The 57,671-nt window shown below is 69.1% G+C and carries 47 protein-coding genes, 4 tRNA genes and 1 pseudogene (2 of these 52 running past the window's edge); 18 read left to right on the forward strand and 34 right to left on the reverse strand.

Annotated elements, in window-relative coordinates:
* From HRL51_RS09875 to HRL51_RS09910, 8 genes are all read right to left on the reverse strand, one after another.
* Nucleotides 1–1,650: the 5' portion of an MFS transporter gene (locus HRL51_RS09875; RefSeq protein ID WP_172119426.1), read on the reverse strand. 135 nt of this gene lie to the left of the window's left edge; only the first 1,650 of its 1,785 coding nucleotides appear in the window; its start codon is at nt 1,648–1,650; the stop codon falls past the left edge of the window.
* Nucleotides 1,647–3,488, reverse strand: a complete 1,842-nt coding sequence (locus HRL51_RS09880) for an MFS transporter (protein ID WP_172119425.1) — start codon at nt 3,486–3,488, stop codon at nt 1,647–1,649. The genes HRL51_RS09875 and HRL51_RS09880 overlap by 4 nt, the downstream gene beginning before the upstream one ends.
* A gap of 503 nt (nt 3,489–3,991) precedes the next feature.
* The gene (locus HRL51_RS09885; protein ID WP_172119424.1) at nt 3,992–6,610 is read right to left on the reverse strand and encodes an ATP-dependent Clp protease ATP-binding subunit; all 2,619 of its coding nucleotides are present in this window, start codon (nt 6,608–6,610) and stop codon (nt 3,992–3,994) included.
* An 830-nt stretch (nt 6,611–7,440) separates the two neighbouring features.
* Nucleotides 7,441–7,893, reverse strand: a complete 453-nt coding sequence (gene dtd / locus HRL51_RS09890) for a D-aminoacyl-tRNA deacylase (RefSeq protein ID WP_172119423.1) — start codon at nt 7,891–7,893, stop codon at nt 7,441–7,443.
* Nucleotides 7,893–8,264: a DUF2516 family protein gene (locus tag HRL51_RS09895; RefSeq protein ID WP_172119422.1), complete on the reverse strand. Its 372-nt coding sequence runs from the start codon at nt 8,262–8,264 to the stop codon at nt 7,893–7,895. The genes dtd and HRL51_RS09895 overlap by 1 nt, the downstream gene beginning before the upstream one ends.
* A 9-nt stretch (nt 8,265–8,273) precedes the next feature.
* Complete coding sequence (gene ygfZ / locus HRL51_RS09900) at nt 8,274–9,542, reverse strand: CAF17-like 4Fe-4S cluster assembly/insertion protein YgfZ (protein WP_172119421.1); 1,269 nt, start codon at nt 9,540–9,542, stop codon at nt 8,274–8,276.
* A complete protein-coding gene (locus HRL51_RS09905) occupies nt 9,542–10,225 on the reverse strand; it encodes a heme-binding beta-barrel domain-containing protein (protein WP_172119420.1) in 684 nt (227 codons plus the stop codon). The genes ygfZ and HRL51_RS09905 overlap by 1 nt, the downstream gene beginning before the upstream one ends.
* Before the next feature lie 209 nt (nt 10,226–10,434).
* Complete coding sequence (locus tag HRL51_RS09910) at nt 10,435–11,106, reverse strand: response regulator transcription factor (RefSeq protein WP_172119419.1); 672 nt, start codon at nt 11,104–11,106, stop codon at nt 10,435–10,437.
* Between the two features lie 83 nt (nt 11,107–11,189).
* Here HRL51_RS09910 and HRL51_RS09915 point away from each other — a divergent pair, with 83 nt between their 5' ends.
* Nucleotides 11,190–12,086: a tellurium resistance protein TerC gene (locus HRL51_RS09915; RefSeq protein ID WP_244960159.1), complete on the forward strand. Its 897-nt coding sequence runs from the start codon at nt 11,190–11,192 to the stop codon at nt 12,084–12,086.
* Nucleotides 12,087–12,101: 15 nt separating this feature from the next.
* Here the strand turns inward: HRL51_RS09915 and pstB are convergent, their stop codons facing one another.
* The 9 genes from pstB to HRL51_RS09960 all read right to left on the reverse strand — a co-directional run bounded on the left by pstB (nt 12,102) and on the right by HRL51_RS09960 (nt 21,951).
* Nucleotides 12,102–12,881 (reverse strand): phosphate ABC transporter ATP-binding protein PstB, encoded by a 780-nt coding sequence (gene pstB / locus HRL51_RS09920; RefSeq protein ID WP_172119418.1) that lies wholly within the window; start codon nt 12,879–12,881, stop codon nt 12,102–12,104.
* Between the two features lie 50 nt (nt 12,882–12,931).
* Complete coding sequence (gene pstA / locus HRL51_RS09925) at nt 12,932–14,038, reverse strand: phosphate ABC transporter permease PstA (protein WP_172119417.1); 1,107 nt, start codon at nt 14,036–14,038, stop codon at nt 12,932–12,934.
* A 1-nt stretch (nt 14,039) separates the two neighbouring features.
* Nucleotides 14,040–15,020 (reverse strand): phosphate ABC transporter permease subunit PstC, encoded by a 981-nt coding sequence (gene pstC, locus HRL51_RS09930; RefSeq protein ID WP_244960160.1) that lies wholly within the window; start codon nt 15,018–15,020, stop codon nt 14,040–14,042.
* 48 nt (nt 15,021–15,068) lie between these two features.
* Nucleotides 15,069–16,160: a phosphate ABC transporter substrate-binding protein PstS gene (gene pstS, locus HRL51_RS09935; RefSeq protein WP_172191572.1), complete on the reverse strand. Its 1,092-nt coding sequence runs from the start codon at nt 16,158–16,160 to the stop codon at nt 15,069–15,071.
* A gap of 240 nt (nt 16,161–16,400) precedes the next feature.
* Entirely contained in the window at nt 16,401–17,417 is a 1,017-nt protein-coding gene (locus tag HRL51_RS09940) for an NUDIX hydrolase (protein WP_172119415.1), read from the reverse strand.
* 2 nt (nt 17,418–17,419) lie between these two features.
* A complete protein-coding gene (locus HRL51_RS09945; protein ID WP_235954025.1) occupies nt 17,420–20,005 on the reverse strand; it encodes an RNA degradosome polyphosphate kinase in 2,586 nt (861 codons plus the stop codon).
* Between the two features lie 88 nt (nt 20,006–20,093).
* Nucleotides 20,094–20,795 carry a hypothetical protein gene (locus HRL51_RS09950; RefSeq protein ID WP_172191574.1) on the reverse strand — a complete coding sequence of 234 codons (702 nt, stop codon included), beginning with the start codon at nt 20,793–20,795 and terminating at the stop codon, nt 20,094–20,096.
* Nucleotides 20,796–20,916: 121 nt separating this feature from the next.
* Nucleotides 20,917–21,150, reverse strand: a complete 234-nt coding sequence (locus HRL51_RS09955; RefSeq protein WP_172191576.1) for a hypothetical protein — start codon at nt 21,148–21,150, stop codon at nt 20,917–20,919.
* An 87-nt stretch (nt 21,151–21,237) separates the two neighbouring features.
* On the reverse strand, nt 21,238–21,951 hold the full coding sequence (locus tag HRL51_RS09960; protein WP_172191578.1) for a FadR/GntR family transcriptional regulator: 714 nt from the start codon (nt 21,949–21,951) through the stop codon (nt 21,238–21,240).
* Between the two features lie 192 nt (nt 21,952–22,143).
* Between HRL51_RS09960 and HRL51_RS09965 the strand changes: the two genes are divergently transcribed.
* The gene (locus HRL51_RS09965; protein WP_172191580.1) at nt 22,144–22,677 is read left to right on the forward strand and encodes a gluconokinase; all 534 of its coding nucleotides are present in this window, start codon (nt 22,144–22,146) and stop codon (nt 22,675–22,677) included.
* A gap of 143 nt (nt 22,678–22,820) precedes the next feature.
* Here HRL51_RS09965 and HRL51_RS09970 read toward each other — a convergent pair.
* The 10 genes from HRL51_RS09970 to HRL51_RS10015 form a co-directional block, all read right to left on the reverse strand.
* A tRNA-Lys gene (locus tag HRL51_RS09970) sits at nt 22,821–22,897 on the reverse strand.
* A 202-nt stretch (nt 22,898–23,099) separates the two neighbouring features.
* Complete coding sequence (locus tag HRL51_RS09975) at nt 23,100–23,360, reverse strand: GlsB/YeaQ/YmgE family stress response membrane protein (protein ID WP_172119410.1); 261 nt, start codon at nt 23,358–23,360, stop codon at nt 23,100–23,102.
* Between the two features lie 171 nt (nt 23,361–23,531).
* Nucleotides 23,532–25,046, reverse strand: a complete 1,515-nt coding sequence (locus HRL51_RS09980) for a DEAD/DEAH box helicase (protein WP_244960161.1) — start codon at nt 25,044–25,046, stop codon at nt 23,532–23,534.
* 284 nt (nt 25,047–25,330) lie between these two features.
* A complete protein-coding gene (locus HRL51_RS09985; RefSeq protein WP_172191996.1) occupies nt 25,331–26,245 on the reverse strand; it encodes an EamA family transporter in 915 nt (304 codons plus the stop codon).
* 98 nt (nt 26,246–26,343) lie between these two features.
* Nucleotides 26,344–27,402, reverse strand: a complete 1,059-nt coding sequence (locus tag HRL51_RS09990; RefSeq protein ID WP_172191584.1) for an AEC family transporter — start codon at nt 27,400–27,402, stop codon at nt 26,344–26,346.
* Nucleotides 27,395–28,360, reverse strand: coding sequence for an endonuclease/exonuclease/phosphatase family protein (locus tag HRL51_RS09995; protein ID WP_172191586.1), 966 nt, complete (start codon nt 28,358–28,360; stop codon nt 27,395–27,397). Before HRL51_RS09995 ends, HRL51_RS09990 begins: the two co-directional genes overlap by 8 nt.
* Before the next feature lie 9 nt (nt 28,361–28,369).
* The gene (gene msrB / locus HRL51_RS10000; protein WP_172191588.1) at nt 28,370–28,864 is read right to left on the reverse strand and encodes a peptide-methionine (R)-S-oxide reductase MsrB; all 495 of its coding nucleotides are present in this window, start codon (nt 28,862–28,864) and stop codon (nt 28,370–28,372) included.
* Between the two features lie 150 nt (nt 28,865–29,014).
* Entirely contained in the window at nt 29,015–30,691 is a 1,677-nt protein-coding gene (locus HRL51_RS10005) for a mechanosensitive ion channel family protein (protein WP_172191590.1), read from the reverse strand.
* Nucleotides 30,692–30,803: 112 nt separating this feature from the next.
* The gene (locus HRL51_RS10010) at nt 30,804–31,073 is read right to left on the reverse strand and encodes a DUF6457 domain-containing protein (protein WP_172191592.1); all 270 of its coding nucleotides are present in this window, start codon (nt 31,071–31,073) and stop codon (nt 30,804–30,806) included.
* A 136-nt stretch (nt 31,074–31,209) separates the two neighbouring features.
* Complete coding sequence (locus HRL51_RS10015; RefSeq protein WP_172119403.1) at nt 31,210–31,866, reverse strand: TetR/AcrR family transcriptional regulator; 657 nt, start codon at nt 31,864–31,866, stop codon at nt 31,210–31,212.
* Between the two features lie 219 nt (nt 31,867–32,085).
* Here HRL51_RS10015 and HRL51_RS10020 point away from each other — a divergent pair, with 219 nt between their 5' ends.
* The 11 genes from HRL51_RS10020 (at nt 32,086) to HRL51_RS10070 (ending at nt 45,478) form a co-directional block, all read left to right on the forward strand.
* Nucleotides 32,086–34,695: a DMSO/selenate family reductase complex A subunit gene (locus tag HRL51_RS10020; RefSeq protein ID WP_172191594.1), complete on the forward strand. Its 2,610-nt coding sequence runs from the start codon at nt 32,086–32,088 to the stop codon at nt 34,693–34,695.
* A 13-nt stretch (nt 34,696–34,708) separates the two neighbouring features.
* Nucleotides 34,709–35,347 (forward strand): DMSO/selenate family reductase complex B subunit, encoded by a 639-nt coding sequence (locus HRL51_RS10025; RefSeq protein ID WP_172119401.1) that lies wholly within the window; start codon nt 34,709–34,711, stop codon nt 35,345–35,347.
* Nucleotides 35,347–36,360 (forward strand): dimethyl sulfoxide reductase anchor subunit family protein, encoded by a 1,014-nt coding sequence (locus HRL51_RS10030; protein ID WP_172191596.1) that lies wholly within the window; start codon nt 35,347–35,349, stop codon nt 36,358–36,360. The genes HRL51_RS10025 and HRL51_RS10030 overlap by 1 nt, the downstream gene beginning before the upstream one ends.
* Nucleotides 36,361–36,546: 186 nt before the next feature.
* Nucleotides 36,547–37,293: a TorD/DmsD family molecular chaperone gene (locus HRL51_RS10035; RefSeq protein WP_172119399.1), complete on the forward strand. Its 747-nt coding sequence runs from the start codon at nt 36,547–36,549 to the stop codon at nt 37,291–37,293.
* The gene (locus HRL51_RS10040; RefSeq protein ID WP_172191598.1) at nt 37,290–38,009 is read left to right on the forward strand and encodes a hypothetical protein; all 720 of its coding nucleotides are present in this window, start codon (nt 37,290–37,292) and stop codon (nt 38,007–38,009) included. Before HRL51_RS10035 ends, HRL51_RS10040 begins: the two co-directional genes overlap by 4 nt.
* A complete protein-coding gene (locus HRL51_RS10045) occupies nt 38,006–39,130 on the forward strand; it encodes a 4Fe-4S dicluster domain-containing protein (protein ID WP_172191600.1) in 1,125 nt (374 codons plus the stop codon). Before HRL51_RS10040 ends, HRL51_RS10045 begins: the two co-directional genes overlap by 4 nt.
* A 331-nt stretch (nt 39,131–39,461) precedes the next feature.
* Nucleotides 39,462–40,748, forward strand: coding sequence for an ABC transporter substrate-binding protein (locus HRL51_RS10050; RefSeq protein ID WP_244960162.1), 1,287 nt, complete (start codon nt 39,462–39,464; stop codon nt 40,746–40,748).
* A gap of 94 nt (nt 40,749–40,842) precedes the next feature.
* Nucleotides 40,843–41,946 (forward strand): carbohydrate ABC transporter permease, encoded by a 1,104-nt coding sequence (locus HRL51_RS10055; RefSeq protein ID WP_244960163.1) that lies wholly within the window; start codon nt 40,843–40,845, stop codon nt 41,944–41,946.
* Nucleotides 41,943–42,875 (forward strand): carbohydrate ABC transporter permease, encoded by a 933-nt coding sequence (locus HRL51_RS10060; protein WP_172191602.1) that lies wholly within the window; start codon nt 41,943–41,945, stop codon nt 42,873–42,875. Before HRL51_RS10055 ends, HRL51_RS10060 begins: the two co-directional genes overlap by 4 nt.
* The gene (locus HRL51_RS10065; RefSeq protein WP_172191604.1) at nt 42,872–44,317 is read left to right on the forward strand and encodes a GH1 family beta-glucosidase; all 1,446 of its coding nucleotides are present in this window, start codon (nt 42,872–42,874) and stop codon (nt 44,315–44,317) included. The genes HRL51_RS10060 and HRL51_RS10065 overlap by 4 nt, the downstream gene beginning before the upstream one ends.
* Nucleotides 44,318–44,464: 147 nt before the next feature.
* Nucleotides 44,465–45,478, forward strand: a complete 1,014-nt coding sequence (locus tag HRL51_RS10070; protein ID WP_172191606.1) for a LacI family DNA-binding transcriptional regulator — start codon at nt 44,465–44,467, stop codon at nt 45,476–45,478.
* 68 nt (nt 45,479–45,546) lie between these two features.
* Here the strand turns inward: HRL51_RS10070 and HRL51_RS10075 are convergent, their stop codons facing one another.
* Nucleotides 45,547–46,173: a DUF4126 domain-containing protein gene (locus HRL51_RS10075; RefSeq protein WP_235954037.1), complete on the reverse strand. Its 627-nt coding sequence runs from the start codon at nt 46,171–46,173 to the stop codon at nt 45,547–45,549.
* A gap of 372 nt (nt 46,174–46,545) precedes the next feature.
* Between HRL51_RS10075 and HRL51_RS10080 the strand changes: the two are divergent.
* Nucleotides 46,546–46,908 (forward strand): annotated as a pseudogene (locus HRL51_RS10080) (exodeoxyribonuclease III); the annotation flags it as partial.
* Between the two features lie 265 nt (nt 46,909–47,173).
* On the opposite strand, the gene HRL51_RS10085 reads toward HRL51_RS10080, so the two are convergent.
* The 4 genes from HRL51_RS10085 to HRL51_RS10100 all read right to left on the reverse strand — a co-directional run bounded on the left by HRL51_RS10085 (nt 47,174) and on the right by HRL51_RS10100 (nt 49,402).
* Nucleotides 47,174–47,815 (reverse strand): hypothetical protein, encoded by a 642-nt coding sequence (locus HRL51_RS10085; protein WP_172119390.1) that lies wholly within the window; start codon nt 47,813–47,815, stop codon nt 47,174–47,176.
* Between the two features lie 1,268 nt (nt 47,816–49,083).
* Nucleotides 49,084–49,156, reverse strand: a tRNA-Phe gene (locus tag HRL51_RS10090).
* A gap of 47 nt (nt 49,157–49,203) precedes the next feature.
* Nucleotides 49,204–49,277, reverse strand: a tRNA-Asp gene (locus HRL51_RS10095).
* Nucleotides 49,278–49,329: 52 nt separating this feature from the next.
* Nucleotides 49,330–49,402 (reverse strand) — tRNA-Glu (locus HRL51_RS10100).
* 244 nt (nt 49,403–49,646) lie between these two features.
* On the opposite strand from HRL51_RS10100, the gene HRL51_RS10105 reads away from it, so the two are divergent.
* A complete protein-coding gene (locus tag HRL51_RS10105; RefSeq protein ID WP_172119389.1) occupies nt 49,647–50,036 on the forward strand; it encodes a metallopeptidase family protein in 390 nt (129 codons plus the stop codon).
* Nucleotides 50,037–50,063: 27 nt separating this feature from the next.
* On the forward strand, nt 50,064–51,311 hold the full coding sequence (locus HRL51_RS10110) for a glycoside hydrolase family 3 protein (RefSeq protein WP_172191608.1): 1,248 nt from the start codon (nt 50,064–50,066) through the stop codon (nt 51,309–51,311).
* Between the two features lie 33 nt (nt 51,312–51,344).
* Here the strand turns inward: HRL51_RS10110 and HRL51_RS10115 are convergent, their stop codons facing one another.
* On the reverse strand, nt 51,345–53,072 hold the full coding sequence (locus HRL51_RS10115; RefSeq protein ID WP_172191610.1) for a variant leucine-rich repeat-containing protein: 1,728 nt from the start codon (nt 53,070–53,072) through the stop codon (nt 51,345–51,347).
* 257 nt (nt 53,073–53,329) lie between these two features.
* Here HRL51_RS10115 and HRL51_RS10120 point away from each other — a divergent pair, with 257 nt between their 5' ends.
* Together HRL51_RS10120 and HRL51_RS10125 are read left to right on the forward strand one after the other, a co-directional pair.
* The gene (locus HRL51_RS10120) at nt 53,330–55,333 is read left to right on the forward strand and encodes an ABC transporter ATP-binding protein (RefSeq protein WP_172191612.1); all 2,004 of its coding nucleotides are present in this window, start codon (nt 53,330–53,332) and stop codon (nt 55,331–55,333) included.
* Nucleotides 55,333–57,069: an ABC transporter ATP-binding protein gene (locus tag HRL51_RS10125; protein ID WP_172191614.1), complete on the forward strand. Its 1,737-nt coding sequence runs from the start codon at nt 55,333–55,335 to the stop codon at nt 57,067–57,069. Before HRL51_RS10120 ends, HRL51_RS10125 begins: the two co-directional genes overlap by 1 nt.
* 163 nt (nt 57,070–57,232) lie before the next feature.
* Here the strand turns inward: HRL51_RS10125 and HRL51_RS10130 are convergent, their stop codons facing one another.
* Nucleotides 57,233–57,671 carry the final stretch of a hypothetical protein gene (locus HRL51_RS10130; protein ID WP_172191616.1) on the reverse strand. 503 nt of this gene lie beyond the right edge of the window, so the window shows 439 of its 942 coding nt (coding positions 504–942); its start codon lies off the right edge, out of view — the gene reads right to left on this strand; its stop codon occupies nt 57,233–57,235.

The following is a 57,671-nucleotide window of genomic DNA, read 5'->3' on the forward strand; positions in this document are numbered from 1 at the left end:
CTCCGGCGTCGGGTCCTGGTCCAGCAGGTGGACCGGGGCCTGGGCGAACATCTCGGCCACGTCCAGGTCAGGGTTCTCCTCCTGGGTCTCGACCAGCTCGATCGCCTCCTCCTGGCTGGCCACCGCAGGCATCGAGCCCGGCAGCGGACGCCGGGCGGTCTCCGGCAGCGCGAACAGCGCACCGAAGGCAGCCAGCGAGGTCGCCATGATCCAGAAGGCCGGGGCCAGCGCGCTACCGGTGGCGGTCACCAGCGCCTCCATGATGAAGGCCGCGGTACCACCGAAGACGGCGACCGCGAAGTTGTAGGAGATCCCCATACCGCCGTAGCGCGAGGCCGTCGGGAAGATCGCCGGCAGGGAGGCCGCCAGGTTGCCGACGTAGGCCGCCACCGGGTAGGCCAGCAGCACCAGCCCCAGCAGAGTGGACCACACCTGACCGTGCTCCATCAGCATGAAGGCCGGGACCACCAGGACCACGGCTGAGATCGCGGCAGAGAAGAGCACCGGCTTGCGTCCCACGTGGTCGGAGCAGTACCCCACTGCCGGGACCAGGAAGGCCACGAGCACGAGGACCGGAAGCGTGAGCAGCGGGCCGTGGACCTCGTCGTACCCCAGCGTCGTGGTGAGGTAGGTCGGCATGTAGGAGGTGAGCGCGTAGCCCACCGTGTTGGCACCGGCCACCAGCACCACCGCCGTCGTCAGCTCACGCCAGTAGGTACGCACCATGTCCTTCAGGCCCAGCGGACCCTCCTCCGGCCTCATGATGTCGGTCTCGGCGGCCGCCAGGTCAGCGGGCTCCTCGTCGTCGTTCTCCGCCTGCGCCTCACGGAAGGCCGGAGTGTCCTCGATACGCGAGCGCAGGTAGAGGGCGACGGCACCCATCGGCAGGGCCACCAGGAAGGGGATGCGCCAGCCCCAGGTCGCCATGACGTCATCAGGCAGGGTGAGCATGAGGACGGTGACGAAGCCAGCGCCCAGGGCGTTACCCATGTAGGAGCCCCAGTCCAGCAGCGAGGCGTAGAAGCCACGCTTCTTGTCAGGGGCGTACTCGGTGACGAAGGTCGTGGCACCGGCGTACTCACCACCGGTGGAGAAGCCCTGGACCAGCTTGAGGCAGATGAGCAGGATCGGCGCCCAGACGCCCAGCACCGAGGCGGGCGGCAGCACACCGATGCCAAAGGTCGCTACGGCCATCATCATCAGGGTGAAGGCCAGGACCTCCTTGCGACCCAGGCGGTCACCGAGCTGCCCCAGGATCACCCCGCCCAGCGGACGGGCGATGAAGGTGACAGCAAAGACACCGAGCGAGAAGAGGTTCTGAGTGGTGTCCGAGGCCGCGGGCAGGAAGGCCTGGCCCACGAGGACCGCGACGTAGGCGTAGACGCCGACGTCGTACCACTCCATGATGTTGCCGACCACCGAGCCGAGGATGGCCTTGCGCAGCGCCGACTCCTCAACCACCGTCACGTCATCGGCACGCAGACGGCGACGACGACGCATGAAGGCGAGCCTGCGCTGCTCGCGCTGGATCTTCTCCGCCTTGCGCTCGGCGCGGGCCGCGGCGCGCTCGGCCTTCTCCGCCTGACGCTCAGCACGCCTGGCCGCCTCCCGCTCGCGCCTGCGCGCGGTCTCCTGCTCCGTCGGGCTCACGCCTCGTCCTCCGCGTCGTCCCGTTCCTCGTCCTGCTCACGCTCGCGCTGCTCAGCGGCGACGACCGCGTCGCGAGCAGCCTGGGTCGCCCGCTGGGCCCGGGCGAGCTCCTCACGGACCTCCTGCTCGGCGGCCAGAGCCACCTCGACCTCGGCACGCGCCTCCTGCGCCGTGGGCTCCTGGTCCAGCAGGTGGACCGGGGCCTGGGCGAACATCTCGGCCACGTCCAGGTCAGGGTTCTCCTCCTGGGTCTCGACCAGCTCAATCGCCTCCTCCTGGCTGGCCACCGAGGGCATGGAGCCCGGCAGCGGCTGACGCGCGGACTCAGGCATCTGGGTCACGGCGATGAAGCCGGCCACCGAGGTCGCGATCACCCAGAAGGCCGGGGCCAGCGCGCTACCGGTGACCGCGACAAGGGCTTCCATGATGAAGCCTGCGGTACCACCGAAGATCGCCACAGCGGCGTTGTAGGCGATACCCATCGCACCGTAGCGGGAGGAGGTGGGGAACAGGGCGGGCAGGGACGAGGCCTGGTTGCCGACGTACAGGGCCACCGGCAGAGCGAGCATGGCCAGGCCCAGCAGGGTCGACCAGACTTCACCGTGGGCCATGAGCATGAAGGCCGGCACGGCCAGGACCACCGCGGCGGCCGCGCCGCTGAACAGGATCGCGCGGCGCCCCAGACGGTCAGACAGCCAGCCGGCCACTGGCACGCTAAAGGCCAGGAGGACCAGCACCGGCAGGGTCAGCAGGTTGCCGTGGACGGCGTCGTAGTGGAGCGTCGTCGTCAGGTAGGTCGGCATGTAGGAGGTCAGAGCGTAGGCCACCGTGTTGGCTGCTGCGACCAGCACGAAGGCGGTCGCCAGCTCACGGCGGTACGCCACCACCAGCGCCCGCACCCCCTTGGGACCCTCGTCGGTGGCCTGGATCGCGGCCTCGACGTCTCCCACGGAGCCGGAGCGCGGTGCGGAGTCCTCGTCCGCGTCCTCGTCCTGGGAGGACTGGGCCTCGACGAAGGCAGGGGTGTCCTCGATGTGGCTACGGAAGTACAAGGCGATCAGGCCCAGGGGCAGCGCCGCCATGAAGGGGAAGCGCCAGCCCCAGGACTGCATGAAGTCCTCGCTCAGTGTCAGCTGCAGCACCGAGACCACGGCCGCACCGGCCGCGAAGCCCATGTAGGAGCCCCAGTCCAGCAGCGAGGCGTAGAAGCCACGCTTCTTGTCAGGGGCGTACTCGGTGATGAAGGTCGTGGCACCGGCGTACTCACCACCGGTGGAGAAGCCCTGGACCAGCTTGAGGCAGATGAGCAGGATCGGGGCGATGACACCGGCAGCCGCGTAGGTCGGCAGCACGCCGATAAGGAAGGTGGCCGCGGCCATCATGAGCAGGGTGTACGCCAGGACCTCCTTGCGGCCCAGGCGGTCACCGAGCTGCCCCAGGATCACCCCGCCCAGCGGACGGGCGATGAAGGTGACCGCGAAGACACCGAGCGAGAAGAGGTTCTGGACGTGGCCGTCGACGTCGGGCAGGAAGACCTTTCCCAGGATCACGGCGACGTAGCCGTAGACGCCGACGTCGTACCACTCCATGAGGTTGCCGACCACCGAGCCGAGGATGGCCTTCTTCAGAGCTGGCTCCTCGACCACCGTCACGTCGTCGACGCGCAGCCGACGACGCTGACGCAGCTGCCTCAGGCGACGGCGCTCGGCGCGAATCGCCGCCTTACGCTCAGCGGTCTCGCTCTTGTGCTGGTTCCTCGCGGCCTTCTTGTCAGCCTTGCTTCGTGCCCGGTCGGCACGGGTGTCCGTCGTGACGGACGAAGGTGTGGTCTTGTCCACGCTGCTTCCGATCCTGACGCGGCCCCTCGGGTCAGGGCCGCTGCGAGTCGGCGCCGCAGCTAGCGGCACCTCGGAGGGTCCAGCACCTCAGGCAGCAGTCCTGACGACCAGCACCAGTGGACAGGCGGGCTCGGGACTGTGGGGGAGTGGGACCATCTGAGAGAGCAGCGGGGCACACCGAGGCAGGGCGCCGCACGCCAGTCACTCATCAGACGAAACTCCGAATCGCCGTCAATCGTAACATTGACATCGCAACGACATCCGAGCAGGTGTGTCACTTCACGACGCTGTGGCCCTGCTGACGTCCAGGCGGCTCCCAGACCGGTGTGCCTCCGCCTGCCACGATCGAGCCTCGCCCCAGGCCGGCAGGACGCCGGCAGGGGACGGTCTCCACGCAGGTCCTTCCGCCCGGGGACGACGACGGACCGGGCGGTCCGGCGAGAGAGTGCCAGACCAGCCGGTCCGTCGTCGCCTCCGAGGAGACTGCGTGAGCTGTACCGTCCTCAGGCGCTGCGCAGCTCGGCTCCCGGCTCGGCGCCCGGCTCGGCGTCAACCGCAGCGCTCGCCTCAGCCTCGACCACGACCGAGCCCTCGGCGTCACCGACCGCACGCGCCGCGTCCTGCTCGGAAGCCACCTCAGCGCTCAACGGGTCAGAGCCGATCTTGGGGTCCCAGGGCTCACCGCGGAAGGTGAACTCACCCAGGAGCCCCTCCCCCTCGGCGTCGACGACGACCTTCTGGCCGCGCTCGATCTCACCGAAGAGGATCTTCTCGCTCAGGGCGTCCTCGATGTCGCGCTGGATGGCGCGACGCAGCGGACGCGCACCGAGAACCGGGTCGAAGCCGCGCTCAGCGAGCAGGTCCTTGGCGGCGTCGGTCAGCTCGATCGTCATCTCCTGCTCCACCAGGCGCCGATCCAGGCGGGCGATCATGAGGTCGACGATCTGGCGGACCTCGGCCTTGGTCAGCTGCGGGAAGACGATGAGGTCGTCCACGCGGTTGAGGAACTCAGGACGGAACTGGGACTTGAGCTCACGGTTGACGTGGGCCTTCATCTCCTCGTACTCCATGGTCCCGCCCTCAGTGGACTGGAAGCCGGTGGCCACGGCCTTGCCGATGTCCTTCGAGCCGAGGTTGGTGGTCATGATGATGACCGTGTTCTTGAAGTCGACCACTCGGCCCTGGGCGTCGGTGAGGTGACCGTCCTCCAGGATCTGCAGCAGCGAGTTGAAGATGTCCGGGTGGGCCTTCTCGACCTCGTCGAACAGGACCACGGAGAAGGGACGACGACGCACCTTCTCAGTGAGCTGTCCACCCTCGTCGTAGCCGACGTAGCCCGGAGGGGCGCCGAAGAGGCGGGAGACCGTGTGCTTCTCAGCGAACTCGGACATGTCGAGCTGGATGAGGGCGTCCTCGTCGTCGAAGAGGAACTCCGCCAGGGCCTTGGCCAGCTCGGTCTTACCCACACCGGTCGGGCCGGCGAAGATGAAGGATCCGCCAGGACGCTTGGGGTCCTTCAGGCCTGCGCGGGTGCGGCGGATCGACTTGGACAGCGCCTCGATGGCCTTGTCCTGGCCGATGATGCGCTTGTGGAGCTCAGCCTCCATGTTGAGCAGCTTGGCGGACTCAGCCTCGGTCAGCTTGACCACCGGGATGCCGGTGGACATGGCGAGCACCTCGGCGACCAGCTCCTCGTTGACCTCGGCGACCTGCTCGACCTCGCCAGACTTCCAGGCGGCCTCCTTGGTCTGCCTCTCCTCGGCCAGGCGGCGCTCGTCGTCACGCAGGGCGGCGGCGCGCTCGAAGTCCTGGTCGTCGATCGCGGCTTCCTTCTCGCGCTTGACCTCGGCGATCTTGTCATCGATCGCACGCAGCTCCGGCGGCGCGGTCATGCGGCGGATGCGCAGGCGCGCGCCCGCCTCGTCAATGAGGTCGATCGCCTTGTCCGGCAGGAAGCGGTCGTTGATGTAGCGGTCGGCCAGCTTGGCGGCAGCCTCGATGGCGTCGTCGGTGATGACGACGCGGTGGAAGGCCTCATAGCGGTCACGCAGGCCGTTGAGGATACCGATGGTCTCCTCGACCGAGGGCTGGTCCACGGTCACCGGCTGGAAGCGGCGCTCCAGCGCGGCGTCCTTCTCGATCTTGCGGTACTCATCCAAGGTGGTGGCACCGATGGTCTGGAGCTCGCCGCGAGCGAGCATGGGCTTGAGAATCGAGGCGGCGTCCACCGCCCCCTCGGCCGCACCGGCGCCCACGAGGGTGTGGATCTCGTCGATGAACAGGATGATGTCCCCGCGGGTGCGCACCTCCTTGAGGACCTTCTTCAGCCGCTCCTCGAAGTCGCCGCGGTAGCGCGAGCCGGCCACGAGCGAGCCCATGTCCAGGGAGTAGAGCTGCTTGTCGCGCAGGGTCTCGGGAACGTCGCCGTGGACGATCGCCTGGCTCAGGCCCTCGACGACGGCGGTCTTGCCGACGCCCGGCTCGCCGATGAGCACCGGGTTGTTCTTGGTACGCCGGGAGAGGATCTGCATGACCCGTTCCATCTCCTTGTGGCGCCCGATGACCGGGTCCAGCTTGCCCTCCCGGGCGGCTGCGGTGAGGTTACGACCGAACTGGTCGAGGATGGCCGAGCCGGAGGGAGTGCCCTTGTCACTCGGACCGCCGGCGGTCACCGCCTCCTTGCCCTCGTAGCCCGAGAGCATCTGCATGACGGTCTGGCGCACCGTGGACAGGTCCGCTCCAAGCTTGGTCAGCACCTGGGCGGCCACACCCTCACCCTCACGCAGGAGGCCGAGGAGGATGTGCTCGGTACCGATGTAGTTGTGGCCCAGCTGCAGGGCCTCACGCAGCGAGAGCTCCAGGACCTTCTTGGCTCGGGGCGTGAAGGGGATGTGGCCGCTGGGGGCTGACTGGCCCTCACCGATGATCTCGACGACCTGGCCGCGCACGGCGTCCAGGGAGATGTCCATTGACTCCAGCGCCTTGGCGGCCACTCCCTCGCCCTCGTGGATGAGACCGAGAAGGAGGTGCTCCGTGCCGATGTAGTTGTGGTTGAGCGCCCGAGCCTCGTCCTGGGCCAGGACGACGACGCGGCGGGCGCGGTCGGTAAAGCGTTCGAACATCGCTGGTTCTTCTCCTCGGCACGTGCTGGTTCGGTCGGGGTGCGCCCAGTCGCCCCAGGCCGTCGCTCCCGGGACCGGGAGGCCGACGGCGTCGAAGGCAAGGCGCTGGCACGTGCTGGTAAGGCTAACCGCGAGGCAGTGGGCACCATGCCCCTGTTCGCAGTGGGCGTGAGTAGAGGTTGAGCGAACCACACTCAACCCTGATGGTCTATGCCTTCACTCACCGGTTCGCCAAGGCGCCTCACACCGATCGCCGAAGACCCTTCACGGCTGGAAGTACCCGAAGGCCCGGTCTACGGGTGTCCACAGGACCAAGAAGGCCTCCGAAGGTGAAGAGGCCGCACAACGACGAAGCGGCGCCGCAACGTCAGTGCGTTGCGGCGCCCGCCAATGCTATAGGCAGCCCGTGAGCTCAGTCGCGACGCTTGCGCAGCAGGACTCCGCCACCAGCCACGCCGGCCGCGGCGCCGGCGAGAAGAAGCACCGCTGCCGCTCCAACAACAAAAGGCTTCGTCGTCTTCATGATTCATTCTTCAGGAAAGTGGGAAGTGAGGACAATGAGGACAATAGGAGACACCCCCGGTCAAGTGTGGTGGATCACTAACGAGGTCAGCTCGCTCCTCTCATGAGCGGCCCCTCCTGGCATGTGGGCACTCGCCGAATCGTTCTGCGGGTGCCCACAAGTGCCAAGAGTGTCCCCGAAGGTGAAAGGTGCCCGCGCGTATGACAGGCAGACCAGTCCACCCAGGCCTCCACCAGGACCGTGACCGGACCGTCGGCCACCGACCCACGCCGTCGGCCTCCTCACCGGCCACCGGCCACAGACCCGCTCACGCCTCCACCAGGACCGTGACCGGACCGTCGGCCTCCATGTCAATGACCATGTGCTCGCCGAAGGCGCCGGTGGCCACCTCCAGGCCACGAGCACGCAGGTCAGCGACGACGGCGTCCACCAGCGGCTCAGCCACCCCACCAGGTGCGGCCTGGTTCCAGGACGGGCGCCGTCCCTTGCGGACGTCCGCGTACAGGGTGAACTGGGAGACCACGAGAACCGGGGCACCCAGGTCCGTCACGGAGACCTCACCGCCCCGCTCGCCCTCGCTCGCCTCGCCGTCGAACAGACGCAGCTCAGCGATCTTGCGCGCCACCGTCGCGACCTGCTCCGGACCGTCGTCGTGCGTAGCACCCACAAGCACCATGAGCCCCGGCCGGGCGATCTCACCGACGACCTCGCCCGCCACCCGCACCGCCGCGCGGTTGACCCTCTGCAGCACCGCCCGCATCAGCGCCTCCCGCCACTACGGCCACGGCCGTCACGGTTGTCAGGCCGGCGGACCTGGGCGCGCACCCGCACAGGCTTGTAGAGGTTGAGAGCAGGACGCACGTCGGTGAGGTAGACGGCGTTGGCGACGAAGCCGAGCAGCCCGAGCATCGAGGCCGATCCCATGAGTGCCACGACGGCCAGCCCTGCCGCGTTGACACCGATCCAGAAGCCCTTGGTGCGCTTGCCCGCGGCCGCAAAGTGCTCGGAGCGCTGTAGAAGAGTGTCCACGAGCGCCCACGCCCCCAGCGCGAGCCCAGCGAGCTGGAACAACCGCCAGGCCAGCACCACGGCGTACTGGGAGTACTCAGCAACAAGATTGAGAACGCTCACGTCGTCAGCCTATCGATCTGATCCTGGCCGACGCAGGAGCGACGTGCGCAGCCCCGCCCCTGGACGCTCAGCCGGGCTCGCCTGAGCCTTGCCCTCAGGACTCACCAGTGGCTCCTGGGCAGCGTCGACACGGCCGACGACGACGCGACCGCCGTCCCCTGGTTCCTCACCGCCGCCCAGGCCACGCCCAGCCTCACTCGTCTCGCCCTGCGAGACGGGCTGAGTGACCTCAACCGTCAGCGCCGCCTCGACCGGTACGGCCCGCCGCAGCAGGGCCAGCGCCATCGGGCCGCAGTCGTGGTGGCGCACGACGCTCGTCACCGTGCCGACCGGGCGCTCACCCATCAGCACCCGGTCCCCAGGGCCCGGCAGGTCGCCCGACAGACCGTCCAGCTGCAGGATCGTCAGCCGGCGCGGCGGGCGACCGAGGTTCAGGGTGCGCGCAACGGTCTCCTGGCCAGGGAAGCAGCCCTTGGTCAGGTGCACCGCGGTACGCAGCCAGTCCAGCTCGTGGGGGATCGCGCGGTCATCCACCTCACGCGACCACCTCGGCCGTCCCGCCTCGACGCGCAAGGCCTCCCAGGCCAGCACGCCGGCTGGCCGCAGGCCACGGCCCCTCGCGGCCGTGACGACCGCACGGACCCGGTCTGCCGCGACGAGGACCTCACCTGCCTCGTACTCAGTCCCAGGATGGCGGAAGGGCCTGCCCTGGGCACCCAGACCGACGTCATAGCTCGTACCGCCAGGAACCACACCGGGCCAGGGGTCACGCCACGTGCCCACCAGGCCGCCAGCCTGTAAGGCCTCGGACTCGACGACGCCAACACCCTCACCGTGCGCCCCGAGGACGGCAAGGTCCTCGCGCAGGCTCACCTCCACGCGCAGCAAGAAGCGCATCGAGTCCAGGAAGTCCGCGAGCGCCGGTCCGTCACCGGCCTCGGTGACCAGGAAGAGGGTCTCACCGTCATCCACCGCTGCCAGGGCGTGGATGATGTGTCCCTGGGCGTCCAGGAGCAGGGTCTCCGCCCCGCCGTCGCCGGGAGCCAGGCTCGTGAGGACCTGGCTGGACAGGGTGGTCAGCCAGCTCAGCCGGTCCGCCCCGGTCACAGCCACGACGTCCCTGGCCAGAGCGACGACGGCCTGCCCCTCAGCGAGCAGCGACTGCTCGTGCACGGGGTTGCCGAAGTGCGCGGGGACGAGGCGGTCCGGCTCGTCAGCACCGTCAGAGCCCTCGAAACCGACGGCACCGTCCAGGTCCAGCACGGGTGAACGGAGCATCAGCGGTTCTCAGCGTCCTGCTCGTCCTCCTGGGAGGCGGCGGCGTCGCCGACCCGGACGACCCCGTCCTGAGCAGGCTCAGCAGGAGCGTCCACGCGCCCCAGGCGCCCGGAGGCGTAGGAGGCCATCTCCTCACGGCCGAAGGCCGCCATGTCCTGGGTCCACATGAGGTCTCCGGCCACCAGCCCGAGCATGCGGGACATCTGGGTGACCTCAGCGGCGGTGCGGGTGCGCCCCACCGCCTGGGTGCCGACCTGGGCGCGCGGCCCCTGGATCCATCCCTCCCAGACGCCCACGTGCCCTGCCGGGTCCGTGGAGACGAGCTCGAGGCGGGTGACCGGGGTCCTGGTGTCAGCGTCGTCGGCATCCGGCTGCTCCTGGCCGACGGGACGCCAGTAGGTGGTCTCCGTGGACCAGATCTGGGCAGGAGCGATCTTCTCCGCGCCCTCCAGGCCGGGCGTGTCGAAGTCAAGGTCCTGGGACCGCGTGGCGTCCAGGGTCCAGATAGTCGTCGTCTGGCGCAGGTAGGGGCCGCCGTCGTGGTCGAAGGTCATCTCCTGGTACACGGCCTGCTCGGGCACGGTCTCGCCGTAGGTGAGGATGCCGTAACCGCGCCAGGTACCCACGAGCCACGCCAGCGGGTAGAGCTCAGGAGCAAGGTCTTCAGGAAAGGTAAACGCCATAGCGGCAGGGTACGTGCCCCCTACGTCAAAAGCACCGCGCTTCGCTCCTGGCTGGGACGGGCGCGTTGCCGGAGAGAACGTCCTTGTCCTCCCGCGGCACCCTCTGGGTGATAAGGGCGTCGGGCCGGAGAGCGCCAGTCGGCGCGAGTGCCGCTCGTGGCGGCTTGAGTTGGAGCCCGGGGCCCACGCGGCCCGACGCCGCGAATAGTCTACTCGGCCGGGGCGTCCAACCGGTACCCCACGTTCCTCACAGTGCCGATGAGGTGGTCGTGCTCCGTACCGAGCTTGGCACGCAGGCGACGCACGTGGACGTCAACCGTTCGCGAGCCCCCGATGTAGTCCTTGCCCCAGACCTCGTCGAGCAGCGTCTCACGGGTGAGCACACGCCCCTGGTTGGCTGCCAGGTACTTCAGCAGCTCGAACTCCTTGTAGGTCAGGTCGATGATCTGACCGCGTAGCCTGGCGGTGTAGGCGTTGACGTCGATAGTGAGCTCACCGACCTCGATACGGTCCGAGCTGTCCTCGGCGTGTGTCGCCGGCTCGCGGGTACGCAACAGCCTCAGACGCGCCGACAGCTCTGCCGGTGCGGCACCGGTGAGGATGAAGTCGCTGGCTCCCCAGTCGGCCTGGAGCACCGCCGCGCCTCCGTCCTGGAGGACCAGCAGCACGGGCGGGCAGTCCATCGGACCGGACAGGAGCTGGCACAGGGCCCGGGCTCGTGTGAGGTCACCGGTCGCGTCTACCATCACCACGTCGGCGTCCTCGACCTCGGCGTAGGAGGCTGGCACCGGAGGCAGGCAGACGACCTCAGAGTCGAGGAACGAGGCGGCAGGGAGGACGTGCGCGGCCTGCTCGTGGTGGGTCAGCATGATGATGCGCACCAGCCTGCCTCCTCCCCGCGGTACGTGCTGTCTCGCCCCCAGTGTTCCACACCAGGCGTTTCATGTATGCGACGATGCCGACTGTGAGTACACCCGCTCCCGATCCCCGTCACACCGACGCGGCCCCGCAGCCCGCCGGCCCCAAGGTCTACGGCACTCGCGCAGGCGGACGGGCGCCGGCCGAGGCCGGCCTGGCGGATCCCGCGTGGACCCGCCTGGCCACGGCCGGAGCGGTACCGATCCTCCTGGCCGTCACCGCGTCCCTGCCGACCTGGGTACGCCTCGCCCTCATCGTCCTCCTGGTGCCGCTCACCGCGCAGGGGTGGCCGGCGCTGGTGCGCTCGCGTCACGACTCCCGCGCCACCGTCGTCATCGGAGTGACCGGGGTGGTAGCGGCCCTTGCTGTGGCCCTGAGCCACGACTTCGGCAGCGCTGGAGTCGTGATGGCCCTCAGCGTCCTGGCGGCCTTCGTGGCCCAGATGCTGCGCCAGGACGGGCGCCAGGGCCTGGTGGAGGACCTGTCGACGACGGTCACCGGCAACCTGGTCGTCGTCTGCGGCGCTGGCTGGTGCGCCCTGGAGCCGGGCGTGGCGGACCCCGCCGTCATCGTCCCGTGCTGCCTGGCCCTGCTCGTCGGGGCGCTGCTGACGACGCTCCAGGTCCCTGCTCTCGTCCTGGAGTCCCTGACGGTGGCTGTTCCCGCACTGGCCGCCGGTGCAGCCGGCGGGGTACTGGCCGCCGTCGGCTTCTTCGGCCCCGCTCACACCGGCACGACGGCGGCCCTGCAGTCCGCCGGGGCCTGCCTGCTGTGCGGGTTCGTGGCCGGGATCCTCATGGCTGCCAGCAACCGGGTGCTGTGGACGCACCGTTGGGTGCCCGGGGGCCGCGCTGCCGTCACCAGCGCGATCGTGCCGATCCTGGCGGTGGGCGGCCCGGTCTACGCCATCGCCCGTCTCATGGGCGGCTTCGTCGCCGGCTGACGCCGCGGCGTCGCCTCACCCGAAGCGGCCGGAGATGTAGTCCTCGGTCGCCTTCTGGCTCGGGTTGGAGAAGATCGTGTCAGTCGTGTCGTACTCGACCAGCTGACCGGGCTGGCCAGTGGCCTCCAGGTTGAAGAAGCCCGTCATGTCAGACACGCGCGAGGCCTGCTGCATGTTGTGGGTGACGATGACGATCGTGTAGTCCTGCTTGAGCTCGTGGATAAGGTCCTCGATCGCGAGGGTCGAGATCGGGTCCAGGGCCGAGCAAGGCTCGTCCATGAGCAGGACGGCCGGCTTGACGGCGATCGCCCGCGCGATGCACAGACGCTGCTGCTGGCCGCCGGACAGGCCGGAGCCGGGACGGTCCAGGCGGTCCTTGACCTCGTCCCACAGGTTGGCCCCGCGCAACGAGCGCTCGACCAGCTCCTCGGCGTCCGACTTCTTCATGCGGCGGTTGTTCAGCCGGGCCCCGGCCAGGACGTTCTCGGCGATCGACATCGTCGGGAAGGGGTTGGGCCGCTGGAAGACCATGCCGATAGCGCGACGCACCTGCACGGCGTCCACGCCCGGGCCGTAGAGGTTGACGCCGTCGACGATGACCTCACCCTCCACACGTGCACCCGGGATGACCTCGTGCATGCGGTTGAGGGTGCGCAGGAAGGTCGACTTCCCGCAGCCGGACGGGCCGATGAGCGCGGTGACGGACCTCGGCTCAATCGTGACGTTGACATCCTTGACGGCCAGGAAGTCGCCGTAGTAGATGTTCTCGTTCTTGACATCAATTCGCTTGGACACTGGGGGTTCCTTGGGTCAGGCGGTGGCGGTGGGCTGGGGCGGGCAACCGCTCATCGCCGGCCACCCTTGGGGCTGAAGTAGTAGGACACGGCGCGAGCCAGGAGGTTGAGGAGCATCACGATGATGATGAGCGTGAGCGCACCGGCCCAGGCCCGCTCAAAGGCAGCCGCGTCCGCACGCGAGTACTGGTTGTAGACCAGGGTCGGCAAGGTGGCCATGGTCCCCTCGAAGGGATTGAAGTTCGTGCCCTGCGGCAGGCCCACGGTGATGAGCAGCGGCGCAGTCTCACCGATGACGCGCGCGATGGCGATCATGACCGAGGTGGTGATCCCCGCGATCGCGGTACGCAGCACCACCTTGATGATCGTCAGCCACTTGGGCACGCCCAAGGCGTAGGAGGCCTCACGCAGCTCGTTGGGCACCAGCTTGAGCATCTCCTCCACGCCGCGGATGACGACCGGGGTCATCAGGACGCTCAGGGCGATAGCACCGATGATGCCGGCCTGGTAGCGCGGACCGGCGACCAGCAGGAAGAAGGAGTAGGCGAACAGCCCCGCCACGATCGAGGGGATGCCGGTCATGACGTCAACCAGGAAGGTCACGGCCCGGGCGATCCACCCGCCGTCGTACTCCACGAGGAAGATCGCGGTGAAGATACCCAGCGGCACCGAGATGAGGGTGGCCAGGCCCGTGATCTCCAGGGTTCCCACGATGCCGTGGTAGACCCCGCCGGTGTCCTCGGAGTACCCGCGCATGTTGGTCAGGAGGAACTCGGGGCTCATACGCACCGAGCCGTTGACCACGACCATCCACACCAGGGAGACCAGGGGGACCATGACGACGCCGAAGGCCAGGTAGACCAGGGTCGTCAGCAGCGTGTTCCTGCCCCAGCGCTCGCCCTCACGGGCCCAGGACAGCACGGTCGAGGCCAGGACCCACACCAGCGCGGTGACCACGAGCATCGCCACCGGCGACCAGCCCAGCGGGATCCCGATCGCGCCGACGACGACGAAGACGCCTGCGAGGACTCCCCAGATGAACCAGCTCGGCAACCGGTAGGAGGTCAGCGGCACTCCCTCGAAGACCTCGCAGGGATCGGCCAGAGGGTCGACGACGCCGGTGCCGGCGGAGGCGGAAGAGGTGTGACGTGGACTCATATCAGTTGGCTCCCGAGAACTCGGCACGACGGGCGATGACCCACCGGGCCAGGAAGTTGACCAGGAAGGTGATGACGAACAGCACCAGACCGGTGGCCAGCAGCACCTCACGCGACAGGCCGAAGGCCTCACGGAACTGGCTGGCAATATTGGCCGCGATCGTCTGGTGCTGTCCGGCGGCAAGGACCTTGACACTGAGGGACAGCCCGGAGGACATGATCATGAGCACTGCCATGGTCTCTCCCAGCGCACGTCCCAGCCCCAGCATGGAGGCGGAGATGATGCCGGACCGGGCAAAGGGCAGCACGGCCTGTCGCACCATCTCGTAGCGCGTGGCGCCCAGGGCCAGTGAGGCCTCCTCGTGAAGGGTGGGGGTCTGGAGGAAGACCTCACGCACGGTCGCGGTGATGATCGGCAGGATCATCACCGCGAGCACGAGGGAGGCAGTCATGACGTTCTTGGCCGGCGCCTGGTAGTCGGCGAACAAAGGGATGAAGCCCAGGTGCGTGGTCAGCCACCGGTAGACGGGATCAACCAGCGGCACGAGCCACAGGAAGCCCCACAGACCGTAGACGACCGAGGGGATGGCAGCCAGCAGGTCCACGAGGTACCCCAGCCCCTGCGCCAGGCGCCTGGGGGCGAAGTGGGAGATGAACAGCGCCACGGCGATGCTGAGGGGGACGGCGACGACGAGCGCGATGAGGGAGGACAGCAGGGTGCCGAACACGAGGGGGGTGACGTAGGCGAGGAAGCTCTTGCCCCGCATGAAGCCCACCTCCTCGTCCAGCTCAGCCTGGTCCGCGAGGAAGGCGGGCAGGGAGTCACGCACGAGGAAGACCGTCACCAGTGCGAGGACGGTCATGATGACAGTGCCGGCACCGAAGGCCAGGACGGAGAAGATGCGGTTGCCCGCGCGTCCGGGTGCCTTCCCGGCAGTGACGGCGACGCTGGCCTGCGTAGCGTCTGAGGTGCTTGCGGCCACGATGACCTTCCTTGAGATCTTTCAGGGCGACGGCGGTGCCGGGCCCGGTCAGGCGATGGTGCCTGTGGCCGCGAGGACCTTCTGGCGCAGGATGTCTGAGATCGGGGCGCTGCCGGCGGCCTTGGAGGCCTCCCTCTGCCCCTCCTGGCTGGCGGCGTACTCCAGGTAGCCCTTGACCGCGGCAGCAATGTCCGCGTCCTCATACCTCTGGTAGGCAATGAGGTAGGAGACCAGGATGATGGGGTAGGCGCCTTCGGCGGCGTAGTTGATGTCATAGACGATCCGGGTGTCAGTGGCCTCGTCGCTCAGCTCCGAGGCGTCCAGGGTGGCAGCAGCAGCCTCGTCCGAGTAGGGCAAGAAGCTGCCGCCGACACCAACGGCGACCGTGCCGAGCTCGTCAGTGACCTTCGAGGCGTCGGCGTAGCCGATCGCGCCCTGGGCCCCCTTGATGGTGGCAATCATGCCGGAGGTGCCATCACCTGAGTGTCCGCCCTCAATCGGCCAGGTCTCCTCGGCCTCATAGGTCCACACGTCACTGGCAGCCTGCCTGAGGTACCTGGTGAAGTTCTTGGTGGTACCGGACTCATCAGAGCGGTGGACGACGATGATCTCAAGGTCGGGCAGCTCAAGCCCTTCGTTGTCGGCTGCGATGGCTGGGTCATTCCATCTGGTGACGGCTCCGGAGAAGACCTTGGCGATGGTCTGCGGGGTCATGTTGATGTGGCTGCCCCTGCTCAGGGTCGGGACGTTGTAGGCCACGACGATCGGGGAGATATAGAGCGGGACCTCAATGACCCCACCGTCAATCCGGGCCAGCTCCTTCTGGCTCATCGGGGAGTCCGAGCCGGCGAAGTCGACGGCACCGGCGATGAGCTTCTCGCGTCCCGCACCCGATCCCTCAGCGGCGTACTCGACCGAGGCGCCAGGGTGGGCAGCGAGAAAGCCGGACATCCAGGCATCCTGGGCATCGCTCTGTGACGAGGCGCCAGAGCCCTTGATCTGTCCCTCAAGGCTGTTGGCCGGCGCACGCCCTGATGTGTGCGACACGCTGGGCCCGCCGGCGTCCGAGCCGCAGGCGGCGAGCGTGGTCAGGGCGGCGGCGGACAGTGCGCAGATGGCGTTACGACGGGTGACAAGCACTAGGAATCGTCCTCATACGGGTCCGAGGGGGCCGCCGTGCCGGCCGGCCCGAGCATGTGCCGACCTGCTGGCCGACGCCTGCGACCATAGTCAGGCAGGGTGACCCGGAAGGGTGGAGGAGGTGAACGGTCGGTAAACACTCACCTCAGACCTCACACATGCTGCCACTGGACCAGGCACGACGGCGGGGCCCACCTCACGCTGGAAGGCGAGCCCCGCCGTCGTCACTGGCTGACAGGCTCAGCGGCCCTCAGACAGGACCGGCCTCTGCTTCTCAATCGCCACGGCCCGGATCTTGCCGTGAGAGCGGCGGGCCATGTGGATCACCATGATCTCGCCGGTCTTGAGCCACGGATCACGATCGGGGACCGAGCGCAGCAGCTTGCCAGGGGCGTGCTCGGCGATGACGTCCATGATGGTGGGCAGCACGGGACGGTGCAGGCACATGGCCAGAGGCACCTCACGCATCCGCACGGCCTTCTCGGCGACCTTACGGGCGCGCTTGGGATGGGCGGCGTGGGCGTGCTCGGTCAGGGCCGGCTCCGTCTCCATACCCAGGCCAGCGGCCTCGGCGTAGGGGGCCAGGGTGTCGTAGCAGCGCTTCCAGGGACTGGTCACCAGCCGAGCGACCCCGTAGGCGGACAGGACCGCGACCAGCGCACGGGCACGGACCTCCCCCTGGTCGGCCGTGAGCGGGCGCGTCGCCTCGTCCTCCTCCTGGCTGCGTGAGCGAGGACGGTTCCACACCGAGCGCTTGACCGCCCGGGCGTGACGCACCAGGACCAGGGTCCAGGTGTCGAGCTTACCGTCCTCCCACAGGTCAACGAGCTCCCCCAGCAGGTCCCGGTCAGCCTCACGGGTCAGGCGCCGGCGAGCCTGGCGCGCCGGCAGCCAGACGACGTCGTCAATCTCGTGCGGCGAGGCCGGCTGGACCGCCGCACGTGCCGCCAGCGCCGGGAAGCCGCCGTCGAGCTCACGAGCAGCCCAGTAGCGCACCTCCTTGCGCCGCCCGTCAGCCAGCGTGTAGCGCTGGGTGGACAGGGGCTGACCGAGCGCGATCCGCGCTCCGGTCTCCTCCTCCACCTCGCGCACCGCACAGGCGCGCACGGACTCCCCCGCCTCCACCTTCCCCTTGGGAAAGGACCAGTCGTCGTAGCGAGGACGGTGGACGAGCAGGACCTGGAGGTCCTTGCCCTCCTGTCGCCACACCAGCGCACCAGCAGCACGGACGACGGGCTTCCCGCTCCCCTTGGCCATCCTCAGCCCCGGCCTTTCACACGCTTGGAGGCCCGAGACATGAGGGTGTCCTGGATGTCCTCCAGGCGCTCGCCATCGGGGCCGATGACGTGGCGGGTCCATGAGCCGTCAGGCTCCATCCACCAGCTGGTGACCTCGTCGCTGGCGCTGTGGGTGACGAGCCAGGTCAGGTGAGCGACCATCTCCGGGTCGGTGATGCGCACCAGGGCCTCCACGCGCCGGTCGAGGTTGCGGTGCATGAGGTCGGCCGACCCGATGAACAGGTCGGTGTCCCCGTCGTTGCAGAAGGCGTAGATACGCGAGTGCTCCAGGTAGCGTCCCAGGATCGAGCGCACCCGGATGTTCTCGCTCAGTCCTGGGATCCCGGCGCGGATGCCGCAGATACCGCGCACGACGACGTCCACAGGCACCCCTGCGCGCGAGGCGCGGTAGAGGGCGTCAATGGTCTTCTCGTCGATGATCGAGTTGACCTTGAGCCTCACCCAGGCGTCCTTGCCGGCCCTCTTGTTCTCGATCTCCCGGTCGATGCGCTCGATCAGGCCGCTGCGCACCGTGCGCGGGGCCACCAGGAGACGACGGAAGCGGGCGCGCGGGGCGTATCCGGACAGGAAGTTGAACAGGGTGGTCAGGTCCTGGGCCACGTCCCGGTCCGTGGTGAGCAGGCCGAGGTCCTCGTAGCCACGTGCCGTCTTGGGGTGGTAGTTGCCGGTGCCCACGTGGCAGTAGCGGCGCAGGCCGTCAGCCTCCTGACGCACCACGAGCAGGAGCTTGCAGTGGGTCTTCAGGCCGACCATGCCGTAGACGACGTGGACGCCGGCGCGCTCAAGCTTGCGGGCCCAGGAGATGTTGTTCTCCTCGTCGAACCGGGCCTTGATCTCCACGATCGCCACGACCTGCTTGCCGGCCTCAGCCGCCTCGATGAGCGCGTCCACGATCGGAGAGTCGCCCGAGGTGCGGTAGAGGGTCTGCTTGATCGCCAGCACCTTGGGGTCGGCCGCGGCCTGACGCACGAACTCCTGGACCGAGGTGGAGAAGGAGTCGTAGGGGTGGTGGAGGAGGACGTCGTGCTCACGCATGGCGGCGAAGACGTCACGCGGGGTCGAGGTCTCGGTCTCCCCTAGCCCAGCAGCGGTGACCGGCACGTAGCGCGGGTACTTCAGCGCCGGCACGTCCAGGTCGTGGAGCTGGTTGAGGCAGCGCAGGTCCAGGGGGGCGGTCAGGGCGAAGACGTCGTCGTCGCGCAGGCCGAGCGCCCGCACCAGGTAACGGCGCACGAAGGGGCTGATGGTCTCGGCCACCTCCAGTCGCACGCAGTCACCGAAGCGCCGTCGCTCCAGCTCCTTCTCCATGGCGGTCAGGAGGTTCTCGGCGTCGTCCTCCTCGACCTCCAGGTTCTCGTTGCGCGTGACGCGGAAGAGGTGGTGCTCCAGGATCTCCATGCCCGGGAAGAGGTGGTCCAGGTGCTGTCCCACGACCTCCTCCAGCGGGATGAAGGCGGCACCGGCGGCCTTGTCCACGGTGTCGAGCTCACGGCCGGGGACCGTGATGAGGCGAGGCAGGGAGGCCGGCACCTTGACCCGGGCGAAGTGCTCCTTGCCGGACTTGGGGTTGCGCAGCAGCACGGCAAGGTTGAGGGACAGGCCCGAGATGTAGGGGAAGGGGTGAGAGGGGTCGACCGCGAGCGGGGTCAGGACCGGGTAGATCTGGTGACGGAAGGTGCGGGTCAGTCCCTCCTTCTGGGCCTCGTCCAGCTCGTCCCAGCTCTTGATCTCGATGTTGTGCTCGGCGAGCCTGGGACGGATGTCGTCCTGCCAGATCGCGGCCTGACGGGCCGTCAGGGCCTTGGCACGCCGGGTGATCTCTGCGACCACCTGGTGGGCGTCAAGCCCCGAGGCGCGCACCGGGGTGATGCCAGCCTTCATACGGCGCATGAGCCCGGCCACGCGCACCATGTAGAACTCGTCAAGGTTGGAGGAGAAGATCGCCAGGAACCAGGCACGCTCGAGCAGAGGAAGGTCCTGGTCCTCAGCCTGCTCCAGGACGCGCTCGTTGAAGTCCATCCACGTCAGCTCACGGTCGGTGAAGCGGAAGGGGAAGTCCTCCAGCGGCGGCAGCTCGTCTTCCTCCTGGGCTCCCTCAGGCGAGGGGGCGGAGGCGCTGGGGCTGTGAGCCGCGGGCGCGGTCGGAGAGGCGGGCTCGGCCTCGCTCGGGGCCGGGGAGGCAGCCGGGAAGGTCGCTGGTGCCAGGCGGGCTGCCGGGGCGGGCGCCGGGACGCCGTCGGCGTCAGCCTCCTGCGGAGCGTCGAAGTCCTCGTCCTCGTACTGAGGACCGGCGTCGTCAGCGAAGTCGCGCGGGTCAGCGACCTCGAAGACGTGCTCCTCCAGCTCACGGTCCTGGGCCTGCTCAGGCTCGGCGGCCTGGCTCTCCTGAGCTGGCTGGGCGGCCACGCCGCCCACCGGGGCTGAGGTCGGACGAGAGCGGCTCTGCTGGGCGCGTGCCCACCCGCCCAGGAAGGCGGACAGAGGCGCCCCTGAAGCGGTCGAGGCGGCCTGGGGGTCGGGCGCGTTCACAGCGTCGGGAGTCGTCATGGAGGCATGGTCCCACGACCAGGTGAACATCGGGCGACATCGTCCGCTCTGGCACGCGCGCCCGGCCGACCGGCAACCCCGCCCGGCCTCAGTCGAGCAGGCCAGCCGCAGCGCGACGAGCCGCCTCGTCCAGCTCGGCCGCCGTGGCCAGGAGGGCGGAGTCACGCCGCGTGACACGGTCAGCCAGGGCGTCGGCGTCGTCCTCGATCCACACCGAGCTCGAGCCCGCTGCCAGCGCACGCAGGAAGTGCGCCACGCTCCGCAGCAGGCCGGCGATCGCAGGCACCGACCCCTCGACCTTGCCGGCAAGCACGTCGTCGATCGCCTCTCGTACCTGCTGCGGCGAGGGAGCCTGCTGAGCCTGGGCCAGGGCGACCTCGGCACGTGCCTGGGCCGCCTCATCGGCTGCGGTGAGGTCGACCGTCGTCGCGTAGCGCCGCTCTACCAGCGCAGGGTCACGCCGGACCCACTCGCGCACGAGAAACAGTCGCCACAGCGTGCCAGGCAGGGTGGTGGCCGGGGAGTCCGCCCACAGCTCGGCCACCTCGTCGACGCCGTGGCTGGCCACCGCCGTCACCACGCCCTGGCGGGTCACGGGGCCGGTCTCGCTGCCGCGATCGGGATCCTGTCCCTGTCCGCCGCCCTGGACCTGCGCCGCCGTGAAGCCTCCGATCAGGGCCTGGGCCGACAGGTGCGCGAGCTCAGAGGCGACGGCAGTGTCCTGGCTGCCCTCGATGTTCTCGGCAGCCTCGGGGTCAAGCCGAGCGGGACGGTGGAACTGGCGGGTCATGGCCTCTCCTTCACGGTCGTTGGCCGACGGCGCAGCCGTGGCGGGCCCTATTGTCCCCCAGTGCGCGCCCACCAGCACTGCCCCGGTCCAAGGCCCGGCGGACGGACCCTGTCAGCCCGACCTACAGCGTCATGAGGACGAAGGGGCTCGCGCCCGAGGTGGTGGCCAGGGCGGTGGTCATGAGCAGGCTGATGGTCGAGGCGGTGTCAGGACCCAGACCGAGCAGGATCCCGGAGAGGTAGATACGTCCCGCGTGGCGCACGTGGGACAGCGGCCGGGTCAGCAGGCGCGCCCAGGGCCCCTTGGGCCCCTGCAGGTCCTGGTGAGTGAGGTTGGGGACGTTGGCCGACGCCACGGCCAGCAGGTAGACCGCTGAGACGCCGGCAGCGCCGCCAGCATCCCGTCCCGGCCTGAGCCGCCCACACCCTCGGGAGGCGCCGGCTCAGGCCTCGAGGTAGCCGCGCAGGCCGCGCTCCAGCAGCAGGCGGCGCACCTCCGCCACGAGCGCCCTCATCGCCTCCTCGGCACCTTCCGCGTCCCCCGAGGCGATGGCGTGGGCCACGCGGTCATGCAGGTTCAGGGCCTCGGACCTGGGGACGTCACTGTCACCGCCCATGCGGGCGCGCGCGACCAGGACCTCGGAGATGACGCCGGCCAGCACCGCGAAGACGTCGTTCTGGCTGGCCTGGAGGATGAGGCGGTGGAAGGCGATGTCCTCATCCAGGTAGGAGGCGACGCTCCCCTCCTGCCCGCAGGCGCGGATCGAGGCCGCAAGCTCCAGCAGGCGCGTGCGCTGCTCCTCGGTCGCCCGGCGTGCCGCCGCGGCCGCGGCCACGGGCTCGACGGCGGCGCGCAGCTCAGTCAGGCCACCGATCTTGGGCCCCTGAGGATCCTCCTGGAGCTGCCAGCGGATGACCTCGGGAGCCAGCGCCGACCAGTCCCGGCGAGGCAGGACGACGATGCCCACTCGCCGCCGTGACTCCACCAGGTGCAAGGACTCCAGGGTGCGCACGCAGTCACGGGCCAGGGTGCACGAGACACCGTGGCGGACCTGGACCTCCTCCAGCGTCAGCGCCTGACCGGGACGCAGCCGACCGGAGACGATCTCACGCCCGAGAGCGTCGAGGACGTCGGTGCGACGGGCTGGCGTTGGCATAGGCACTCCGGCGGGAGGGGCTGGTGGGCGGACGCTCGCGGGCGAGGGAGGCAGCTACAGGGCAGGACCCAGGACTCTCGGAGTCTCGCAAGACCCAGACCTCACCCACGAACGGACTTGATACGTATTTAAGTAGTATGTAACTAATATTATGATAATATATATCACGGCAGCGGCGCCAGGAGGTCCCAGATGAGCACCACCCCCCAGCCCGTCGAGCACCTCGTCCTCACGGGAGTCGCAGGCTGCGGCAAGACCACCGCAGCCGAGAACCTCCACGAGGCGCTGGGCTGGCCCGCCGCCGAGGCGGACGACTTCCACCCCCAGGCGAACATCGACAAGATGACCGCCGGCACTCCGCTGACTGACGAGGACCGTTGGCCCTGGCTGGAGTCCCTGCGTGACTGGATGAGCTCCCAGGCCGCCGCGGGCACCAAGACCATCGTCACCTGCTCGGCGCTCAAGCGCTCCTACCGTGAGCTGCTCAGCGGCGCGACGGGACGCGTGCTCTTCATCCACCTCGTCGCGCCGCGCGAGGAGCTGGCCGACCGGATGCAGCAGCGCGGCGGCCACTTCATGCCCACGACCCTGCTGCCCTCACAGCTGGCCACGCTGGAGTCCCTGGACCCCGACGAGGACGGAGCGACGGTGGTCTCGCAGCCCACGCCCGAGCAGACCCTCGACGCGATCCTGGCCGCGCTGGAGACCGCTTCCCCGCCCCGCTGACCTCCCTCGCCCGCCCACCGCTGTCCCGGGCCTTCACGACCTGGTCTCCGACGGAGACCACCCTGTCCGTGGTGGCGCTGGTGGTCCTCACTGTCATCACGCTCACGCTCGGGGTGGTCTAGGCGCTTCCCCACCCTCGTGCCTGGTACCCCCTGTGGGGCTCGAACCCACGACCTTCGGATTAAAAGTCCGCAGCTCTGACCAGCTGAGCTAAGGGGGCGCGCCGCCCTGGCGGCGACAGGGACCAGCATAGCGGCAGCAAGCCCGAGGCAGAGACGGAGCGCGCACGTCAGGGCCGGCACCCCACAGCCCCCTTCGTATACGCCGCTACCCCTTCGCCGTGGCCGCCACCCCAAGATCTGTGTTCTCGGGGTGGCGACGCACGCGAAGGGGTAGCGAGCGCGCTTGCAGGGGCGCGAGCATCAGCTCTTGCGGCCGGTCACGGCCTGGAAGACGCTGATCACGCCGACGGCGCAGACCACCGAGATGATCCAGCGGATCCAGTCGATGCCGGGGGTCTCCTGAACGCCGAGCAGGCCGGCGATCCAGCCACCGAGGAAGGCGCCGATCGCACCGAGGATGACGGTCCACACGACGGACAGGTTCTGGTCGCCCTTCATGACGAGGCGGGCCAGGGCGCCGATGACGCCACCGAAGATGAGCATACCGATAAGCTCAAACATGTGATCTCCTTCATGGGACGAGTGGGGCTCGACATGGATATTGACGAAGCACAGCAGCAGTGCGGGTGCATCTGCCGCTTTAATGATAGCAAATAATTCTCTATTAAGGCGATATAAGAATTATCACTAATAGGTGGGGAATGCGGAGCCACCCCTAGCCGTGACAGCGACCTACGCCCCTGCCGGGCGACGACGCCTGCTACCGGTGCCCCCGCGCCCGGCCTTGGTGGACGCGCTCCGGCTACGGCCACCCGCAGAGCCCGCGCCCTGACGTCCCGACGTACCGGCGGAGGCCGGCCGACCGGCTGAGCCGCCTGACGACTGCCGGCCAGCACCCCGGCCGCCGCCGCGCCCGGCAGCCTTCCGGCTCCCAGCACCTGGCTTGCGCCCACCGGCACGGCTGGCTGCCTGGACGCCGCCCTTGATGGCTACGCCCTCGGGCATGTCCTCGACCGTGACCTTCGGGGCGACCTCGCCAACCAGCGCGGCAACCACCTCGTCATCAGGACGCACGCGCTCGATGTCCGCCTTGATCTTGGCCTTCTTGAGCAGCACCTGGACGTCGTGCCTCTGTTCGGGCAGCACGAGGGTAACGACCGTGCCGGCCGCACCAGCACGCGCGGTGCGGCCGGAGCGGTGCAGGTAGGCCTTGTGCTCGGCGGGCGGGTCCACGTGCACCACGAGCTCGACGCCGGAGACGTCGATACCGCGAGCGGCGATGTCCGTGGCCACCATCACGTGGGCCTGCCCCGAGGAGAAAGCACCCATAGCCCGTTCGCGCGCGTTCTGGCTCATGTTGCCCTGCAGCTCGACAGCAGGAACGCCCGCCGACACCAGCTTGCGGGCCAGCCTGCGCGCCAGGTGCTTGGTGCGGGTGAACAGGATGCGCTGCCCTGTTCCCGAGGCCAGACGAAGGACGACGCCGTCCTTGGCAGTCTTGTCCGCCACCATCCACACTCGGTGGTCCATGTCCCGCACCGGAGAGCTGGCCGGGTCCACCGAGTGGTGAAGCGGGTCGTGGAGGAACTCATCCACCAGCGTGTCCACCCCGTTGTCCAGGGTGGCGGAGAAGAGCATGCGCTGACCGCGGGGCGGGGTCGCACGCATGATGCGGCGGACGTTGGGCAGGAAGCCCAGGTCCGCCATGTGGTCGGCCTCGTCGAGGACGGTGATCGCGACGTCGTCGAGGCGGACGATCCCCTGCCCCATGAGGTCGAGCAGGCGCCCGGGACAGGCCACGACGACGTCGACTCCCGCGGCCAGGGCCTTCTCCTGAGGCTTCTGGGACACCCCGCCGAAGACGGTGGTGACCTTCAGGTCAAGCACGCTCGCCAGGGGACGGATCGTGTCGGCGATCTGCAGGGCGAGCTCGCGTGTGGGCGCCATCACCAGGCCCAGCGGGTGGCCCGGGCGAGGTACGTCCTCGTCGGCCAGGCGCTGGACCAGGGGCAGGGAGAAGGCAAGGGTCTTGCCGCTGCCCGTCCGGCCGCGTCCGAGCACGTCACGCCCGCGCAGGGTGTCAGGAAGCGTCGCGGCCTGGATCGGGAAGGGTGAGGCAAAGCCTCGGGAGTCAAGGTCTGCGACCAGCTCAGGGTCTACCCCGAGGGAGGCGAAGGTGGGGCCACCCTCAGCGCTGAGCCGGGAGGAGGCGAAGGGCGCGCGAGGCGCGGAGGCGGTGGAAGGCACAAGGGTCCTGTCAGTCGGGACCGTACGCATGCCGCCCCGGCGCGAGCCAGCAACGGTCTGCGCGACGGTGCGTGGGTGCCGGCGTTCAGGGCTCGACGACGCACCAGCCCTCAAGGGGCCGCCCGACAGGCTCGGGAAGGCGCCGGAACCAAGGCACCAGCCAGGCCTCGGCGGGAGCCGGAGCCAGGTACCCGAGTCTGCCAGGAACGGCCGCCATCACGAAATCGTGGGCCTCCTGCCCGCCAGACCCGTCCGACATACCCCGACCCGCCCCGATCCGCAGATCAGGCACCCTCGGGACGCCGACGTCGGGGCAGACGACGCCGCCCCCGGCCGGCTCCGCCGCCCGAGCCGGCCAGCGCGACGGCGACCGAGACCAGGACCAGTCCCGCCACCTCCCAGTCGTTGGGCAGCTGCCGCAGCATGACGACTCCGACGGCGAGCGAGGTCGCCGGCATAAGCGCGGACAGGAGCGAGAAGGCGGCCGAGCTCAGCCGGCCGAGGTTGACCTGGTCCAGCACGTAGGGCACCACCGTGGACATGACGGCGACGCCCAGCACCTTGAGGAAGGTCACCACGGAGGTGAAGGCGGTGCCCGCCGTCGAGGCAGCCAGCGGCAGGTAGACCAGGGAGCCTGCCACCGAGGCCACTGCCAGGGAGTCCAGCCCTGAGCCCGCCGAGGCCACCCGCCGTCCCAGCAGGATGTAGGCAGCCCAGGCCAGTCCGGCTCCGATCGCCAGCGCCACGCCGACGCGCTGGCGCGGGTCCCCCAGGTCCACACCCAGCCCGCTGATCGCCGCGACGCCGGCCAGCGCCAGCACTGCGGCCACGCGCGGGCGCCACCCCCGGCCGGTGGTCAGCGCGACGGCGACCGGTCCCAGGAACTCCAGGGAGACAGCGGTTCCGAGCGGGAGGTGGTTGATGGCGGCGTAGAAGATGACGTTCATCGTGGCCATGGCAGCCCCGAAGAGCGCGGCGACGGCCAGCGATCGACGGGTCCACGCCCGGCGCCAGGGCCGGCGCCAGACCAGGAGGACCAGGGCTCCGATCGTCACGCGCCACCAGGCCACGGTCGTGGGAGGCATGAGCGCGAACAGGGCGACGGCGAAGCCCGCCCCCACGTAGCTGGACACGCCCGAGCCGATGACGAGCAGCGGTGCCGGGAGCCGGCGCAGGTGCGCCCCCAGGCGCGGGATCATGCTCTCCACCCACCTATTCTCGCTCACAGCCGCTGGCTCACTGTCAGGCCCGGACGTGAGGCGGCTCCCCGGACGGGCGAGGGAGCCGAGGCCCAGGATCAGCGCAGGATCGCGGCAGCCACCAGCACCACCGGCACGAAGCCGGCGGTGGTGATGAGGCAGCAGTCGCGAGCCAGCGGCTTGGCCGCCCCGTACCGCGTGGCGTACATGAAGACATTCTGGGCGCAGGGCAGCGACGCTGTGGTGACCGGGGTCAGCAGCGCCTCCCCGCGCAGGCCGAGAGCCCAGCCCAGGGCGGCCGCCAGCAAGGGCACCAGCACGAGCTTCCACCCCACTGACACCCACAGCGCGGCTCCACGCTCGCTGACGTCGTTGAGCTCGTCGCCCGACGCCGTCTGGACCGGCGCTGTCCTGCTCTCCCCCGAGGCAGTCCCCCCGGGACCCTGGTGCGTGAGCCTGGTGACCTGCTGGACCGTCAGCCTCCGGGTCACCTTGGGCGAGGAGGCGGCCAGGCTCATCCCCAGGGACAGCATCATGACGGTAACAGCCAGCGCCCCCAGCGAGTGGAGGCTGCTCACCACCAGCCCGCCGAGCCACCGCCTCATGTCCCATCCCGCCAGGTTGATGACGAGCCCGACCAGCACGCCGATGAGCAGGGGGTTGCGCAACGGGGCCGCCCACAGCCAGGCCCGTGAGGCACCACCCTGGTCTGCCTGGGTGCTCCAGTCCAGGATCGCGAAGGAGACCGGGGCGATGACGAGCAGCTGCAGCAGCAGGATCGGGGCGATGGCGGTGGCGTCCCCCAGCAGCACGATGAGCACCGGGATCCCGAGGTTGGCCGCGTTGACGTACCCGGCCGCGAGCGCCCCGATGGTCGCCTCGGCGACCGAGCGGCGCAGGACGAGGCGGTGTACCGCCCAGGCGCTGAGGATCCCGAGCACCTCAGCCAGCAGCCCGGCCAGGGTGTCCCGTGAGACGACGGTAGCCAGGTCGGCGCCGGCGATGGTGGTCACGAGCAGCGCCGGGGTGGCGGCGTAGAAGCACACGCGGGTAAGTACCGTGTCGCTCCCGGCCGGCACGCCCCCGGTTCGTACGAGCAGCCAGCCCACGACGATGACGACGGCGAAGACGGCCAGCCCGGTGACGACCTCAAGCACGCTCTCGCGTCTCCTCCAGGTCCACCCAGGTGGCAGCGTGGTCGGAGACGACCGTCTCGCGCACGCCCCAGCCCACCGCGCGCAGCACCGGGGCCTGGCTCTCGGCCAGGTCCGCCAGACCGAGCGGGGTCCCGTCAGGGCCGACCGGCCAGGGGTCGGTCAGAAAGTGGTCGATACGGTGGCTCAGCGCCCCGCTCGGGAAGGTCCGCCCCTCCCCGACCTGGCGAGCGAGTCCCGTCTCACTCAGCCGGTCGCCACGCATGTTGAGGTCACCGGCCAGCACGTGCGCACCCGGTCGCGTGCTCAGCGCCGCCCAGGCCGCAGCCAGCTGGCGGGTGGCGACGTCGCCGCGCGTGGCCAGGTGGGTACTTGAGACGGTCAGCGGCACGCGCCAGCCCGGCACCCGTAGGACGGCTGCCAGCTGGAGCCGGGCCGTGGCGGTGAAGACCTTGTAGGAGCGCGGGTCCCACCACTGCTCCCCACGCCGGGTCACGTGCGCCGGCCCGCGCCCGAGCCGCTGCACGGCCCAGGACCTCACGGGCAGACGCGTGAGCAGGGCGTTGCCGAAGCCGGCCACAGGCAGACCTGCCGCCACCCGGACGGGCCCGAGGACGTCGTCGGACGGCCTGTCCAGGCACGAGCGCAGCGGCCGGCGCCGCAGCCCCGTCACTCCACCGGCGTAGGTGGCGGCGAAGCGATGGCCAGACCATCCCAGCGCTCTGGCCAGCTCGGCGGCCTGGTCGAGCCTGCCTGAGCGCGCCTGGCCGAGGTCGACCTCCTGGAGCGCGATGACGTCCGGGCCGATCTCGCGCAGCTGGGCAGCCAGGGCTGTCAGGACCTGGCGAGCGGCTGCGGGATCGGCGATGTCGCTGCCGGCGAGTGCGGCCGTAGCAGGGTCGCCCGGTGCGCCGGGACCGGGCAGGGCGTGCTGGAGGTTGAGGGTGAGGACGCGGATCATGAGCCTGGCTCAGGCGCGCAAGGCGCCGTCGTCCTCCTGGCTGGCAGGCTCGAAGGCGAGGCTGACGGAGTTCATGCAGTAGCGCTGGCCGGTGGGCGTGTGCGGGGCGTCGTCGAAGACGTGGCCCAGGTGGCTGCCGCAGGACGCGCAACGTACCTCGGTGCGCACCATGCCGTGGGAGGTGTCCGTGGACAGGGTGACGGCGCTGGAGTCGCGCGGGTCGTAGAAGGAGGGCCAGCCGCAGCCGGACTCGAACTTGGTGGTCGAGCGGAACAGCTCTGCCCCGCAGCCACGACAGTGGTAGACGCCCTCGCGGTCCTCGTCCAGCAGCGCGCCGGTGAAGGGGCGCTCCGTGCCGGCCTCGCGCAGCACGTGGTACTCCATCGGGCTCAGGGCGGCACGCCACTGGGCGTCGGTGCGCGCGGCGGCGGTGGGATCAAGGAGGGGCGCAGGAGCGGTCGGACCTGCCTGCGTGGACGGCTTGAGGGGCTGTGCTTCAGTCACGGGCACTATCGTGCGCACGCACCGGCTCCTCGCGCGACCCTCGTTCACGCTGCGCAAGACGGCCTGCCGTCCGACGGCGGGGCAGGACGCCGCAGCAGGCGGCCCAGGATCCGGCGACGCCGCAGGCTGGGAACGCCTTGGCCGGCCCGTTCAGCGGCGCGGTGTCTTCTTGGTCTCGTCCGGGTCCTGCCCCGCTGCCAGGCAGACCGCCGTCGCCTCCTCGTCTTCGGCCGGCGCACTGGCAGCGGCAGCCTCACTGCCCTGGTCCTGGGAGTCAGACGGGCTGACCTTGACCTTGCCGGTAGCGACCGCCTCCTCCACCGTCGTCGTCGGCTGCGAGCCGGAGGCCGACGCGCCCAGCGGGCTCGCGGCGAGGTAGGTCTCCTGGTCCTTGGTGGAGATGACGGCCGTGGCGTCCTGGCGCCGGGCCGGAAGGCCCTCGGAGGCCAGGTCCTCAGACGCCGCCCCGTCGCGCGCCAGGATGCGACGACGACGGACCTTGGCCCGGCGGCTGCGGCGCAGCGGTGAGCGGCCGCGGGAGACGGCGCGGACACGGGCCGCCTCGATCGGGTCGGAGTCGACCGCCTGCATCGTGGTGGTCGCCGCCAGGGCGCCGTCATCGCCCGAGGTCTGGAGGGCGACCAGCTCCTCCGCCAGGCGTGCCACCTCCTCAGGCGCCGGGTCGTGGGCGACCTCCACCTGCTCGACCTCCACGCGGGTGCGTGGCAGGGCGTAGGGAGCCTCGCGCTGCATCCAGCCGATGAGCTCCTCGCGCACGTAGCACTGGAGCGTCCAGACGTCGTCCGGGTTGGCGGCGGAGACCGTGACGCGGGCGGTGACGGTCGTGGAGGAGGTCTCGGTGATGACCAGTCCGCAGGTACGCCCGTCCCACACACGCGAGGCGGCCACCACCCGGGCAAGCTCGGCACGCATCTGGGCGATCGGTACCCGCCAGTCGACCTCAAGCTTGACCACCCCAAGCATCTGGTGGCTGCGGCGTGACCAGTTGGTGAAGGGGTTCTCGGTGAAGTAGGTCGAGGGCAGGATGAGACGACGCTCGTCCCAGACCTTGACCACCACGTAGGTCAGGGTGATCTCCTCGATCTGCCCGAAGAAGCTGTTGACCTCCACGACGTCGTCCACGCGGATGGCGTCGGTGGTGGCCAGCTGGATCCCGGCGAAGACGTTGCCGAGGGTGGACTGGGCTGCGAGACCCGCGATGACGGAGACCAGGCCGGCCGAGGCGACCAGCGAGCCCATGGCGAAGCGGGCGGAGGGGAAGGTCATGACGGCCCCGACCACGCCGCAGACGATGACGACGGCGGCCGCCACCCGGCGCAGCACCTGGGCCTGGGTGGTGACGCGGTTGGCACGTCCCTGGTCACCGGCGGCGTGGACGGAGCCGACCACCGTGGACTCCACGGCCTTGAGCAGCTGGGTGATGAACCAGGTCCCGGACAGGATGACGGCGATGAGCAGCGCCTGCAGGAGCACCGCGCGCCACGAGGCCGTCAGGTCGGCGGAGATGATCTGGGTGGTGACGTAGGCGCCGGACAGGGCGCACACGGCGTACAGAGGCGTGCGGCTGTAGCGTGCGATCTCGGTGTACAGGGCGCGGTGCCGGCCGAGCATCCGCAGCACGACGACCCCGATGAAGGCCAGGACGACGCCGACCAGCACGCCTGCGCCTAGGCGCAGCATGATGCTCAGGACGTCGACGGTCGCGTCAGCCACCGCACCCACCGTCTCCTCGACGGTGCTGGTCGCGCTGTCACTGGGCTCGGTCGTGGCAGCGGCGTCAGCAGAGAGGAGGAAGGTCAGCGGCATGCCCCCAGGGTAGAGGCCCGGGCTGGACGCTGCCTGGGGACGCGCTGTCCCCGGCAGCCGGGCGGCCCGGTCGCCGAGGGACAGCGGGGAGCAGGCCCGGGGGCGGGCGCTCTCAGCCCCAGGAGGTGGCGAGCTGACGCACCTGCGCGATGACGTCGTCGGCGTCGCGGCCGGAGGAGGCGACGGCGTAGCCGACGAGGAAGGCGGTCATCGGTGCGCCCGGACGCGAGGGGCCGTGGGCGACGGTGGAGATGAGGGCGAGCAGCTCCTTCTCGTGCGCTGCCAGCAGCCCAGGGTCGATCTGGAGCTCGGTGCTCACCGCGGCGACCCACCGGCGCATCTGCTCCATCTTCTCGGTCTCGTCAGCGTGCTCCTTAGCCATGGCGCCCAGGGTAGCGCCGGCGAGGCGGCACGTCGCGTCGCAGGGTCTCCACCGCTGTCGCTGCCCCTCGGTGTCCTCGGCCGTTCCACCACACGCGTGGCCGAGGACACCGAGCCGGACGACGGGGCCGCAGCAGTCAGCGCTCCCCGGCCAGGCGCGCCAGCAGGCGCGCGCGACCGATCGTGGCCGTGCCGTCGTCGTCCAGCCGTACCAGCAGCCAGGGCGGGGCGAGCGAGATGAAGGTGTCGACGACCTCCTCCGGGCTCTCGTTCATGCCGGTGGCGAGCCAGGAGTCGATGATGGCCACGGTGTTGTTGACGTGCTGGGAGACGGCCATGCGCACCCACAGGGCTGAGGGTGGCTGCGCCAGGTGACGGACGAAGTCGGCCACGAAGCTCTCGGCGGCCTCACGCAGGCGCGCCCGCAGACGGGCCAGGACCACTGACCCGGGAGTGTCAAAGACCTGGGCGTAGACCTTCCCGTCGCGACGGACCGCCGTGAGCATCTCGACGTAGACCACGCGCCAGCGCTCCAGGTAGCTCTCCGGGTGCTCGGCAAGGAGAGAGCCGAGACGGTCGAGGTAGGGGTCCAGGGTGGCGATGAGGTGGTCGGCCAGGAGGTCAGCAGGGCTCGCGGCATGGGCGTAGAAGGCCGAGCGTGAGACCTTGGCCCGGCTGGCGAGCTCGGAGACGGTGATCTGGGAGATCGGCTTGCGTTGCGCCAGCGTCAGGACAGCGTCAACCAGGGCGCGTCGGGTGCGTTGGTAGCGAGGATCGTCCTGGGAGGTGCTCACAGCGGGAATCCTGTCCTGGAGGCCGGCCCAGGTGGCCGGAGGGGTATACGCAAGGCCGGTGTGAGCGAACACCGGACTACCTGACAAGAAGTAAGGGTACCCAAAGGTAGTGGAATCTCGCGAAAAGACGGGCACACCGCCACCCATCTAAACGACACGCGTCTTTTAGCTCTACGGTGGAGTCAGTTCTCATCACGACCAATCTCCCTGGAGAGTTCCATGCCGGCTTCGTCCGACTCGTCCGTCGCTGCGATCACGACCCCCGTGCCGCAGGCTCACCGCGGCCCAAGGCCATCTCGGCGTTCCTTCCTCACCTGGTCCTCGATCGCCGCCGGCACCGCCGGCCTGGTCGCTGCCACGGACCTGGGCCTGCCCACCACGGGCGCCCCGGCCAGCGCGGCCGAGGTCGAGGGCATGGAGGGAGCAGACTCCGTCGTCTGGTCCGCGTGCACGGTGAATTGCGGCTCACGCTGCCCGCTGCGCCTGCAGGTCAAGGACGGCACGGTGGTACGCGTCCTGCCGGACAACACTGGCGATGACGCCCTGGGCTCCCAGCGCGTGCGCGCCTGCGTGCGAGGCCGCTCCATCCGCCACCGCATCTACAACCCTGACCGTCTCAAGCGCCCCCTCAAGCGCAAGGAGGGCACCAAGCGCGGCGAGGGCCAGTGGGAGGAGATCTCCTGGGACCAGGCGCTGACCGAGATCTCAGGCAAGATGAAGGAGATCAAGGAGCAGTACGGCAACGAGGCCTTCTACATCAACTACGGCACCGGCACCCTGGGCTCGACCATGGCCTGCTCCTGGCCCCCGGACCAGACCCCCTTCGCCCGCATGATGAACTGCTGGGGCGGCTACCTAGACCACTACTCCGACTACTCCACCACTGAGATCACCGCCGCCTATCCCTACTTCTACGGCGGCTGGGTCGCCTCCAACTCACTGGACGACGCCAAGAACTCCCAGCTTCAGGTCTTCTTCGGCAACAACCCCCTGGAGACCCGGATGTCCGGCGGCGGCCTGACCTTTGTCAGCCAGCAGACCCGCAAGGAGTCTGCGGTCCGCACGATCGTGGTAGACCCTCGCTACTCCGAGACGGCCGCCCTGCTCGCTGATGAGTGGGTTGCTGTGCGTCCGGGTACTGATGCGGCCCTCATCGCCGGGATGATCCACGTCATGCTGGAGGAGGGCCTCCACGACCAGGACTTCCTGGACACCTACTGCCTGGGCTTCGACGAGGAGCACATGCCGCCAGGCGCCCCGAAGAACGCCTCCTACCGCTCCTACATCGAAGGCAAGGGCCCCGACGGCGTGGAGAAGACCCCGCAGTGGGCCGCTGACGTCTGCGGAGTACCAGCCGACCAGATCCGCAGGCTGGCCCGCGAGATCGCCACCGCCAAGCCCTGCGCCATCAACCAGGGCTGGGGGCCTCAGCGTCACGCCAACGGAGAGAACGAGGCCCGCGCCATCTTCCTGCTGGCGTGCGTCACCGGGAACGTAGGCGTCCCAGGTGGTGGCACCGGTGGCCGCGAAGGCTCCCCCTCCTTGGCCATCGCCAAGACCTTCAACACCTCCACCTCCAACCCGCAGCCGCATATCATCTCGGTCTTCTCCTGGCTTGACGCGATCGACCACGGCGAGCAGATGACGACCTTCAACGCCGGCGTGTGCGAGAAGCCCGAGCCGGGCGTGCGTGACGCCAAGGTACCGGTGGACGAGGACGGCAACCCAACGAATGTCCAGCTGACCACCCCGATCAAGATGGTGTGGCAGTACTCGGGCAACTCCCTGGTCAACCAGACCGGTGAGAACAACCGCTCGGTCGAGATCCTCCAGGACGAGTCCAAGTGCGAGCTCATCGTGGTGTGCGACATCCAGATGACTGTCTCCGCCCGGTACGCCGACTACGTCCTTCCCGGGACCTCAGCCGCCGAGGAGTTCGACCTCCACCCCGGCGAGAACGCCAGCCCCATGGCCTACGGCATCATGTCCTCCCAGGCCATCGACCCGCTGTACGAGTGCCGCACAGTCTTTGACATCTGTGGTCAGCTGGCTGAGAAGCTCGGTGTGGACGAGGCCTACTACGACGGCAAGGACCGCGAGGCCTGGCTGCGCGACGCCGTGGAGACCTCCCGCAAGGACGACCCAGAGCTGCCCACTTACGACGAGTGGAAGGAGATGGGCCTGTACCGTCGCAATGTCGGTTCGGTCGTCCCTCTTGAGGACTTCCGCGCAGACCCAGCAGCCAACCCGCTCGGCACACCGAGCGGCAAGATCGAGATCTACTCCGAGCGTCTGGCCGCGATGGCGAAGAAGTGGACCTGGGACGACTTCCGCCCCGCCCTGGCCGGAGACCAGCTCACCGCTCTGCCGGAGTTCACTGAGACCTGGGAGGGCGCAGCCGAGGCTCGCACGAGCCAGGAGTACCCGCTGCAGTGCATTGGACACCACTACCGCCAGCGCACCCACTCCACCTACGGCAACGTGGACTGGATGAAGGAGGCCCACCACCAGTACCTGGCGATCAACCCGATCGACGCCGCCCCTCGTGGAATCTCCGACGGCGACCTTGTCTTCGCCTACAACGAGCGCGGCACTATCCGCATCGAGGCACGCGTGACCGAGCGCATCGTGCCCGGTGTGGTGGACCTACCCCAGGGAGCCTGGTATGACCCGCGCCCAGCCAGCGAGGTCAAGCCTCCACAGGGCGCCAACCCCAACCACCCCGTGGACGTCGGCGGCAGTGTCAACACGCTGACCTCGCTCCACCCCTCACCGCTGGCTAAGGGCAATGCGGTTCACACCACCACCGTACAGGTCGTCAAGGCCTGAAGGAGGAATGACGATGACAGACAGCCTGACTGAGGCCGGAGCTGACTACGGCTTCTTCTTTGACCAGTCCTTGTGCACTGGTTGCAAGGCCTGCCAGGTGGCGTGCAAGGACAAGCATGACCTGCCAGTAGGGGTGACGTGGCGGCGTGTGGTGGAGTACACGGGTGGTTCGTGGCAGACCACGGGCAACACCTTCACTCCCAACGTCTTCACGTACTACACCTCGGTGTCCTGCAACCACTGTGAGAACCCGGTGTGCATGGAGGTGTGCCCCACCACCGCGATGAGCCGGCGGGAGGACGGCACGGTGTACGTGGAGGAGTCCAAGTGCGTGGGCTGCCGCTACTGCCAGTGGGCCTGCCCCTACGGCGCCCCGCAGCTGGACCCGCGTAGCGGCCACATGTCCAAGTGCGACCTGTGCTACGACTACCGCACCACCGGCCAGGACCCAGCCTGCGTGTCCGCCTGCCCCTCGCGAGCCCTGGACTGGGGACCGATTGAGGAGCTGCGCGCCGCTCACGGCGACCAGGCGGGCATCGCCCCGCTGCCTGACCCGTCCATCACCCGCCCCCACCTGGTCATCCACCCCCACCGCGACGCCCAGGCCTGGGACCAGGGCACCGGCGCCATCGCCAATCCCAGGGAGATCTGATGAACACCGCCGAGCTGCCCATGATCCTGTTCACGGTCCTGGCACAGATGTCCGTGGGCGCCTTCCTCACCCTCGGCCTCATCCAGGCCGACGGGCTGGCGCGTCGCCAACCCGTCACCGCCACCGACCGCGTGACGCGGGCGGCACTGTTCGCCGTCGGGCCCCTGTTGGTCCTAGGATTCTTCGCGGCCTTCTTCCACCTGGGCGACCCCTTCCACGCTGTCAACACCCTGCGCCACCTGGGCAGCTCGTGGCTGAGCCGCGAGATCCTCTTCGGCGTGCTCTACGGTGGCCTCGGCCTCGTCTACACGGTCACCGAGTGGCTGGGCAAGGGCAGCCGGACCCTGCGCCAGGCGCTGGCCGTCCTCACGGCGCTGGCCGGCGTGGCCCTGCTGGTGTCGATGATCTGCGTGTACTACTCGGTGCCTACCATCCCAGCCTGGCACACCCCGGCCACCTGGGCGCTGTTCCTGGGCTCCGCCTTCCTCACCGGCCCGCTAGCCGTGGGCGTGGCTCTGCTGCTGGCCTGGACCCAGCAGCGCAAGCGGGAGGACGACGGCACCGCGAACCTGTGGGCCCGCACGCTCGGCACCCTTCAGGTCACCAGCGAGGAGAAGCTGGACGAGACCTCTTCCGGTCTCATCGCCCGTGCGATCCAGCAGGTCGCGGTTCTCGCCTCCGTGGCCGGCGTCGTGCTGCTGGTGACCTACCCCTTCTACCTGCTGCACCTGTCCAGCTCAGGCGACGCAGCCTCGGCTCACGTCCTGTCCTCCCTGACCCACAGTCCGCTGCTGGCTGTGCGCCTGGTGCTCCTGGCCGTCGTTGTCATCCTCGTGCGCTTCGTGGCCTACCGCCGCGCCAAGGCGCCCGAGCACCCCTCGACGGCGCTGGTATGGACCATCGTGGTGGCCTACGTTCTGGCTGTCGTCACCGAGATGGCTGGCCGCGTCATCCACTACGAGGGCCTTTACCACGTGGGCCTGAACACCCTGCAGTCCGGGCTCGGCGGCTGAGCCGTCCCGTCCAGAGCCCGAGGCTCGTCCGTCAGCCTGCTGACGACGACGCCCGTCCGTCTCACACTGTGCCCACGAGTGCGCCACCCTGCGAGCGCACTCGTGGGCACAGCTCCACAACGGCCCTGCTAGCCTGCTCAGCCGTCTAGACCCAGGCCACCACCCGATCGACCTTCTGGAGCCCGTATGAATCCCGACCTGCTTGACCGCTGTGCCGCCGCGCTCACTGTCCTGGCCCGCCTCCAGCTCAGCCCGGCGGACGAGGCCACCATGGACCAGGTGGTCAGCCTGGCCGAGCAGTGGCCACTGACCGATGTGGCTCCGCAAAGCACTGAGGCGCGCCGTGCGCGCGTGGCTGGATGGGACCTGTTGCAAGGCTCACGGGACATTGAAGAGACTGCGGAGCAGGTGCGCCAGGACCAGGATCGCCTCTATGGTCTGACGGCCCGGGCTGTCGTGCCCCCGTTCGAGTCCGTCCACCGCAACGAGGAAGGCCTGGTCTTTGACGCCGTCACCTTGGAGGTACGCTCCGCCTACCTCCGTGCCGGGCTGCGTGCCCCGGCCCTGAACCGTGAGCCGGATGACCACCTGGGCCTTGAGCTCGACTTTCTCGCACGGTGCTGCACGGCTGCCCTCGATGCCCTGGAACGCGGGAACGAGGACGTCGCCGACTCCTACCTCGCCGTGGCGCAGGAGTTCACCCACGATCACCTCCTGACCTGGGCACCAGCCGTCCTCGAGCGTGCACGAGGTGCCTCGCGCACCCGTTGGATGCGGGGCCTGGAGGAGCTCACACTGGCCACTGTGCTGACCTTCGCCGAAGCCGTGGGGGCCGGGCAGCCTCCGCGTGAGACCACGGGCGGCTACGCGATCATTGCCCACCGTCCCAAGGCGGATGTCACATCGGTGACCGCTCCTGAGGAGACCGAGTGACTGCCCCCGGCTCCTTTGACCCTTTCAGTGCACCAGCACCTGAGGATCTTCCTGCTCGTGCCACCCGCCTGGCCACAGCCTGTGCGGTCATCTCCATGCTCATGGCCAACCCGCCCTCACCGGTGCTGCGCGAGAACCTGCACGAGGGAGCGATGACTGAGCGCTGGCCCCTGCGCGACGCCGTCTCCCGGGCCGGCGCCGAGGAGCTGGCACTGGCCGCCCATGAGAGCCCTCAGGCCCAGGAGACGGACTGGCGCGAGCTCATCGGGCCGTCCTGCCCTACCCGTCCGGTGCTGAGCGACCTTGTCCCCGAGGCCCCCGCCGTCCCCGCCGAGGCCGAGGCCACCCTGCCCTCGCCCTCACACCTGTCACTGCTGCCCCACGACCACCTCGCGGTCGGCCTGTCCCGCACCGGGTCGCTGGCTGTGCGCGCCGTCGGGGCTCGGCAGGTGCGGTCAGAGGGTGCCGCGGCTCCTGACGCAGCTGCGTCTGACACCAGCCTCCAGACAACCGCCTCCGCTCCTTCGCCGGAGGAGACCGCCTTCGTGGCCACGGTGACCTACCTCCTGGCCCCGCTGGCGCCTGCGACCAGCCAGGTCCTGCGCTCCCAGGCGACGACGCACCTCTACCGTGGCGCTGCCGACCTGCTCGACGGGATCGTGGCTGAGGCTGAGAGCCTGGCCGAGGCGGTGCAGGCTGGAGCCACCCGGCGATGACCTCCGCCCCGACGCCCAGCGGCTCCGTACCGGAGCAGGGTCCCGGCGCCGTCGACACCCAGGCCCTGCTGCACTGGCGACGCGGCACCGAGTCGGTGGACACGGTGGTCCTGGCCTGCCAGGACGCCCCCGCGACGCCGGGCCCCCACGACACGGCCGTGGTGCGGTGGCCCGGCTGCCTGGACGAGCAGGCCCTGCGCCTGGCTCCCCAGCTGCTGGCCGACGGCGCTGCCGCGGTCCGGCTGCGCTGGTGCCCCGGGCACGGGACGGCGCCGGCCCGCAAGGCTTCTCAGGCGGCCCGGGCCGATCAGGACGACGACGCTGCCGACCAGGGCGAGGTCCTCCTGCCGGGCGACACGGCGCCGTCGTCACTGACCGTGTGGAGCCACGTGCTCGGAGGGCTGCTCCAGCCTGACCTCCCGGCCAGCCGCAGCCTGCGGCACGGCCCGGTCCTGAGCGCCCGGGCCGTGCCGGTGCCACGCCGAGCCCTGGTAGGAGCGCACCTGGAGGGGAGGCTGGACCTCGACCTCGACGACCAGGACCGTGTGGTCCAGGCGCTGCGGATACTGCTCGCCCAGGGCCGCATCCTCGCCCCTGGCTCCGACCTGGCCGGGCTGCCCGCTGCCGGGCGGGTTCTGACCGCGTCCGGCTGCACCTTGTGCGCCGCCTGCACCTGGGCCTGCCCGCACGGCGCGCTGCAGGTCGCCGAGGCGGACTCGGGCGCGCGTGGGCTGGTCCAGGACCTTGCTGCGTGTCGTGGCTGCCTCGCCTGCGTGAGCGCCTGCCCGGTCGACGCGCTCACGGCTGACGAGGCAACGAGCCTGGCCCGGGTGTGGGAGGCAGAGGCCCTGGTGCTCGCGGCCGACCACCCACGTACCTGCGCTCGGTGCGGAGCGCGCTACAGCGAGGACCTGGGAGGCCCAGCGACCCACGACGTCGGGCAGCCAACCTCCTTCGCCCTCGCCCCGACGGCGAACGGCCAGGACGAGGACCCCGGGCTGTGCCCGCTGTGCCGGGCTCGCGAGCGCTCGCCGTTCCTCACCGAGCTGCCGCCTGAGGCCGAACGGGCCCTGCCGCCGTCGGTCCTCGCCGCGATCCGTCGGTCTCGGGGCCTGTCCTAGCCCGTTCAGTCCGTGGGTGTGCAGGTAGGCCCGCCAGGACGCACCCCGGGACTACACATTCACTGGCGTACCTGCACACTCACGCTTCAAGGTGGGAGGGCCTCCGCCCAGCAGGTGCGCTGCCACCACCCGACCTGCGCACGTCCAGCCCGGAAGCCGCCCCGCTCCGGCTCATGTCCATGGTCCTGTGGACAGCCCGCCTGAACCTGTGCCATGATGGGTTCACCCGTTTGAGAGCGTTCTCATCCAATAGAGACAGACATAAGAGCGCTCTCAGAAGAACACCCGCGATGCAGAGAAGCGTCGCACCTTCCCATACCAAGGAGTAGCTGTGTTCACAAAGAAGGCCATGATCGGCCTGTCCGCCCTCGCCGTCGGCGCCCTGGCCCTGACGGGCTGCGGCTCCAGCAGCGACGGGGGCTCCGGCAAGGACGCGGACGGCAAGATCACCCTGACCGTCGCGACCTTCAACGAGTTCGGTTACGACAACCTGCTCGAGGAGTACATGGAGCTCAACCCGGACATCAAGGTCGTCGAGAAGAAGGCCGCCACCTCCAACGAGGCGCGCGACAACATGAACACCCGCCTGGCCGCGGGCTCAGGCCTGTCAGACATCGAGGCGATCGAGATGGACTGGCTGCCCGAGCTCATGCAGTACGCCGACCAGTTCGTGGACCTGTCCTCTGACTCCGTCAAGGACCGCTGGCCCGAGTGGAAGTCCGGCCCGGCCACCACCGAGGACGGTCAGCTCATCGGCTACGGCACCGACGCCGGCCCGGAGGCCCTGTGCTACCGCGCCGACCTCTTCGCCAAGGCCAACCTGCCCACCGACCGCAACGAGGTCGCCAAGCTCCTCGAGGGCGACTGGGACAGCTACTTCAAGGTCGGCAAGCAGTTCGTCGACGCCACCGGCATCCCGTGGTACGACGGTGCTACGGGCACCTACCAGGGCATGCTCAACCAGATCCAGAACCCCTTCGAGAGCGACGACGACTCCGTCATGCCCCTGAAGGACAACACCACCATCCGCGACACCTACGACACGATCCTCGACCAGTCTGAGGCCGGCCTGTCCGCAGGCCTGTCGCAGTGGAGCGAGGACTGGGTGAACTCCTTCCAGAATGACGGCTTCGCCACGATGCTGTGCCCGCCGTGGATGCTCGGCGTGGTCGAGGGCAACGCGGCCGGCGTCGAGGGCTGGGACGTGGCTCCGGTCTTCCCCGGTGGCGGCGGCAACTGGGGCGGCTCCTACCTGACCGTTCCCACCCAGGGCAAGCACCAGGCCGAGGCCCAGGCCCTGGCCGACTGGCTGACCGCCCCCGAGCAGCAGATCAAGGCCTTCCAGACCAAGGGCAACTTCCCCTCGCAGGTTGACGCCCTGGACGACCCGGCCCTGCTGGACTACAAGAACGAGTTCTTCAACGACGCCCCCATCGGTCAGATCTACTCCGACATGTCCAAGAAGATCGAGATCTCCCCGTACAAGGGAACGAACTTCTTCGCCATCACCACGCTCGTCACCGACGCCCTGACCCGCGTGGACGTGGACGGCACCGATGACGCCGACTCCTCCTGGGACAAGGCACTGAGCGAGTTCGGCCAGCTCGGCCTGGAGTAAGGCCTAGCCCGCTCTCGCCCACCGGTCGCGGCGTGGCTCGTCCACCGCAGGCGGGCCACGCCGCGACCACCCACCACCCAGGAGAGGACTGACCGTGCCGTCAGACGTATCCACCCCCGGGACCTCGCGCTGGTCCCGGCCCCAGGCCCCCACTGCCGCCCAGCGTCGCGCGGCGATGTCCCGACGCGACCGGCTCGGCCGGCTGGACTTCAAGGTCTCGCCCTACCTCTACATCGCCCCGTTCTTCCTCGCCTTCGCCATCACCGGCCTGTACCCGCTGCTCTACACAGCCTGGGTCTCGCTGCACAAGTGGCACCTCATCGGCGGCGACCAGGGCTTCACCGGGCTCGACAACTACCTGACGGTCATCCAGCAGCCCACCTTCTGGGTGGCGCTGCGCAACACCTTCTCGATCTTCCTGCTCTCCAGCGTCCCGCAGATCATCGTGGCCGTCCTCATCGCCTACATGCTGGACACGAACCTGCGCGCCAAGACCTTCTGGCGCATGGGGGTCCTGCTGCCCTACGTCGTGGCTCCCGTGGCCGTCTCGATCATCTTCTCCAAGCTCTTCGCCGACCAGTCCGGCATGATTAACGCGCTGCTGGGCTTCGTGGGCGTGGAGCCGATCGGCTGGCACGCCTCGGCCTTCTGGTCCCACGTGGCGATCGCCAACATGGTCAACTTCCGCTGGACCGGCTACAACGCCCTCATCGTGCTGGCCGCGATGCAGGCCATCCCGCGTGACCTCTACGAGGCCGCGACGGTTGACGGCGCCGGCCGGGCACGCCAGTTCTGGTCCATCACCATCCCGCAGCTGCGCTCGACCATCATGTTCGTGGTCATCAACTCCACCATCGGCGGCCTGCAGATCTTCGACGAGCCCCGCATGTTCGACACCATGGGAGGCGGCGGCGCGGACAACCAGTGGCTGACGCTGACGATGTACCTCTACCAGCTGGGGTGGGGCCCGCAGAAGAGCTTCGGCCGCGCCTCGGCCGTGGCCTGGATCCTCTTCCTCATCATCCTCGGCTTCGCGGCGCTGAGCTTCCTGCTCACGCGCTCCATCGCCTCCTCCGGCACAGACGCCAGGAAGAAGGGACGACGGCGCCGCCACGCCTCGAGCCGTGAGCTCGCCTCCGCCGGCCAGGGCCGGGCATCCTTGGCCGCCCCCACCACCACTGAAGGAGCCCAGCGATGAGCCGCAACGAGCAGTCGATCGTGATGATCGAGCAGACGGCTGGCAAGGGTGCGGCGCGGGCCGCCGCCCGGCGTCGCACCAGGCAGGCGCACCGAGGCTTCGGCCCGGACCGCAGACCCGGCCCGGTGGGCTACGTCCTGCTGACCCTAGCGGTGCTCATCAGCGCCTACCCGCTCTACTTCGCCTTCCTCCTGGCTACCTCCAACGCCGGGGAGATCGCCCGCAACCCGATCCCCTCGCTCATCCCCAAGGGTGAGCTGGTGGACAACATCACGCGCGTCCTGGACTCGGGCATCGACCTGTGGGGAGCCTTCCTCAACTCCCTCATCGTCGCCGTCGTGGTCTCGGCCTCCGTGGTCTTCTTCTCCACCCTGGCCGGCTACGCCTTCTCCAAGCTGCGCTTCCGCGGGCGTGACGGGCTGCTGACCTTCGTGATCGCCACGATGGCCGTTCCCGCCCAGCTGGGTGTGGTGCCGCTGTTCATCGTCATGGCGAAGCTGGGGTGGACCGGTGAGCTGGTGGCTGTCATCGTGCCCGGCATGGTCTCGGCCTTCGGCGTGTTCTGGATGACCCAGTACATCCGCGACGCACTGCCCTACGAGCTCATCGAGGCCGCCCGCGTGGACGGGGCGTCGATGTTCCGCACCTTCTGGTTCATCGCCCTGCCCGCTGCCCGGCCGGCTGCCTCGATGCTGGGCCTGTTCACCTTCGTGGGCTCGTGGACGAACTTCTTCTGGCCCTTCATCGTCCTGGGCGCGAAGAACCCCACGCTGCCGGTGGCCCTGCAGCTGCTCCAGGCCTCCTACTTCAAGGACTACTCGCTCATCATGGCGGGCGTGGTCGTCGCGACCGTGCCGCTGCTCATCCTGTTCGCCGTCGCCGGGCGCCAGCTGGTCTCCGGCATCATGCAAGGAGCTGTCAAGGGATGACTACTCTGACCTTCCCCCCGGGCTTCCGCTGGGGCGTGGCCACCGCTGCCGCCCAGATCGAGGGAGCCGCCTTCGAGGACGGCAAGGGTGCGTCCATCTGGGACACCTTCTGCCGCCGCCCCGGCGCCATCGCCGACTCCTCGACGATCGACGTGGCCTGCGACCACTACCACCGGATGGACACTGACGTCGCCCTGCTCAAGGAGCTGGGCTACCCCACCTACCGCTTCTCGGTGTCCTGGGCCCGGGTGATGCCGGACGGCCGTCACGTCAACGAGGCGGGCCTGGACTTCTACGAGCGGCTCGTGGACTGCCTCCTAGCCGCCGACATCGAGCCGTGGCTGACCCTGTACCACTGGGACCTGCCACAGCCCCTCCAGGACGAGGGCGGGTGGACGGTACGCACCACCTCCGAGGCCTTCGCCGCCTACGCCCGCGCCGTCTACGACCGCCTGGGGTCCAAGGTGAAGGTGTGGACCACGCTCAACGAGCCGTGGTGCTCCTCCTTCCTGTCCTACGCAGCCGGCGAGCACGCACCGGGACTGACCTCTCCGGCCCTGGCCGTGGCGGCGGTCCACCACCTCATGCTGGGCCACGGTCTGGCGGTACGGGCGCTGCGCGAAGCTGCCGCCCAGGCCGGTCACAGCCCGCAGATCGGCATCACCCTCAACTTCTCCCCCGTCCACCCCGCTGATCCGGCCAGCGCCGCAGACCTGGACGCGGCCAGGCGCGTGGACGGCACGCAGAATCGCGTCTTCCTGGAGGCGATGGTGCGCGGGACCTACCCAGCCGACGTCGTGGAGGACATGAGCCCCTGGGCGGACATCCGCCAGTGGGTGCTGGAAGGGGACATGGAGGCCGTCGCCGAGCCGATCGACGTGCTCGGGGTCAACTTCTACAACGGCCAGACCGTTGCCGCCCCTGCGCCCGGCACCCCGGTCGGAGGCCCGAGCGCGCAGGCGGGACAGGTCCCGCCGTCGACCAACGTGGGCTCGGAGAACGTGCGGCACGTGCCGCAGGACCTGCCCGTGACGGACATGGGCTGGCAGGTGGATCCTACGGACCTGCGCGAGCTGCTCGTGCGCCTGGAGCGCGAGTACACGGGCACCGCCGGCCCTGACGGCACCGGGATCCCGATCGTCATCACGGAGAACGGGGCCGCCTACGCGGACCAGCCTGACGCCGAGGGCTACGTGGAGGACACCGATCGCCTGGCCTACATCCGAGACCACCTGGCCGCGGTGCACACCGCGATCTCCGACGGTGCGAGGGTGGAGGGCTATCTGGTGTGGTCGTTCATGGACAACTTCGAGTGGGCCTTCGGCTACGCCAAGCGCTTCGGGATCGTGCGCGTGGACTACGAGACCCACCATCGGGTGCCCAAGGCCTCGGCGCGCTGGTTCAGCCAGGTCGTGCGGGACAATAGCGTGGCGCTGGACTGAGGCAGGCCTGCGCGGCCTGCTCACCGGGCTCAGGCACGGTGAGCGGACCGGCGCACGGCACGCCTCCTCCCAGGACATCCGGCCCTGCCTGTTCCACCGCCTTCGGGTGAGGATCAGGCTGGGCCGTGGCACAAGGAGGACGAGGGGATGACGATGGTCGGGCGAGCGACCCTGGAGGACGTGGCACGGGCTGCCGGGGTCTCACGGGCCACGGCCTCGCGCGTGGTGCGCGGTGACGGTGGGGTGAGCCCCAAGAAGACCAAGGCGGTCCAGGCCGCCATCACGGCGCTGGGCTACGTGCCGAACTCCGCTGCCCGGGCGCTGGTGTCCAGCCGGACAAACACCGTGGCCGTGGTCATCCCCGAGGCTGATGAGATGGTCTTCACTGACCCTTTCATCGTGCGCACCGTCCAGGCGATCTCGCGCCAGCTCGACGCCGCGGACATCCAGCTCATCATGGCCTTCGCGGACCATGCGGGGACGGGGCGCCGGACGGCGAACTACCTGCGCACCGGCTCGGTCGACGGCGTCATCGTCATCTCCCACCACCGCTTCTCCGGCCAGGTGGAGGCGCTCATGAGCGCGCAGGTCCCCGTGGTCTTCGTGGGTCGGCGTCTGGAGCAGGAGCCTCCGCAGTCCTGGGTGGACATTGACAATGCTGAGGTCGGGCGTATGGCGGCCCGTCATCTTCTGGCGCACGGCGCGCGGCGGCCCTCGATCATCACCGGCCCGCTAGACATGGTCTCCTCCCACGACCGCCTCGTCGGGTTCCGCGAGGTCATGGGGGATCAGGGCATCGCACCGCTCGTGCTGGAAGGCGCCTTCACCGCCGAGTCCGGGCGCGCGGCCGGCGAGGCCCTGGCGCCGCGGATCGAGTCCGGTGAGACGGATGCGGTCTTCGCCTGCTCCGACCTCATGGCGATGGCCGCGATGGAGGCCTGGCGCCGGCGCGGGATCGTGGTACCCCGTGACGTCAGGCTGGTGGCCTGCGACAACAGCCCCGAGGCCGCCAGGGCCGAGCCACCGCTCACCTCCCTGGACAATCCGCCGGAGATCCTGGGGGTGCGTGCCACGCAGATGCTCCTGGAGATCCTGGCCGGCACCTGGGACGGTGAGCCGGTCATGCTGGAGACCGGCCTGGTCGAGCGCGAGTCCTGCTGAGCCTGCCTACGGTCGCTCCCGCTACGCGACCCGGCTCCAGGCCTCATCCCCTGCGTCGTTTTCGCTCCTCAGCAGTCGGTCTCACCCCGGGCGGGGGCGAGACCGACTGTCCAGCACCTGAAGCGACGGCGGCGACGCACCATCACGACCACCTTGACCGCCATGACCACCACGACCAACGCAAGCACAGCCGCCAGCAGGGGCGCCACGATCGCCAGCACGGCCAGCACCACCGCGCCAATGTCCTCCCCGATGCTCCGCAGCACCTGGAGCGTGGCTGAGGGAGCAAGCACCGTCGAACCGGCCGTGGCCGCTCCCTTACCCAGGCTCACGGGCAACGCCGTCGCCCCACCAAGGAGGCCTGCCACCACCATCGTGCCCGCATTCACCTGAGAACCGAGCCCCAGGCCCACCAACACTCCGAAGACGGGCCGCAGGACCTGGTTGACCCCCTCCAGGGGAAGGTTCACCCCGATGACCTTGTCCAGGCCGCCGTCGCCCAGCGCGAGCACCAGGCAGATCACCGCCACCCACGGGTTCGCTATCGCAGGCGGGATCGCGGCATCAACCTGGTGGAGGAAGCCACCGGTGGAGTCTGGAACTGCGAGCCCGGCCACAGACATGACCAGGACCGTCAGGTAGGGCCGCAGGCCTGAGGCCGTCCCGGTCCCGATCGACATGAGCATGGCGGTCATCGCATCCACAGAAGACTCCTGAACGGGGATAAGAGTGGCGAGGGCGCGAGATCCGCGCGCTGTGAGGGTCTCACGGACTGTGCCACCTGGGTGGTTATAGGACAGGAACTGTGTCTACGAGATGGGTTTTGCGTTGTTATAGTGCGGGAAAGTCGTAATGAATTGGTGCGCGGGCACGATTGGGGACGCCTACGACCAACAGGCCACGGTATGTGGTACACGGGGCCAGACCAAGCGCAACAGGCCCACTAGCGCGGGCCATCCCCGCTGGAGGTGCAAGCCCGAGCAGTTTCCCCGGGAGCCTTTCGAGGCGGCCTTCTCCGGAACATCCTCCCCCGCCCCGATCCCCTGTGGAGCCTGGACGTGGGCGCCTGGCTCGCTGAGGACCCGAGCATGCCTCTGGCTTTGGTGGGGATTGGAACGTGGCGCCGCGTGATGAGGATGTGTGGGATGTGGCCGCCTTTGAGGGTGCCCCGCATGTGTCGAGTCTGGACCGGGACGCTTCGCAGCCTTCGAGGAGGTGGGGATGGAAGAGGTGACGCGCTCGCGGGTCACGAACTACACCTTCTGGGACTACCAAAAGCTTCGTTTCCCCAGGAATGAGGGCATGCGGATCGGCTTCGTGTATGCCTCTGCGGCACTTGCCTCACGGATCGCGGGCGCGGCGATTGACCGCGACGAGCGCAAGGGCAGAGGGCCTCAGACCATGTGCCGGTGATTGTTGAGGTCGACTGACGCCCTGGCTGGCGTAGCCGCGCCGTTTAACGCGTGTATCAAGACGTGTTCCCCGATGCTGCCTCCCCCGGGCTCAGCCGAGCCCGTCTGCCAGGGCGCTGCTCAGAGCCCGGTATGCCCTGAGGCCAGTGACCATCCGGTGACACAAAGCCGATCGGTCCCTGTCCTGGCTCAGGACAGGGACCGATCAGTCACGAACAACGGTAGGGCGCAGCCCTACAGACGCGCGAGGGGTGGTGCTCCATGTGCACCATCGTAGGTGGCGTCAGCCGAGGCGACGACGGCGCAGGACGGCGGTGCCGCCGGCACCCAGGGCAACAGCGCCCGCCGCGACCGCGAGGGTAGCCGGGCCGGTCTTCGCCAGGCCACTGCGAGAGGCCTTCTCCTTGGTGTCAGCCTTCTTGGTGTCCTTCTCGGTGTCCTTCTCGGTGTCCTTCTCGGAGGTCTCCATCTTGGGAGCCTCCTCGGAAGGCATCGCCTCGGGGTCCTCGGCCTCGCCGTTGACGATCTTGTTGAGGTGGTCCAGCTTGTCCTTGTCGATGAGGTCCTTGTTGATGACCGGGTCCTCGACCTCGCCGTTGACGATCTTGTTGAGGTGGTCCAGCTTGTCCTTGTCGATGAGGTCCTTGTTGATGACCGAGTCCTCGACCTCGCCGTTGACGACCTTGTTCAGCTCGTCGAGCTTGTCCTTGTCGATGAGGTCCTTGTTGATGACCGAGTCCTCGGCCGGCTCCAAATCGAGACCCCTAAGCAGGTCACGCAGCTCAGGGTTGACTACCGGAGCCTCGGTGGTGGTAGGTGTGTCAGCCGAGGAGTCCTCGGTGGCGGCAACAGCGGCGGGCATGGTGAGAGCGCCGAGCAGGGCAACGGCCGCACCAGCGGTCGCGATACGTGTACGGACGGACATTGTTGATCTCCTACGAGTGAAGGTGGGGCGCATGGGGTATGCGGCATCGCGGATACGACGCGTGTAGCACGAGGTTAGATCTACATCCCCCCCCCCGCGCAACCGCTATGTCAATTATCACTTTTCAGAGTGCAGATGGGGGCTCTCATCATGCTGCTCGGATCAACGTCATCATGATGCGCCAGCCAACGCGTTGACAGTGGTGGACACGCCGATGCGTCATCTAGTCATGCTTGAGCGGATCGAGAGATGTGCGCCTCCTTGGGGTTGTCAGTTGAGGGAGGGGGCTTGCTGTGACTTAACTGGACCCGAAACGCAGCACCGTCCTCGCCTTCCCGTTGTTTCTGTTGGTACGGCGCAGGTATCGAAGGTGATTATGAACTTGGCCTCCTGGTCTCGTTGGGAAGTGTGACGCGTTCGGACATGCCAGTGATGGTGCTGAAGGCTGAATGGGTCAGCTGGGCCGACACGGGGCGTTTACCCCGCGGTGCGGAAGCAGTTCTGTGGCAGGCGGCTGATGGTGTTGAGAGCCGAGCGGGCAGGTCGGGCTGGCACGGGAGTCCTCTCCCGCAGCGCCCCGGCACCAGCACAGGTCCTCATGCGCTGGCCGAGCTCATCGCCTGGGCTACCAGCACACACACTCAGGCCGAGGCTGCTAGCGGTCACGACAGGGCGTTTCGCCGCCGGACCGCCTGGGGCTGGAACGTCCCCGTCCCCAAGCCGCCTGTCACCGGTAAGGTGCTCTCCCAGGTGTTCATCAACGGGATACGGCTGTCAGGCGGGTGGGTACTCCTGGTAGCCCGCAGCCCCACCCACGTGATTGGCTGGCAGTGGGCCGCAAGCGAGAACACCGCCGCCTACACCGCCCTCCTTGAGCGCCTGCCCCCCCCGAACCTGGTCACCACCGACGGGCAGGCGGCGCCCTCAAAGCCATCGCCACCCTCTGGCCCACCACACCCGTCCAGCGCCGCCTGGTCCACGTCCACCGTGACACCATCCGAGACCTGACCCGTCACCCAAAACCCACCAGCAAGACCATCCACCCCGGCCAATGGGGCACCACCCCGACACCCGAAGAAGGCCTCTGGACCCGCAAAGGCTGGGCCGGACGAACCGGCTAACACCCCACGACACACCCAGCACAGACACACTTCTTGTCCTGTAACCCTTTGAGGGTCTCACGGACTGTGCCACCTGGAACACCGTCGCTCGCCTGCCGGTAGGCATAGCGAAGGCCCGGATCCTTGTGGGATCCGGGCCTTTCGCGGTGGCTCCGACCGGCGTCGATCCGGTGACCTTTCGATTTTCAGTCGAACGCTCTACCAACTGAGCTACAGAGCCTCGGATGGAATCGGCCCGGCCATGACGACCGGGCCGACTCGCTTCCGCGACCTCGACGGGACTTGAACCCGCGACCTCCGCCGTGACAGGGCGGCGCGCTAACCAACTGCGCCACGAGGCCTCGTTCGGCACGAAGCCTGACTCTTACGAGCCGTTTTCACTCGCACAAGCCGTACCCCCAACGGGATTCGAACCCGTGCTACCGCCGTGAAAGGGCGGGGTCCTAGGCCGCTAGACGATGGGGGCCTGGTGCCCTTGGCGTCGTCGCGCCTTGAACCGGGTAGAACACTAAGGGGACGGTCGGCACTCACGCAAATCAAAATGCCGTGACGCTGCTCACCGCGAGGAAGCGGCGCAATACCGCGCTTTGCCTCGGCTACCAGCTCACCCACTCCACCACCTGCCCACGCTCACGCCGTCGGCGCCCTGAGCCCGAGACCCAGACCACGTCCCTGCCAGCCCCACCCCGACCGCGTGGCAGGCTGACCCCATGAGCCCTGTCCACCTGCCTGACGCTGACTTCGAGGACGCCGTCAGCGACGCCCTCGACAGCCTGCCGCCCGACCTCGCCGAGGCCATGGACAACGTCGTGATCCTCGTCCAGGACGAGCCCGAGCCCGACATGCTGCGCCCGGAGGACTATGACGAGCTCGGCAGACCCACGCTCCTCGGCCTGTACGACGGCGTCCCCCTGACCGAGCGCGACGCCTCCTGGTCCCTGGTCCTGCCCGACCGCGTCCTCATCTTCAAGGGCCCCCTGGAGCGCTGGTGCAGCAGCCGCGAGGAGCTGGTCGAGGAGATCACCGTGACCGTCATCCACGAGATCGCCCACCACTTCGGCATCGATGACGAACGCCTCCACGAGCTGGGCTGGGAGTAGCCCGCCGCTGTCGCTAAGGTCACTGCCATGAGGCACGTCTTCCCCTCGGCCGATTCCCGCTCCCGTATGTCCCGTCGTGCAGTCATCGGCGCTACGGCGCTCGTCGCCACGGCGGCAGCCGGGACGACGGCGGCACTCGCCTGGCTGCGCAAGCCCAGCCCCGCCCCCACGGCGGCTCCGGCGCCCTCCAGCACGCCGTCAGCCACACCGTCGGCTCCTGCGGCGCCCGAGGTCACACCGACCGCCGAGGCCGGCGCTGACCCCGTAGCAGGCTGGAGCATCGAGCAGACGGCGGGTCAGCTGCTCATGGTGGGCGTTCCTGCCACGGGCAGTGCCCGGGCGGTCGACTCGCTGCTCGCCCGGCACGTCGGCGGGGTCTTCCTGTCCGGACGGTCCTCAGCCGGCGTCGCCGCCACCCGCGCGCTCGTGGACGACCTCACGGCCCGCGCCACGGCCGCCGGTCAGAGCGCTCCGCTCCTCATCGCGACCGACCAGGAGGGCGGCAACGTCCAGGTCCTCTCCGGCACGGGGTTCACCAGGATCCCCGAGGCCACGACGCAGGGCACCTGGTCCGCCGAGGAGCTCAGCACAGCCGCGTCAGGCTGGGCCGGCGAGCTTGCCGCAGCGGGCGTGACGATGAACCTGGCACCGGTGGCCGACCTCGTCGACGTCACCGACCCCAGCTCAAACACTCCCATCGGTCACTGGGACCGCCAGTACGGGGCTGAAGCCGGTAGCGTCACCGAGCACGTGGTGGCCTTCAACGCCGGGATGCGTCAGGCCGGCGTGGTCCCTGTCATCAAGCACTTCCCCGGGCTGGGACGCACCGTCGGCAACACGGACGTGACCGCACACGTCACCGACTCCGTCACCACTCGCGGTGACGCGGCGCTCGGGGTCTTTGCACAGGCGATCGCTGCCGGCACCGAGGCCGTCATGGTCTCCTCGGCCTTCTACTCCCTCATCGACCCCGAGGCGCCGGCAGTCTTCTCCCCCACCGTGGTCACCGAGCTCCTGCGCGGCGAGATGGGCTTTACAGGCGTGGTCGTCACCGATGACGTCGCGGCGGCCGTACAGGTCCAGGCCTGGTCTCCAGCGCAGCGTGCCGTGCTCGCGGTGCGTGCCGGCTGCGACATCGTGCTGGCCTCGGCCGACTCCTCCGTCGCCCCCGCCATGCTGGACGCGCTCATCGCCGAGGCGCAGGCCGATCCGGCCTTCGCCGAGCAGGTCGCGGCCGCCGCCCGGCGCGTGCTGACGCTCAAGGCGCAGCGCTGACGCACCAGTGTCACGATCCTCCCCGAGCGGCCGTTAGCGCAGCCTGGTCGTGCCCTCGGAGGAGCCGCCCACGGAGATCTGCTTGGCGAAGCAGTCGTCCTTGGAGATGCCCTGGGCATCGCACCAGCCGTTGGCCCCCTCCGGAGTGGGGTAGGGCTCTGCCACGATGATGACCCACCAGTGGCCGCCGGCGTCAAAGACGGACCAGCTGTCTGAGTTCAGCAGCAGGGCTTTCGGGTAGACGGCCCGAGTACGCAGGTAGTGCTCCCACACCATCCGGTTGTCCCAGGTCTCACCGTCGAGAACCAGGCCAGGCCTCTTGGAGGAGATCTGCGGGACCCACGTCCCGTTGACGCGAGAGACGATCGTGTCGTAGTCCTTGGCCTCCTGCCAGGTCAGGGCCGCAGCCGCTGCGGAGTCCGCCTGGGCGGCGTCACCACCGGTGGCCAAGGCCGTGAAGGACGGCCCCTGAGAGGTCACCGGCGCGCTCTCGACGCCCGAGCGGTCCAGGGAGAGCACAGCCTTCATCGAGGAGGGGTCGAGCTCAGCCGCAGGCCGGAAGTACTGAGCGGAGCCGAAAGTGATGTGCACGATCGTGCCCTGGCCCTGCGGCGCCAGCCCGACCGGCGAGGCAGAGAAGTCCACGTGCCCCAGCGCAACGAGGCTGTCTGCATCGCCACTGCCAGAGGTGGACGAGGGGGCGTAGAGGCTGACCACGTTCTGCGCTCCGGACAGGACGTCCCCACCCTCGCAGGTCGCCTTCACGTCCAGTCTCACGCGCAGACCTGATGCCGTGTCCTCAACGTCAGTGACGTTAACGTCCGGGTCCTGCCCGCAGCGCGTAGCGTCCCCGGAAGGCTCCTGGGTCTCCTCCCCCACGATGGAGTCCTGGTCCGAGGTGGAACCGGCGACCTCGAAGCCCTGACCGCGAGTGGACACGTACCAGGCAGTCCCGCCTCCCACCAGTACGAGCAGGAGAATGACGACGGCGGCCGCCAGCCAGGTCCGCTGGCGCGACAGGCTGGTGCTTGAGGGCAGCGGCGGCTCACCCGGCCCCGCATCGGAGGCGCCCGGGGCTGAGACAGCCACAGGCACGGGCGTCGGGCCGGCGGCAGGTGCAGGGGCCGGGCTGAGCGCAGCCGGAACCGCGTCCAGCACGGTAGACACAGGTGCCGGCAGCGTGCCAGCCACCGGCTCCGAGGCCTCAGGCGTGGAAGCCCCCGCGACCGAGGCGGAGGTGGCGTACGGCGGGTCCGCCTCCGCGACCCCGGCTCCCGCCGCATCCCGTCCGGTGGCCTCAAGCCACTGGCGCAGATCCGGGTAGAGCAGAGGGTTGAAGGACAGCGCCGAGTGAAGATCTGGGCGGTGCTGGGCGATCGCCGCCTGAAGCTCGAAGTCTGCCGTGCTCGTGGCCACGTCCGCGTCTGCCGCGAGCGCGGCTGCTACGGCAAGCACCGAGCCGTGGGATCCCGCAGCGGAGGACGTCGTCCCAGCAGCGCAGGTGAGAGCGTCCGCCGGAGCCGGCTGCGCCGTCGTCCCGGCCTGGTCCTCGGCCGGCTCGGAAGCCTGCGTGCCGGAGCCCGCCAGCTGCTCGTCCACCCAGGTGCGCAGGTCGTCATAGAGGGAGGTGTTGCGCGCAAGCGCCTCCACCAGGTCGGGACGGTTCTGGGCGATGGCCGCCTGCAGGGCGAAGTCCGTGGTCGTCGAGGCCAGCTCCTGGTCCGCCGCGAGCGCGACCAGGCGGGTCTGTTCGGAGTCCATGCACGAGCCTTCCGGGAGGAGACGGGGCGTACCGGGGCGGCGGCTTCGATGCTACCCGCGCTGAGCCCCCGCCCCTCCCCTCCAAGCGGACAACCTTTTCGTAAGGTGGACAACCAAAAACTGAGGTTTTACGTTGTCCACCTTACGAAAAGGTTGTCCGCCCACAGCTCCTCAGGAGAGTCACGCATCTGCGCGCGTCGATTCCCACAGTCACGACCGGTCATCGTGTCGGAGGTGCTCGCTAGCCTGATCCCACCATGCCACCAGATACTCACGCCCCCGCCCCGCAGGCGGGCGGCCGCCGTCGTCTCCTTCCCCAACCAGGGGACCCGCTGCCTCAACCTGGCACCAGCACACCAGGGCACCTGCTGAGGTGGCTGCTTCGTCGCGCCGCCATGCCCGTGCTGCTCGCCACGCTCGCCGCAGTCGTCGCCAGCGTCATCCAGGCCATCATCCCTGGTTTCCTCGGTGCAGCACTGGATGCCGGGATTGAGAACGGGTTAAACGAGCGTGTGTGGGCCATCGGCCTGGGGCTGCTGGCACTCTTCTGCGTCTACGCCGTGGCGGACACGACCCTGTCCTACGTGCGCGTCCACGCCTGGATGCGCACCACCTTCGACGTCTCACGGCTGGTAGGACGCCAGGTGGCCACCACCGGCGCGGACCTGCCACGTCAGGTCTCCACCGGCGAGGTCGCCGCGGTCGTGGCCTCGGACGCGCAGTACATCGGCACCTTCATCGAGAGGCTGCCGGGCCTGATCGGTGCCGCGACCTCCTTCCTGGTCGTCGCCGTGCTCATGCTGCGCACCTCGGTCCAGCTCGGGCTCATCGCGCTGGTCGGGATGCCGCTGGTCGCCTGGATCGTCACCCTGGTCATCAAGCCGCTCCAACGGCGCCAGGCCTACCAGCGTGAGGCGCAGTCCGAGGTCACCACGATCACCACTGACACAGTGGCGGGCCTGCGCATCCTGCGCGGGATCGGCGGCGAGGAGGTCTTCGCCCAGCGCTACCGTGACGCCTCCCAGGAGCTGCGCCGCCGCGGAGTGAGCGTGGCCGGCACGCAGTCGGTTCTCATGAGCCTGCAGGTGCTTTTGCCGGGCCTGTTCGTAGCTGTGGTGGTGTGGGTGGCTGCACGCATGGCCGTGGCCGGGAACCTGAGCACCGGCGAGCTCGTCACCTTCTACGGCTACACCGCCTACCTGTCCTGGCCGCTGATGGAGTTCTCCAGCTCCGTCCAGGACTACACCCGTGCCCGCGTGGGCGCGCGCAAGCTCTTCCGGCTCCTGCAGGTCAGCCCTGTGGCGGGAAGCGCCACGGAACGCCTGACGCTGGACCCTGCGCGCGGCACGGCCTGTGCCGGCGAGCTGGTCGACTCAGCCTCCGGGGTACGAATCGCGCCCGGGCGCATGACGGCGTTGGTCGCCGCCAGCCCGTCCATCTCCACCTCGTTGGCCACCCGCCTGGGCCGTTTCGACGACGCCGAGCCCGCCGTCACGCTCGACGGCCGGCCGCTAGCGCAGATGCCTCTGGAGGACGTGCGCGCCAGCGTCGTCGTCTCCGGAGCGACCGCCCAGCTGTTCACCGGGACCCTGCGCGAGGCCCTCGACGTCCGCCGAGCCGCCGTACCCGCTCCGGTCGCCGTCAGGCAGCTCGTGGCGGCGGAGGCCGAGCGCACGAGCGTGGCGGCCGTGGACCAGAACGTGCACGAGGTCGCAGTCCGCGAGGCCGGGGACGAGCGCCTGCTGGCGGCCCTTGAGGTCGCTGACGCCCATGACGTCCTGTCCTCCCTGGAGGAGGGGCTGGCCGGCATGATCACGGAGAAGGGACGGTCCTTGTCCGGCGGGCAGCGCCAGCGCGTGGCGCTGGCCCGAGCCCTTCTGACCGAGGCGCCCACGCTCGTTCTCATCGAGCCCACCAGCGCGCTGGACTCCCACACCGAGTCCCGGGTGGCCAGACGTATCCAGCGGGTGCGAGCGGGACGGACCACGGTCATCGTCACCGAGTCACCACTCGTGCTCGAAGCCTGCGACGAGGTTGTGCTCTTGGATGAGGCCGGCCGCGAGCGTGTGCGTGCCACGCACCGCGAGCTGCTGGCACGCGCCCGAGCCGGTGAGCAGGCCGCGCTGGCCTACCGGACGGTCGTCGCGCGGGCCAGTGGTGAGGAAGTCTCTGACGCTCCTGCGCACGGTGGTGGCGGTGGCCAGGTGGCGGGCGACGCCGTCGGCCAGCCCAGCCCGAGCCCCGAGGAGGTGGGGCGCTGATGGCGCTGCCTGTGGCACCTGGCAAGGTCGCAATGCGCAAGACCTTCGGGATCATGGCCTCCTACCGGTGGCGCTTCGTTGACGTGCTGGTCCTGCAGGTGGTGGCGGTCCTAGCCACTCTCGTGGCCCCGCAGCTGCTGGGCCAGCTCGTCACCCGCGTGTCTGAGGGAGCGGGCACGGCCGGGTACGTGGATCGGGTGGCCCTGGCCATCATCGTCGTCACCATCGCGGGTGCTGTCGTCAACCGCTACGCCCAGATGCACGCGCGCACGCTGGGCGAGGCGGTCTTCGCCGACCTGCGTGAGCGGATGATGACCCGAGTGGTGCACCTGCCCCTGTCCGCCGTCGAGTCGGCCGGCACCGGGGACCTCGTAGGACGCACCACCAATGACGTCTCCCGCATTGAGTTCCTCGTGCGCGTGGGCATCCCGCAGATCATGGTCTGCACGGTCACGATCATCTTCACGATCGCGGCGGCGGCGCTGTCCAACCCGCTGCTGGCGCTCGGGCTGCTGGTGGTGGCGCCGCCTGTCTACCTCATGATGAGCTGGTACCTGCCCCTGGCGGTGCCGGCCTACCGGGCCGGCTCCGCCGCCTCCGCTCGGCTGAACGGCGTGGTCTCCGAGACCGTCGAGCACGCCGAGACCGTGGACGCGCTGGGCCTAGGCCTCCAGCGTCAGGCGGCGATCGACACCTCCGTCGCCGAGGCGTGGAGCCTGGAGCGGTTCACCGCTCAGCTGCGAGTGCGGCTCTTCCTGGTGCTGGACGTCGCCTGGCGCGCGCCCGTCGTCGTCATCCTGCTGTGGGGATCCTTCCTGGCAGGACGCGGCGTCGTGGGGCTCGGGGCGATCACCACGGTGGCCCTGTACGCCATGGAGCTGCGCAAGCCCATCGGCCAGCTCATGTTCTGGATCGACACCGTCCAGGTGGCACAGGCCTCCCTCTCCCGCATCCTGGGCGTGGAGGAGGTACCGGCCGACCGCACGCCTACGGGAGCCAAGCCCGACGGCACCCGGATGGAGCTGAGGGACGTGCGCTTCGCCTACCGTGAGGGGGCGGAGGTGCTGCACGGGATCAACCTGGAGCTGTGCCCAGGTGAGCGCCTGGCCGTGGTCGGTCCTTCCGGCTCAGGCAAGTCGACGCTGGGGCGCATGCTGGCCGGCATCAACCCTCCGTCCTCTGGCACCGTGACCGTGGGCGGGGTTGCGCTGACGGATTTGACGGAGGACGAGCTGCGTCGTCACGTGGCGCTGGTGACTCAGGAGCACCACGTCTTCGTGGGCACGATCGCGGACAACGTGCGCCTGGGCCGTCCAGACGCGGACGACGACACGATCGCCCAGGCGGTTCGCGCCATCGGCGCCGATGCCTGGGTGGAGGCGCTGCCCGAGGGCATGCACACCATGGTCGGCTCCGGGCATCTGGCGCTCACGCCGGCGCAGGCGCAGGAGGTGGCGCTGGCACGCCTGGTGCTGCTGGACCCGCACACCCTTATCCTGGACGAGGCCACGAGCCTGCTCGATCCTCGCTCTGCACGCGCCCTGGAGCGCACGCTGTCCACCGCCCTGGCAGGACGCACCGTCGTCGAGGTGGCCCACCGCCTGTACACGGCGCAGGACGCGGACCGGGTTGCCGTCGTCATGGACGGGCGGATCGTAGAGCTGGGCAGCCACGACGAGCTCGTGGCGCTCGGCGGGGAGTACGCCAGCCTCTGGGAGGCGTGGAGCCAGGAGTAAGTACCCGCCCCCAATCCCTCCATACGGACAACCTTTTCGTAAGTTGGACAACGTAAAACCCTGGTTCTTGGTTGTCCAACTTACGAAAAGGTTGTCCGTATGAGGGGCCAGTGGGCAGGCGGGTCGGCAGGCGGGAGGACCGCACCGGCGAGGCAGCACATACTCAGTACAGCGAGCGCACGCCTGCGTCCGCCAGGCGTTCCAGCATCTCTCTCCCGCCCTCTCTCAGGGCGTCGCCCCAGAGCCAGCGCACTACTTGCATCCCGCTGGCCCGCATCAACGCTTGCTCACGCTGTCTCTCCTCAAAGAGGACATCATCCATGGAACGGCCGTAAACCTCCTGGTCATACTTCATGCGACCGTCAAACTCTCCGATGACCTTGAGCTCTGGCCAGCTGAAGTCCACCCTGCCAACGAACACCCCGTGACGGTCATAGATCTTCGTCTGCAGGTCAGGCGGTGGCAGGTGGTGCTCGATCATGACCGCCCGGCTCAGGCTCTCCCCTGGTGACTCCGACCGCGGATCCGCCACTGCGATCCACGCACGCAGCCTGCTGTTCCCACGGCACCCTCGTTGAACGGCAAGAAGCTCCAACAGCCTC

The organism is Actinomyces faecalis (assembly GCF_013184985.2).
Classification (GTDB): Bacteria; Actinomycetota; Actinomycetes; order Actinomycetales; family Actinomycetaceae; genus Actinomyces; species Actinomyces faecalis.

What these genes read in the sequence shown, in the direction of transcription:
- HRL51_RS09960 (WP_172191578.1), bottom strand. Translation starts at nt 21,951, where the DNA reads ATGCCAACGCCAGCCCGTCGCACCGACGTCCTCGACGCTCTCGGGCGT.
- HRL51_RS10010 (WP_172191592.1), bottom strand. Translation starts at nt 31,073, where the DNA reads ATGGCTAAGGAGCACGCTGACGAGACCGAGAAGATGGAGCAGATGCGC.
- HRL51_RS09945 (WP_235954025.1), bottom strand. Translation starts at nt 20,005, where the DNA reads ATGACGACTCCCGACGCTGTGAACGCGCCCGACCCCCAGGCCGCCTCG.
- HRL51_RS09985 (WP_172191996.1), bottom strand. Translation starts at nt 26,245, where the DNA reads ATGATCCCGCGCCTGGGGGCGCACCTGCGCCGGCTCCCGGCACCGCTG.
- HRL51_RS10025 (WP_172119401.1), top strand. Translation starts at nt 34,709, where the DNA reads ATGACAGACAGCCTGACTGAGGCCGGAGCTGACTACGGCTTCTTCTTT.
- ygfZ (WP_172119421.1), bottom strand. Translation starts at nt 9,542, where the DNA reads ATGCTCCGTTCACCCGTGCTGGACCTGGACGGTGCCGTCGGTTTCGAG.
- HRL51_RS10075 (WP_235954037.1), bottom strand. Translation starts at nt 46,173, where the DNA reads ATGACCGCCATGCTCATGTCGATCGGGACCGGGACGGCCTCAGGCCTG.
- HRL51_RS09975 (WP_172119410.1), bottom strand. Translation starts at nt 23,360, where the DNA reads ATGTTTGAGCTTATCGGTATGCTCATCTTCGGTGGCGTCATCGGCGCC.
- HRL51_RS10120 (WP_172191612.1), top strand. Translation starts at nt 53,330, where the DNA reads ATGCCACCAGATACTCACGCCCCCGCCCCGCAGGCGGGCGGCCGCCGT.
- HRL51_RS10065 (WP_172191604.1), top strand. Translation starts at nt 42,872, where the DNA reads ATGACTACTCTGACCTTCCCCCCGGGCTTCCGCTGGGGCGTGGCCACC.
- HRL51_RS10105 (WP_172119389.1), top strand. Translation starts at nt 49,647, where the DNA reads ATGAGCCCTGTCCACCTGCCTGACGCTGACTTCGAGGACGCCGTCAGC.
- pstA (WP_172119417.1), bottom strand. Translation starts at nt 14,038, where the DNA reads ATGAGTCCACGTCACACCTCTTCCGCCTCCGCCGGCACCGGCGTCGTC.
- dtd (WP_172119423.1), bottom strand. Translation starts at nt 7,893, where the DNA reads ATGCGGGCGGTGCTGCAGAGGGTCAACCGCGCGGCGGTGCGGGTGGCG.
- HRL51_RS10070 (WP_172191606.1), top strand. Translation starts at nt 44,465, where the DNA reads ATGACGATGGTCGGGCGAGCGACCCTGGAGGACGTGGCACGGGCTGCC.
- HRL51_RS09940 (WP_172119415.1), bottom strand. Translation starts at nt 17,417, where the DNA reads ATGGCCAAGGGGAGCGGGAAGCCCGTCGTCCGTGCTGCTGGTGCGCTG.
- HRL51_RS09950 (WP_172191574.1), bottom strand. Translation starts at nt 20,795, where the DNA reads ATGACCCGCCAGTTCCACCGTCCCGCTCGGCTTGACCCCGAGGCTGCC.
- HRL51_RS10115 (WP_172191610.1), bottom strand. Translation starts at nt 53,072, where the DNA reads ATGGACTCCGAACAGACCCGCCTGGTCGCGCTCGCGGCGGACCAGGAG.
- HRL51_RS10035 (WP_172119399.1), top strand. Translation starts at nt 36,547, where the DNA reads ATGAATCCCGACCTGCTTGACCGCTGTGCCGCCGCGCTCACTGTCCTG.
- HRL51_RS10005 (WP_172191590.1), bottom strand. Translation starts at nt 30,691, where the DNA reads ATGCCGCTGACCTTCCTCCTCTCTGCTGACGCCGCTGCCACGACCGAG.
- HRL51_RS10045 (WP_172191600.1), top strand. Translation starts at nt 38,006, where the DNA reads ATGACCTCCGCCCCGACGCCCAGCGGCTCCGTACCGGAGCAGGGTCCC.
- HRL51_RS10060 (WP_172191602.1), top strand. Translation starts at nt 41,943, where the DNA reads ATGAGCCGCAACGAGCAGTCGATCGTGATGATCGAGCAGACGGCTGGC.
- HRL51_RS10085 (WP_172119390.1), bottom strand. Translation starts at nt 47,815, where the DNA reads ATGTCCGTCCGTACACGTATCGCGACCGCTGGTGCGGCCGTTGCCCTG.
- HRL51_RS09965 (WP_172191580.1), top strand. Translation starts at nt 22,144, where the DNA reads ATGAGCACCACCCCCCAGCCCGTCGAGCACCTCGTCCTCACGGGAGTC.
- HRL51_RS09905 (WP_172119420.1), bottom strand. Translation starts at nt 10,225, where the DNA reads ATGGCGTTTACCTTTCCTGAAGACCTTGCTCCTGAGCTCTACCCGCTG.
- HRL51_RS10125 (WP_172191614.1), top strand. Translation starts at nt 55,333, where the DNA reads ATGGCGCTGCCTGTGGCACCTGGCAAGGTCGCAATGCGCAAGACCTTC.
- HRL51_RS09885 (WP_172119424.1), bottom strand. Translation starts at nt 6,610, where the DNA reads ATGTTCGAACGCTTTACCGACCGCGCCCGCCGCGTCGTCGTCCTGGCC.
- HRL51_RS10020 (WP_172191594.1), top strand. Translation starts at nt 32,086, where the DNA reads ATGCCGGCTTCGTCCGACTCGTCCGTCGCTGCGATCACGACCCCCGTG.
- HRL51_RS10030 (WP_172191596.1), top strand. Translation starts at nt 35,347, where the DNA reads ATGAACACCGCCGAGCTGCCCATGATCCTGTTCACGGTCCTGGCACAG.
- HRL51_RS09995 (WP_172191586.1), bottom strand. Translation starts at nt 28,360, where the DNA reads ATGATCCGCGTCCTCACCCTCAACCTCCAGCACGCCCTGCCCGGTCCC.
- HRL51_RS10110 (WP_172191608.1), top strand. Translation starts at nt 50,064, where the DNA reads ATGAGGCACGTCTTCCCCTCGGCCGATTCCCGCTCCCGTATGTCCCGT.